49 protein-coding genes and 1 riboswitch (2 of these 50 only partly in view) are annotated in these 55499 nt (G+C 68.2%); of the genes, 23 read left to right on the forward strand and 26 right to left on the reverse strand.

Annotated elements, in window-relative coordinates; genetic code table 11:
• The 4 genes in view from glyS to C1O66_RS00585 are tightly spaced (at most 58 nt apart) and all read left to right on the forward strand, a layout consistent with a single transcriptional unit that may run on beyond the window.
• Positions 1-1520 carry the 3' portion of a glycine--tRNA ligase subunit beta gene (gene glyS / locus C1O66_RS00570; RefSeq protein ID WP_207795873.1) on the forward strand. The gene continues 595 nt to the left of window position 1, outside the view, so the window shows 1520 of its 2115 coding nt (coding positions 596-2115); the start codon falls outside the window, past its left edge; the stop codon is at positions 1518-1520.
• 58 nt (positions 1521-1578) lie between these two features.
• On the forward strand, positions 1579-2199 hold the full coding sequence (gene gmhB, locus C1O66_RS00575) for a D-glycero-beta-D-manno-heptose 1,7-bisphosphate 7-phosphatase (protein WP_102766570.1): 621 nt from the start codon (positions 1579-1581) through the stop codon (positions 2197-2199).
• A 50-nt stretch (positions 2200-2249) separates the two neighbouring features.
• Positions 2250-3065, forward strand: coding sequence for a lysophospholipid acyltransferase family protein (locus C1O66_RS00580; RefSeq protein ID WP_102766070.1), 816 nt, complete (start codon positions 2250-2252; stop codon positions 3063-3065).
• 22 nt (positions 3066-3087) lie between these two features.
• On the forward strand, positions 3088-3894 hold the full coding sequence (locus tag C1O66_RS00585) for a M48 family metallopeptidase (RefSeq protein ID WP_102766571.1): 807 nt from the start codon (positions 3088-3090) through the stop codon (positions 3892-3894).
• A 337-nt stretch (positions 3895-4231) separates the two neighbouring features.
• On the opposite strand, the gene C1O66_RS00590 is transcribed toward C1O66_RS00585, so the two are convergent.
• Positions 4232-5368, reverse strand: a complete 1137-nt coding sequence (locus tag C1O66_RS00590) for an MBL fold metallo-hydrolase (protein WP_102766071.1) — start codon at positions 5366-5368, stop codon at positions 4232-4234.
• Between the two features lie 98 nt (positions 5369-5466).
• Between C1O66_RS00590 and C1O66_RS00595 the strand changes: the two genes are divergently transcribed.
• Entirely contained in the window at positions 5467-5904 is a 438-nt protein-coding gene (locus tag C1O66_RS00595) for a MerR family transcriptional regulator (RefSeq protein ID WP_102766072.1), read from the forward strand.
• Between the two features lie 58 nt (positions 5905-5962).
• Here C1O66_RS00595 and C1O66_RS00600 read toward each other — a convergent pair whose 3' ends face one another.
• From C1O66_RS00600 to C1O66_RS00615, 4 genes are all read right to left on the reverse strand, one after another.
• On the reverse strand, positions 5963-8401 hold the full coding sequence (locus C1O66_RS00600) for an FtsX-like permease family protein (protein WP_102766073.1): 2439 nt from the start codon (positions 8399-8401) through the stop codon (positions 5963-5965).
• A gap of 15 nt (positions 8402-8416) precedes the next feature.
• Positions 8417-10822 carry an FtsX-like permease family protein gene (locus tag C1O66_RS00605; protein WP_102766074.1) on the reverse strand — a complete coding sequence of 802 codons (2406 nt, stop codon included), beginning with the start codon at positions 10820-10822 and terminating at the stop codon, positions 8417-8419.
• Positions 10823-10981: 159 nt separating this feature from the next.
• Positions 10982-11659 (reverse strand): ABC transporter ATP-binding protein, encoded by a 678-nt coding sequence (locus C1O66_RS00610; protein ID WP_102766075.1) that lies wholly within the window; start codon positions 11657-11659, stop codon positions 10982-10984.
• Positions 11660-11717: 58 nt separating this feature from the next.
• Positions 11718-13007 carry an efflux RND transporter periplasmic adaptor subunit gene (locus tag C1O66_RS00615; protein WP_102766076.1) on the reverse strand — a complete coding sequence of 430 codons (1290 nt, stop codon included), beginning with the start codon at positions 13005-13007 and terminating at the stop codon, positions 11718-11720.
• 160 nt (positions 13008-13167) lie between these two features.
• Here C1O66_RS00615 and C1O66_RS00620 point away from each other — a divergent pair, with 160 nt between their 5' ends.
• The gene (locus C1O66_RS00620) at positions 13168-14505 is read left to right on the forward strand and encodes a sigma-54-dependent transcriptional regulator (RefSeq protein ID WP_102766077.1); all 1338 of its coding nucleotides are present in this window, start codon (positions 13168-13170) and stop codon (positions 14503-14505) included.
• Complete coding sequence (locus tag C1O66_RS00625; protein ID WP_102766078.1) at positions 14495-15760, forward strand: sensor histidine kinase; 1266 nt, start codon at positions 14495-14497, stop codon at positions 15758-15760. Before C1O66_RS00620 ends, C1O66_RS00625 begins: the two co-directional genes overlap by 11 nt.
• 15 nt (positions 15761-15775) lie before the next feature.
• Here the strand turns inward: C1O66_RS00625 and C1O66_RS00630 are convergent, their stop codons facing one another.
• The 3 genes from C1O66_RS00630 to C1O66_RS00640 form a co-directional block, all read right to left on the reverse strand.
• Positions 15776-16756: a hypothetical protein gene (locus tag C1O66_RS00630; protein ID WP_102766079.1), complete on the reverse strand. Its 981-nt coding sequence runs from the start codon at positions 16754-16756 to the stop codon at positions 15776-15778.
• Between the two features lie 111 nt (positions 16757-16867).
• Positions 16868-17362, reverse strand: coding sequence for an ASCH domain-containing protein (locus C1O66_RS00635; RefSeq protein ID WP_102766080.1), 495 nt, complete (start codon positions 17360-17362; stop codon positions 16868-16870).
• Between the two features lie 31 nt (positions 17363-17393).
• Entirely contained in the window at positions 17394-17993 is a 600-nt protein-coding gene (locus C1O66_RS00640; protein ID WP_165794406.1) for a TlpA family protein disulfide reductase, read from the reverse strand.
• A 354-nt stretch (positions 17994-18347) separates the two neighbouring features.
• On the opposite strand from C1O66_RS00640, the gene C1O66_RS00645 reads away from it, so the two are divergent.
• On the forward strand, positions 18348-19145 hold the full coding sequence (locus C1O66_RS00645) for a hypothetical protein (protein ID WP_102766082.1): 798 nt from the start codon (positions 18348-18350) through the stop codon (positions 19143-19145).
• The gene (locus C1O66_RS00650; protein WP_243392652.1) at positions 19142-21475 is read left to right on the forward strand and encodes an ATP-dependent DNA helicase; all 2334 of its coding nucleotides are present in this window, start codon (positions 19142-19144) and stop codon (positions 21473-21475) included. The genes C1O66_RS00645 and C1O66_RS00650 overlap by 4 nt, the downstream gene beginning before the upstream one ends.
• Positions 21476-21639: 164 nt before the next feature.
• Here the strand turns inward: C1O66_RS00650 and C1O66_RS00655 are convergent, their stop codons facing one another.
• Complete coding sequence (locus tag C1O66_RS00655) at positions 21640-21999, reverse strand: NIPSNAP family protein (RefSeq protein ID WP_102766083.1); 360 nt, start codon at positions 21997-21999, stop codon at positions 21640-21642.
• On the reverse strand, positions 21990-22529 hold the full coding sequence (locus C1O66_RS00660; protein ID WP_102766084.1) for a DUF1579 domain-containing protein: 540 nt from the start codon (positions 22527-22529) through the stop codon (positions 21990-21992). The genes C1O66_RS00655 and C1O66_RS00660 overlap by 10 nt, the downstream gene beginning before the upstream one ends.
• A gap of 132 nt (positions 22530-22661) precedes the next feature.
• Here C1O66_RS00660 and C1O66_RS00665 point away from each other — a divergent pair, with 132 nt between their 5' ends.
• A complete protein-coding gene (locus C1O66_RS00665) occupies positions 22662-23564 on the forward strand; it encodes a LysR family transcriptional regulator (RefSeq protein WP_102766085.1) in 903 nt (300 codons plus the stop codon).
• A gap of 129 nt (positions 23565-23693) precedes the next feature.
• Here C1O66_RS00665 and C1O66_RS00670 read toward each other — a convergent pair whose 3' ends face one another.
• Genes C1O66_RS00670 through thiC form a run of 6 tightly spaced genes read right to left on the reverse strand, consistent with a single transcriptional unit; the run spans position 23694 to position 30253 of the window.
• Positions 23694-24572 carry an ion transporter gene (locus tag C1O66_RS00670; RefSeq protein ID WP_102766086.1) on the reverse strand — a complete coding sequence of 293 codons (879 nt, stop codon included), beginning with the start codon at positions 24570-24572 and terminating at the stop codon, positions 23694-23696.
• A gap of 27 nt (positions 24573-24599) precedes the next feature.
• Complete coding sequence (locus tag C1O66_RS00675; protein ID WP_102766087.1) at positions 24600-26243, reverse strand: PfkB family carbohydrate kinase; 1644 nt, start codon at positions 26241-26243, stop codon at positions 24600-24602.
• The gene (locus C1O66_RS00680; RefSeq protein ID WP_102766088.1) at positions 26240-27049 is read right to left on the reverse strand and encodes a thiazole synthase; all 810 of its coding nucleotides are present in this window, start codon (positions 27047-27049) and stop codon (positions 26240-26242) included. Before C1O66_RS00680 ends, C1O66_RS00675 begins: the two co-directional genes overlap by 4 nt.
• Before the next feature lie 24 nt (positions 27050-27073).
• A complete protein-coding gene (gene thiS / locus C1O66_RS00685; RefSeq protein ID WP_243392653.1) occupies positions 27074-27289 on the reverse strand; it encodes a sulfur carrier protein ThiS in 216 nt (71 codons plus the stop codon).
• Positions 27286-28365, reverse strand: a complete 1080-nt coding sequence (locus C1O66_RS00690) for an FAD-dependent oxidoreductase (RefSeq protein ID WP_102766089.1) — start codon at positions 28363-28365, stop codon at positions 27286-27288. The genes thiS and C1O66_RS00690 overlap by 4 nt, the downstream gene beginning before the upstream one ends.
• A 1-nt stretch (position 28366) precedes the next feature.
• Entirely contained in the window at positions 28367-30253 is a 1887-nt protein-coding gene (gene thiC / locus C1O66_RS00695) for a phosphomethylpyrimidine synthase ThiC (RefSeq protein WP_102766090.1), read from the reverse strand.
• Between the two features lie 260 nt (positions 30254-30513).
• A riboswitch (TPP riboswitch) is annotated at positions 30514-30640 on the reverse strand.
• A gap of 138 nt (positions 30641-30778) precedes the next feature.
• Between thiC and C1O66_RS00700 the strand changes: the two genes are divergently transcribed.
• From C1O66_RS00700 to C1O66_RS00710, 3 genes are all read left to right on the forward strand, one after another.
• Positions 30779-31627, forward strand: coding sequence for an energy transducer TonB (locus tag C1O66_RS00700; RefSeq protein WP_102766091.1), 849 nt, complete (start codon positions 30779-30781; stop codon positions 31625-31627).
• Between the two features lie 142 nt (positions 31628-31769).
• Positions 31770-32108 carry an ArsR/SmtB family transcription factor gene (locus tag C1O66_RS00705; protein ID WP_102766092.1) on the forward strand — a complete coding sequence of 113 codons (339 nt, stop codon included), beginning with the start codon at positions 31770-31772 and terminating at the stop codon, positions 32106-32108.
• A gap of 165 nt (positions 32109-32273) precedes the next feature.
• On the forward strand, positions 32274-33320 hold the full coding sequence (locus tag C1O66_RS00710; RefSeq protein ID WP_102766093.1) for an SGNH/GDSL hydrolase family protein: 1047 nt from the start codon (positions 32274-32276) through the stop codon (positions 33318-33320).
• Here C1O66_RS00710 and C1O66_RS00715 read toward each other — a convergent pair whose 3' ends face one another.
• Entirely contained in the window at positions 33321-34259 is a 939-nt protein-coding gene (locus C1O66_RS00715) for a LysR family transcriptional regulator (RefSeq protein WP_102766094.1), read from the reverse strand.
• A 146-nt stretch (positions 34260-34405) separates the two neighbouring features.
• Between C1O66_RS00715 and C1O66_RS00720 the strand changes: the two genes are divergently transcribed.
• Together C1O66_RS00720 and C1O66_RS00725 are read left to right on the forward strand one after the other, a co-directional pair.
• Entirely contained in the window at positions 34406-35053 is a 648-nt protein-coding gene (locus C1O66_RS00720) for an FMN-dependent NADH-azoreductase (RefSeq protein WP_102766095.1), read from the forward strand.
• Between the two features lie 55 nt (positions 35054-35108).
• Complete coding sequence (locus C1O66_RS00725; protein WP_102766096.1) at positions 35109-35990, forward strand: pirin family protein; 882 nt, start codon at positions 35109-35111, stop codon at positions 35988-35990.
• 62 nt (positions 35991-36052) lie between these two features.
• On the opposite strand, the gene C1O66_RS00730 is transcribed toward C1O66_RS00725, so the two are convergent.
• From C1O66_RS00730 to C1O66_RS00740, 3 genes are all read right to left on the reverse strand, one after another.
• On the reverse strand, positions 36053-36355 hold the full coding sequence (locus C1O66_RS00730) for a hypothetical protein (protein WP_102766097.1): 303 nt from the start codon (positions 36353-36355) through the stop codon (positions 36053-36055).
• 260 nt (positions 36356-36615) lie between these two features.
• The gene (locus C1O66_RS00735; RefSeq protein WP_165794407.1) at positions 36616-37488 is read right to left on the reverse strand and encodes an FRG domain-containing protein; all 873 of its coding nucleotides are present in this window, start codon (positions 37486-37488) and stop codon (positions 36616-36618) included.
• A 144-nt stretch (positions 37489-37632) separates the two neighbouring features.
• Positions 37633-40071, reverse strand: coding sequence for a heavy metal translocating P-type ATPase (locus C1O66_RS00740; protein WP_102766099.1), 2439 nt, complete (start codon positions 40069-40071; stop codon positions 37633-37635).
• 74 nt (positions 40072-40145) lie between these two features.
• On the opposite strand from C1O66_RS00740, the gene C1O66_RS00745 reads away from it, so the two are divergent.
• Entirely contained in the window at positions 40146-40340 is a 195-nt protein-coding gene (locus tag C1O66_RS00745) for a cation transporter (RefSeq protein WP_102766100.1), read from the forward strand.
• An 84-nt stretch (positions 40341-40424) separates the two neighbouring features.
• Here C1O66_RS00745 and C1O66_RS00750 read toward each other — a convergent pair whose 3' ends face one another.
• Positions 40425-42611, reverse strand: coding sequence for a xanthine dehydrogenase family protein molybdopterin-binding subunit (locus C1O66_RS00750; protein WP_102766101.1), 2187 nt, complete (start codon positions 42609-42611; stop codon positions 40425-40427).
• Position 42612: 1 nt separating this feature from the next.
• Positions 42613-43086 (reverse strand): (2Fe-2S)-binding protein, encoded by a 474-nt coding sequence (locus C1O66_RS00755; protein WP_102766102.1) that lies wholly within the window; start codon positions 43084-43086, stop codon positions 42613-42615.
• 377 nt (positions 43087-43463) lie between these two features.
• Here C1O66_RS00755 and C1O66_RS00760 point away from each other — a divergent pair, with 377 nt between their 5' ends.
• The 4 genes from C1O66_RS00760 (at position 43464) to C1O66_RS00775 (ending at position 46949) form a co-directional block, all read left to right on the forward strand.
• Entirely contained in the window at positions 43464-44582 is a 1119-nt protein-coding gene (locus C1O66_RS00760; protein WP_165794408.1) for a sensor histidine kinase, read from the forward strand.
• A complete protein-coding gene (locus C1O66_RS00765) occupies positions 44560-45357 on the forward strand; it encodes a LytR/AlgR family response regulator transcription factor (protein WP_243392654.1) in 798 nt (265 codons plus the stop codon). Before C1O66_RS00760 ends, C1O66_RS00765 begins: the two co-directional genes overlap by 23 nt.
• A 111-nt stretch (positions 45358-45468) precedes the next feature.
• Positions 45469-45891: a DoxX family protein gene (locus C1O66_RS00770; protein ID WP_102766105.1), complete on the forward strand. Its 423-nt coding sequence runs from the start codon at positions 45469-45471 to the stop codon at positions 45889-45891.
• A gap of 8 nt (positions 45892-45899) precedes the next feature.
• Positions 45900-46949 carry a branched-chain amino acid ABC transporter permease gene (locus C1O66_RS00775; RefSeq protein ID WP_243392655.1) on the forward strand — a complete coding sequence of 350 codons (1050 nt, stop codon included), beginning with the start codon at positions 45900-45902 and terminating at the stop codon, positions 46947-46949.
• A 183-nt stretch (positions 46950-47132) separates the two neighbouring features.
• Here the strand turns inward: C1O66_RS00775 and C1O66_RS00780 are convergent, their stop codons facing one another.
• A complete protein-coding gene (locus C1O66_RS00780; RefSeq protein ID WP_102766106.1) occupies positions 47133-50222 on the reverse strand; it encodes a TonB-dependent receptor in 3090 nt (1029 codons plus the stop codon).
• Between the two features lie 478 nt (positions 50223-50700).
• Between C1O66_RS00780 and C1O66_RS23470 the strand changes: the two genes are divergently transcribed.
• Positions 50701-50946 (forward strand): hypothetical protein, encoded by a 246-nt coding sequence (locus C1O66_RS23470; protein WP_133155053.1) that lies wholly within the window; start codon positions 50701-50703, stop codon positions 50944-50946.
• A gap of 190 nt (positions 50947-51136) precedes the next feature.
• A complete protein-coding gene (locus tag C1O66_RS00785) occupies positions 51137-51559 on the forward strand; it encodes a cold shock domain-containing protein (RefSeq protein ID WP_102766107.1) in 423 nt (140 codons plus the stop codon).
• Positions 51560-51595: 36 nt separating this feature from the next.
• Here C1O66_RS00785 and C1O66_RS00790 read toward each other — a convergent pair whose 3' ends face one another.
• On the reverse strand, positions 51596-52108 hold the full coding sequence (locus C1O66_RS00790; protein ID WP_102766108.1) for a hypothetical protein: 513 nt from the start codon (positions 52106-52108) through the stop codon (positions 51596-51598).
• A 266-nt stretch (positions 52109-52374) separates the two neighbouring features.
• Between C1O66_RS00790 and C1O66_RS00795 the strand changes: the two genes are divergently transcribed.
• On the forward strand, positions 52375-53994 hold the full coding sequence (locus C1O66_RS00795) for an amidase (protein ID WP_102766109.1): 1620 nt from the start codon (positions 52375-52377) through the stop codon (positions 53992-53994).
• Positions 53995-54205: 211 nt separating this feature from the next.
• Here C1O66_RS00795 and C1O66_RS00800 read toward each other — a convergent pair whose 3' ends face one another.
• Positions 54206-54559, reverse strand: a complete 354-nt coding sequence (locus C1O66_RS00800; protein WP_102766110.1) for a TonB family protein — start codon at positions 54557-54559, stop codon at positions 54206-54208.
• Positions 54560-54654: 95 nt separating this feature from the next.
• Positions 54655-55499 carry the 3' portion of a methyl-accepting chemotaxis protein gene (locus C1O66_RS00805; protein WP_165794409.1) on the reverse strand. The gene runs 709 nt beyond the window's last position, so 845 of the gene's 1554 nt are visible here — the last part of the coding sequence; its start codon lies beyond the right edge, outside the window — the gene reads right to left on this strand; it ends in the stop codon at positions 54655-54657.

Genomic DNA, 55499 nt, shown 5'->3' on the forward strand with positions numbered 1-55499 from the left:
CGCGCGGCCACCGCTTCGAGGCCAGCGCGCCCGAGCTGACGATTGAAAGCGCCGACAGCTATGCCGCGCAGATGCGCGAGCAGGGCGCCGTGATCGCCGGCTTTGCCGAGCGCCGCGCCGAGATCGCGCGCCAGCTGCAGGCCGCAGCGGCCAAAGAAGGCCTCAAGCCCATCGAGGACGAGGCCTTGCTGGACGAGGTGACGGCCCTGGTCGAGCGGCCGAATGTGCTGACCTGCCAGTTCGAGCCCGAATTCCTGGCCGTGCCGCAGGAATGCCTGATTCTCACGATGAAGGCCAATCAGAAGTACTTCCCCCTGCTCGACGCCGCCGGCAAGCTGACGCACAAATTCCTCGTCGTCAGCGCCATCAGCCCGGCCGACGCCAGCGCGGTGATCGAAGGCAATGAGCGTGTCGTGCGCCCGCGCCTGGCCGATGCGAAATTCTTCTTCGACCAAGACCGCAAGAAGACCTTGGCCGATCGGGTGCCAGGTCTTGCCAAGGTGGTGTATCACGGCAAGCTGGGCACGCAGGGCGAGCGCGTTGAGCGCGTGCGAGCCATCGCCCGCGCCATCGCCGGCCTGCTGGGCGGCGGCGCGCTGACCGAGCAAGCCGATCAGGCTGCGCTGTTGGCCAAGTCCGATCTGCTGACCGATATGGTCGGCGAGTTCCCCGAGCTGCAAGGCATCATGGGTGGCTACTACGCCCGCCACGACGGCCTCAGCGAGGCCGTGGCCCTGGCCGTGGAAGACCACTACAAACCTCGCTTTGCCGGCGACGAGCTGCCGCGCAACGAGGTCGGCCTGGTCGTGGCCCTGGCCGACAAGCTGGAGACCCTGGTCGGCCTGTTCGGCATCGGCCAGCTGCCCACCGGCGACAAGGACCCATTCGCTTTGCGCCGCCATGCCCTGGGCCTGGTGCGCATGCTCAGCGAGCGCGCGCCCACGCTGGCGCTGGACGCCTTGATCGAAGCAGCCGTGCCGGCCTTCGGTGCCCTGATCCAGAACCCCGCCGGCCCGCTGGCCGACTTTGTTTTCGACCGTCTGTCCGGCTCGCTGCGCGAGCAGGGTTACAGCGCCCAGGAAGTCGACGCCGTGCTGGCCCTGCGCCCACAGCGCCTGGCCGATGTGGCCGCGCGCCTGACGGCCGTGCGCGCCTTTGCCGCCCTGCCGGAAGCCGCCGCCCTGGCCGCCGCCAACAAGCGCATCGGCAACATCCTGAAGAAGAGCGAAGAGCCGGTGCAAGCCCAGATCAACGAGGCCTTGTTGGTCGAGCCCGGTGAGCAGCATCTGGCCGCGGCGCTGACGAATGCCAAGCCGATTGCCGATGGCCTGTTCCACAACGGCGAGTACGCGGCTTCCCTGCGCGAGCTGGCTGTGCTCAAGGCCCCGGTCGATGCCTTCTTCGATGGCGTCATGGTCAATGCCGAAGACCCGGCCCTGCGTGCCAACCGTCTGGGTCTGCTCAAGACCTTGCACGAAGCCATGAACCGCGTGGCCGAGCTGGCGCGTTTGGCCTCCTGATCCTTTCCGCACCGCCACAAAAGGTCGCCACTCTATGCGCTCAGATCACAGCCACAGCATGAAGCTGGTCATCCTGGGCCGTGATGGCACGCTCAACGAGTACCGCGACGACCACGTCAAATCGGTGGATGAGCTGGTGCCCGTGCCCGGTGCGCTGGAAGCGGTGGCGCGGCTCAACCATGCCGGCTGGCACACGGTGATGGCCACCAACCAGCCCGGCATCGGCCGTGGCCTGCTGGACATGGCTTCACTGAACGCCATCCACATCCGCCTCAACCAGCTGCTGGCCGAGAAGGGGGGGCGTCTCGACGCCGCCTTCTTCTGCCCGCACACGCCCGAGGAAGGCTGTGATTGCCGCAAGCCCCTGCCGGGCCTGGTGCAGCAGATCGGTGAGCGCTTCGGTGTCGAGCTGCCCACCATCCATATGGTCGGGGCCAGCCTGCGCGATGTGCAGACGGCTCAGGCGGCCGGCTGCGTGCCCCATCTGGTGCGCGGCGCGCGACTCGGCGATCTGGACGAGGCGCAGTTGGCGGCCCTCCTGGCCAAGGTGCCGGGCGTGCGGGTCCACGCCAGCCTGGGCGCATTTGCCGAGCATCTGATCCAGAAAGACCGGCGCAGCAAGGCCGATGCCCGCGGTCAGGCCTTGGCGCCCGACACCGCCCCGGGGGCGCTCACTTGAAGACCGGTGCCAGTGCGCCACCACCGCCGGGGGCTGTATCGGCGGCTCCGATGGCCAGCTTGCTGGCAGCGCTGCGTTCCGCCGTGTTTGTGCTCTGGCTGACGGCCACCGTCATCCCCTGGGCGCTGGCGGTGCTTTTGATCTCGCTGTTCGCCAAGGGCGACACGGTGTACTGGGCCTGTGCCGGCTGGCTGCGTCTGGCCATCCACAGCGCGCGCCTGATCTGCGGCGTGCAGTGGCGCATCCAGGGCATGCAGTATCTGCCCAGCCAGGCCGACCGCCGCTCGGCCGTCATCCTGCTGCCCAAGCACCAGAGCACCTGGGAGACCTTTGCCTTCCCGGCCCTGATGTCGCATCCGCTGGCCTATGTCTTCAAGCGCGAGCTGCTCTACGTGCCCTTCTTCGGCTGGGCCATGGCGCGCATGGACATGATCCACATCGACCGCAGCAAGCGCGCCGAGGCCTGGGCGAAAGTGGCCGCGCAAGGCAAGCGCCTGGCGGCCCAGGGCAACTGGGTCATCATGTTCCCCGAGGGCACGCGCACCGCGCGCGGCCAGAAGGGCGAGTACAAGACCGGCGGCACCCGCCTGGCCATCGAGACCGGTGTGCCCGTGGTGGCGATCGCCGCCACCTCCGCCCGCTGCTGGCCGCGCAAGAGCTTTTTGCTGCGCCCCGGCGTGGTGGACATCTCCATCGGCCGGCCGATCGCGCCGCAGGGCCGCGAGGCCGGCGAGCTGATGCGCGAGGTGGAAAGCTGGATCGAGGCCGAAATGCAGCGCCTCGACCCCGAGGCCTATCCCCAGACCCAGGCCGGTGCACGCCGCGCCGCCGCCGCTCCGCCGCCGGCGGGTGCGATGCAGGCCTGAGCCCGGGCGCTTGATCATCACCATGCTCAAGAATCTCTTGCAAGGCGCCCAGCTGAGCCTGTTCGGTCAAGAGGCCGCACCGGCCCGCAGCGAGGCCGAGGTGCTGCAAAACCCGCGCGCCCAGCGCGAGCTCAGCCTGGGTGAACACCGTGTGGCTTATGAGCTCAAGCGGGCGCGCCGGCGCAGCATCGGCTTTGTGGTGGGCGCCCAGGGCCTGCGCGTCAGCGCGCCGCGCTGGCTGCCGCAGGCCGATATCGAGCGGGCCCTGCAGCACAAGGCTGATTGGATCCTGCGCAAGCTGGTGGAGCAGCGCGAGCGCGCCCGCCGCGTCGAGGCCTCACGCATCGAGTGGCGCGATGGCGCCAGCCTGCCTTACCTCGGCGCGCCCATCACCCTGCGCCTGGAGCCGCAGCGCAACGGCGTGCTGTTCGACGAGGCCGAGCGCGTGCTGCGCATTGGCCTGCCGCTGGCGGCCAGCGAGGAGCAGCTGCGCGACACCGTGCAGGCCTGGCTCAAGCGACGCGCGCGTGCCGATTTCGAGCCGCGCTGCCAGCGCTTCGGCGCCGCCCTGGGCGTGCAGATGACCCAACTGCGCCTGAGCTCGGCCCAGACCCGCTGGGGCAGCGCCAGCGCCGACGGCTCCATCCGCCTGAACTGGCGCCTGATCCATTTCGCACCAGCCATCATCGATTACGTGGTGGCCCACGAGCTGGCCCATCTGCGCGAGATGAACCACAGCCCGGCCTTCTGGGCCGTGGTGCGCTCGGTGCTGCCGGACTTCGAAACCGCCCGCGGTCGCCTGCGCGAAGAGTCCATCGTCAGCGAGTGAGCGCGCAGCCGTTTCAGGTTCACCGGTTCACCTGTTCACGTGTTCACCCCTCCCGCAAAGTGAACAGGTGAACGGGTGAACAGGTGAGGGGGCGGGCTCGGGTGGGGGCTTATCCCTCTTTGGGGGGGCTTGTTCCCTAAGAGGGTGACGATAGACACTCTGGGCCAACGCTGTCATCACCCGCACCCAGTTCTAGATTCCATACGGCGTGGAATCACTCGCAGCCCGGCTGCCGAGGGGTGCTAAAAGGGGCCGAGTGTCCGCCATCCTTGACGTTGCCTTTGCCGGCAGCCTCAGCGATGGCGGATTTCTTTTGGGCGCGGCGCTTCGGGCCGGCTCAGGTCTTGGGTGCCGCCGTCGGCGTGGCCAGGGTGCTGAAACGGTAGATGCCGTCGGCGCCGCGCTCGCGGCGCAGCTGCCCGCCCAGCCAGAGTGAGTTCAGGTGGGCCACCGATTCGCCCATGGCAAAGGTGGTCTGGTGCAGATCCAGCTTGCGTTTGAACAGCAGCTCCAGCAGCTCGGCCGCATGGCAGGGCTTGTCGGCGCAGGCCTGGCGCACATCGGCCAGGCGCTCGACATGGTGCTCCTGCAACTGCTCGATGCGCGCATGAAGGCCGCGGAAGGGCAGGCCATGGGCCGGCAGCACCAGAGTGTCGGCCGGCAGGCTGAGCAGGCGCTGCAGCGAGTCGAGGTAGAGGCGCAGCGGGTCGGCCTCGGGCTCGACATCGACCACCGAGACATTGGTCGAGATGCGCGGCAGCACCATATCGCCCGAGATCATCAGGCCGAGTGCGGCGCAGTAGAGGCTGATGTGCTCGGGCGCATGGCCGTAGCCGACCAGGCATTGCCAGCTCTGGCCGCCGATCTGCAAGGTCTTGCCGCCCATCAGGCGGCGAAAGCTGGCCGGCACCTGCGGCACCATGCTCGGGTAGTAGCTGCTGCGGGCGCGGATTCTGGCCAGGGCCTCCGGGTCGCTCAGGCCATGGCTGGCGAAGAAGGCCGCGGCGGTCTCGCCGCCCATGCCCACGGTCGAGCCGCTGGCCAGGCGGGCCAGGTGAAAGTCGGTGGCGCTGATCCAGAGCCGGCATTCGTGGTGCGCCGGCAGGCCCGGCGCCACGGCGCCGCTCCAGCGCTGACAGAGCCATTGGGCCAGGCCGATGTGGTCGGGGTGGAAATGGGTGACGATCACGCGCAGCACCGGCAGGCCCTCGAGCTGATCGGCAAAGATGGCTTCCCAGTTCGCCTGCGTCGCTTCATTGGCCACGCCGCAATCGACGATGGTCCAGCCCTGGATCTTGGCCCCCTCGCTGCCGTCGATCTCGTCGCGCAGCAGCCAGAGGTTGATGTGGTCCAGCGCAAACGGCAGGCCCATGCGCAGCCAGCGCACGCCGGGCGCCAGCTCGATCAGTTCGCCCGGGCCGGGACGGGCGTCGCCGAGCGGGTAGTGCAGTTCCGATTCGCGGGGATTGGCCATGGTCGTTCAGCAAGAAGCAGAAATTGGGAGGGGAGAGGGCAAGGCCCGACGCGGCGCCGCCTCGCAGGTGCATAGAATTGCCGCTTACGTCAACGTCAATGCGAGCGAGCCCCAGTTTAGCCATGAGCACCGTCACCCCACCGAATGCCGCGAGCGAGGGTGCCCGCCAGTTCACCATCACCGAGCTGGCCCATGAGTTCGACATCACGCCCCGGGCCATTCGTTTTTACGAGGACATGGGCCTGCTCGAGCCCTCGCGCGCCGGCCGCAACCGCGTCTACACCCACCGCGACCGCACTCGCCTCAAGCTGACCCTGCGCGGCAAGCGCCTGGGCCTGAGCTTGCAGGAGATCAAGCAGCTGGTCGATATGTACGACGCCTCCAGCGGCGCCGCGCCGCAGCTGCGCGCCTTTCTGGAGGTGCTGCAGCAGCACCGCCGCCAGCTCGAGCAGCAGCTCGACGACATCGAGGTCACCCTGGCCGAGATCGCCCAGCACGAGGACCGTTGCAAGAGCCTGCTCAAGCAGGTCAAGTAAGAGCCAGGAAAAAGAAAGGGCCGCGGAACAGCGGCCCTGTTTCTAACGGCTTTCTTCCTCAGCTTTTCAGGGCCAGCACCGGCCGCATGGCCATGGCCTGCAAGCCATGGTGCAGGCTGGCGATCAGGCTCACCAGCAGCAAGCCCAGCAGGGCCAGGGCTTGCGGCCACAAGCCCATGGCCGCCCGGTCGGCAAACTGGCTCAGATAGCTTTGACCCAGCCACCAGGACAGCGGCAGGGCCAGCAGGGCCGCGATCAGCAGCAGGCCGGCGAACTCACGCAGCAGCCGCGTCAAGGCCTGGCCGGCTGAGGCGCCGTAGAGCTTGCGCAGCACCAACTCGCGCGCATGGCGCTGCACCAGATAGGCGGCCAAGGCATAGACGCCGAAGCCCGCCAGGGCCAGGGCCAGCACACTGCTGGCCGTGACCAGCTCGGCCAGGCGCAGGTCGGCGCGGTAGGGCTCCTGCATGGCCGCTTCCACGGCTTCCAGCTGCAGGGCTTGGTCCGGCACATAGCGCTTCCAGATCGGTGCGATCAAGGCCTCGGCCCGCGCCAGGCTGGCGGGTTCTCCCTCGCGCAGGCGCAGATTGAGCACCCAGGCGCCGCGGCCCGTGGCCAGCACCTGTTCGCTGCGCTTGAGTGCGAAGGCATGGGGCTGGCTGGGCTGGCGGGTGCTTTCCAGCACCAGCTGCGGCACCACGGCGGCTATGCGCCAACTCTGCTGGCGCTGGGCCAGGCCGGTGTAGGCCAGACGCAGATCCTGGCCCACGGCCTGCTCAGCCCGAGCCCAGCCGAGAGCGCGCAGCGCCGGCAAGTCCAGCACCACCGTGTCTTGCTCGCCCGTGCGCAACTGGCCGGCCAGCAGGGGAATCCGGTAGAGGGTGAAGAAATCGGCGTCGACATGGACGACCCGCAGCTTGCGGGCCTCCCCGCCGTCGCTGCCCAGGTCCGCGCGCAGAAAGCCACCCTCGCGCTCGATCCGACCGCTGCCGGGCACGCTGTCGCTCCAGGCCAGGGCCTGCACCTCGGGGCGCTGAGCCAGGGCCTGGCGCAGGTCTTCGGCCAAGGCCGGGCTGGCGCCATCGGGCATGCGCAGGGCCAGCACGCCGTGGGGGTCAAAGCCCAGATCGCGCGCCAGCACATGGCGGTTCTGCAAGCTCAGGATCAAGGCCAGGCTGCAGACCAGGAGCGCCACGCCGAACTGCAGCACGGTCAGGGTGCGGCGCAGCCAGCGGCCTGAGGCGCCCTCACTGGCTTGCCGGCCTTGCAGGGCGGCGGCCGCATTCTGCCGCCAGGCCAGCCAGGCCGGGTAAAGGCAGACCAGGCCACCCAGCAGCGTGCAGCCCGCGGCCAGGCCCAGCAGGGGCAAGGCTTGCAAGAGGCTGTCCGGCACCGGCAGCTGCAGCACGCCGGCCAGCCAGGGCACCATCAACCAGGCCAGCAGCACCGCCAGCGCGGCCGCCAGCGCGATGCTCAGTTGCGCTTCGGCCGCGAACTGCAGCAGCAGGCGGCGCGGGCCCAGGCCCAGGCTTTTGCGCACGGCGATCTCGCGCTGGCGCTGCACCGTGCGCACGCTGCTGAGGTTGATGAAATTGAGCAGGGCCAGGCTCAGCAGCAGGACCGCCACGCCGCCCAAGGCCCACAGGGCTTGCACCCGCAGGCGCCCTTCGCGGCCTTCGAAGGGCAGGCGGGTGATGGGCAGGGCGCGCATGAAGGCCGCTTTGCGGCCGTCGGCCGTCCAGTCGGGCGGCAGCTGCTTCATGATGGGGCTGGCATCGAGCAGGGCTTGAGCCAAGGCGCCGACCTGAGCGGCGCTGGCGCCGGGTGCCAGACGGCCATAGATGCGCCCGGTGATCTGGAACCAGGCGCTGCGCATTTCTTCGTCGAGCTCGGCGGCGGGCGAGTCGAAGCCGATGAAGGCCGGCTCGCGCAGCGTGCTTTGTGAGCCCGGGTCGGCCAAGAGAGCGCAGACGCTGAGCATGTGCTTGCCCGCGTGCAGAAGCTGACCCAGGGCGGGCCGCTCGCCGAAGAGCTGGCGGGCCAGGCTCTGTCTCAGGACGATGGTGTCGGGCCGGGACAGGCAGGCCTTCAAGTCGCCTTGCAGGCTGCGCAAGCCGAACAGCTCGACGGCGCTGACATCCAGGGCCAGCACGGCGCTGCGCTGCTGGCGCTCGCCCACGCGCAAGGTCAGCCAGTCGTTGCTGCTGCGGCTCAAATGCTGCAGCGGCGCGCCGGATTTCTGCAGCGCCTCGTGCAGGGCAAAAGGCGCGCCCAGAAACCAGTCCTCCTGGCGGCCCGGCATATTGCCGTGGAAATCGAGCATCACGATGCGCTCGGGTTCCTGCAGCGCCGGGTCAGGCCGGTAGCGTTCGCCCAGCATCACGGCGAGCAGGTAGCTGGCCGCCAGAGCGAGGGCCAAGCCCAGGATCAGCACCGAAGCATTGAAGGGCTCAGCCCGCAATTGCCGGGCCGCCACGCGGAGGTCGAGCAGTCTCATGCCTGGCCCGCCGCTTCAGTCGCGCAAGGCCTGGATGGGCCGCATGGACATGGCCGCCAGGGCATGGCGCAGGCCGGCCAGGCCGCTCATCAGCAAGGTGACCAGCAAGGCCGCCAGCAGCGGCCAGCCGCCCATCTGTGCGCGCTCGATGAAGCCGCTCAGGTACTGCTGGGCGATCCACCAGATCAGCGGCAGGCTGATCAGGGCGGCCAGGCCCAGCAGGGGCGCGAACTCCTTGATCAAGAGCGCGGCGATGTGGCGGTGGCCCGCGCCGTGCAGCTTGCGGATGACGATCTCCAGCGCCGCGCGCCGTACCGTGTAGGCCGCGAGGGCGTAGACCCCAAAAGCGGCCAGCAAGAGCGCCAGGAGGCTGGTGACGGCGATCAGGCGGCCGATATTGCGGTCCAGGCGGTAGCGCTGGGCCAGTTCTTCATGCACGCTGCTCAGCAGCAGCACATCCTCAGGAAAGTAGCGAGGCCATGCTTCTTGGGCTGCTGCACGCAGGGCAGGCAGGTCGGACCCGGCCAGCGTGAGCACGCTGTGGCCATGCTTGAGCAGCATGAAGAGCTGGGGCTGGCGGAGATCGCGGGCCGATTCTTGCCGGATCGGGCCGCTCACCGCCTGCACCCGCACCTCAAGATCCTCGGCCAGCATCACCTGTCCGAGCGCGTCGTTCGGCGAAGCAAAGCCCATGGCTTGGGCCGACGTGGCGTCGATCAGCACGGGCCAGACTTGCTTGGGCACGCTCGGATCAAAAGGTGAAACCTCGGGCACGCTGACGCCATCGAGACTGCCTGCCAGCAGAGGGATGCCGTAGGTGTCCACGAAGCTGCCGTCGGCCAGACTGCGACGGGTGGAGACCTTGGTCGCACCGCGCGTCAGGCTGACCACGGCCCCAATGCCGTTCCGGCCGGGGATGTCGTCACTCATGCTCAGGCGCTGCACGCTCGCGTGCCCTCGCAGGGCTTCGTACAGGCCGAGCTTGGCTTCGCGCTTGGCACTTGGCGGTAGTTCGATGGCCAACAGACCTTCGGTCTTGAAACCTGGGTTCAGGCGGGCCACGAACTCGCTCTGCCAGACCACCACCACGGCCGCGCCCGACAGGGTCAGCGCCGCGCTGAATTGCAGCACCGTCATGGCGCGGCGCAGGCGGCGGCCGGCAGCGCCCTCGCTCTGCTTGCGGCCTTGCAAGGCCGGGGCGCAGTGCACGCCCAGGGCCACGCGCGCGGGGTAGAGCCCGGTCAGCGCACCCAGCAGCAGGCAAGCCAGGGCCAGGCTGATCAGCTGCGCCGGGGCGAACAGCTTGCTTGCAAACTGCACATCGAGCAGGTCGGCAAAGCCAGGCGCCAACAGCCAGGCCAGCAGCAGGCCGACGACGCCGGCCAGCGAGGCCACCAGGCTGGACTCCAGTACAAACTGCAGGCCCAGGCGCGCCGGGCTGGCGCCCAGGCTCTTGCGCACGGCGATCTCGCGCTGGCGGCGCAGGGTGCGCACGCTGCTGAGGTTGACGTAGTTGATGGCGGCCAGGGCCAACATCGTCAGCGCCATGAGGCTGAGCGCGCTGTAGAGCATCAGCCGGGTCTGGCTGCCGCCGCCCTCGAAGGGAATGCGGGTCAGTGGCATGGCACGCACGAAAGCGCTCTTGCGACCGCCGGCGCGCCATTCGGGCGGTACCTCGGTGGTGCCTGGACTGCGGTCGAAGATGGACTGCATCAAAGTGCCGAGCTGAGCCGCGCTGGCGCCATCGGCCAGGCGGGCGTAGACATTGCCGTTGATGAAATACCAGGCGCGCAGCATCCAGGGGGCTTGGTCAGAGGCGGGCGACTCGAAGTTGGCCAGCACATCGAACTCCAGCTCGCTGTTCGCGGCCTGGCGAGGCAGCAGGGCCGCGACCGTCATCTCCTGCCCGCGCATGCGCAGGCGTTGGCCCAGCACATCGCTGCTGCGGCCGAACAGACGCTCCGCAGCGCCGGTGGTGAGGGCCACCGTGTCGGGCTTGCTCAGCGCCGCCCGCACATCGCCGCTCAGGGCCTTGAGGCCGAAGATGTCGACCAGTTCCGGGTCAGCGAACATGACATGGTTCTTGCTGACCTGCTCGCCGACGCGCAAGCCGAGGTCGCTTTCCGCCACCCGTGCCACATGGCTCACCGGTGCTTTCGCATCGAGCAAGGCATGGCGAAAGACAAAGGGCATGGAGCTGAACCAGTCGTCGTTGCGACCGGGGATGTTGCCCTTGAATTCCAGGCGCACGACCCGGTCGGGCTGCGGCACGCTGGGGTCGGGCAGCCAGCGGTCGTTGAGCAGCAGGGCGATCAGATAGGCGGCGGCGATGGCCACAGCCAGGCCCAGCACCACCACCAGGGAGTAGGCAGGTTCGGCCAGCAGCTGGCGCCAGCTGACGCGCAGGTCTTTGAGTTTCATGAGAGTCCTTTCTGGCCTGAGCTTGAGAATTTTTGTAGCGAGCGGCTGTCAGGCTAGGCGGACGGAGCACAGGAACCGGAACGTACTTCCTGTACGTGAGGATTCCGAGCACCGGACCAACGACGCATGGCAGTCGCGCAGTAGAAAATTCACAAGCTCTCAAGCCGCCATGGCATCGACGAGGATGCGGCCGTCAAGGAGTCGCAGGCAGCGCGAGGCCTGGGCCGCGTGCTCGGGTGAGTGCGTCACCATCACCAGGGTCGTGCCTTCCTCATTGAGCTCGCGCAGGATGCGCATCACCTCGTCGCCTTGGGCGCTGTCGAGGTTGCCGGTCGGCTCGTCGGCCAGCAGCAGGGCCGGGCGCGAGACGATGGCGCGGGCGATGGCCACGCGCTGCTGCTGGCCGCCCGAGAGCTGCGAGGGCCGGTGATTGGCGCGGTGGTCGATGCCCAGGCGCAGCATGGCGGCGTCCACACGGCCGGCGTGTTCGCGGCGCGGCACATCGCCGTACTCCAGGGCCAGCTCGATGTTCTCGCGCACGCTCAGGTCGTCGATCAGATTGAAGCTCTGGAACACAAAGCCGATGCGGCCGCGGCGCAGGGCGCTGAGCTGGCGCTCGTTCCAGCCAGTGACGTTTCGGCCCTCGAACCAGTACTCGCCGCTGCTCGGTGCGTCGAGCAGGCCCAGGATGGACAGCAGGCTCGATTTGCCGCAGCCCGAGGGGCCGGTGATGGCCAGGTACTCCCCCGCTTCAATTTCCAGGTTGATCTGATTCAGGGCGGTGGTTTCGACCTCGCTGTTGCGGTGCAGCTTGCTGAGGTTTTTCAGTTGGATCATGGGGTGTTCCTTCCTCGTGGAGTGTTCGGTGCAAATGGGGTGGGGTCATGGGGTGGGGTCAGGTCTTGAGCTTGAGCAGGGGCGCGTCGCCGTAGGCGCGCACCTTGGAGACGATCACGCGCTCGCCGGGCTGCAGGCCGTCCAGCACCTCGATGCGGCCGGCCGCGCGGCGGCCCAGGCGCACCGGGCGGCGTTCGGCTGCGGTGCCGTCGGCGGTCAGCACATAGACCCAAGCGCCGCCGCTGTCGCCGTAGAAGGCGCCGTCATCGATCAGGCGGGCGCGGCTGGGCTGGCCCAGCACGATGCGTGCGTCCAGGCTCTGGCCGGCCTGCAGGGCCGGCGGCAAGCCTTGGCTGAACTCCAGCTCGACGCCGAAGCGGCCGTCCTTCACCTGCGGCAGGCGCTGGCTGACGGTCAAGGGCCAGGTCTTGCCACCGGCCTCCAGCGTGGCCTGCAGGCCTTTTTGCACGCGCGCCAGGTAGAACTCATCGACATTGCCGGCCAGCTTGAAGCTGGCGATGTCGTCGATGCGGCCGAGCCGGTCGCCCGGCTTGACGCTGCTGCCCACCTGCAGGCTGAAGCCGCTGAGCTGGCCGTCGCGCGGCGCCCGGGCGGAGAGGCCGGCGGCGGCCTGGCGCACCACGGCCAGGCCTTCGCTGAGGCCCTTGACCGCGCGCTCCATCTCGGCCACGGCCTGCTCGCGGGTGCGGATCTCGGCCGCGCCGTCTTCGCGCGCCTGGGCCAGCAGGCGTTGCTGCTGCTCGCGCTTGAGCTGGGCATCCTCCAGCACCGATTTGGAGACGAAGCCCTGGGCAGCCAGGCTTTGCTGGCGGGCCAGGTCGTTCTCGGCCCGGGTCAGCTCATGCTGCAGGCTGCTGAGGTCGCGGCGCAGCATGCTCTGCGCATTGGCCAGGGCCGTGCGCTGCATGGCCAGATTGGCCTGCTGTTGGGCCACCTCGGCCGAGCGCTGCAACACCTCCTGCTCGCGCTGTGGGTTGGACAGGCGGTAGAGCAGGGTGCCGGCCTTGAGCATGTCGCCGTCGCGCACCAGCACCGCGTCGACGCGGCCGGCGTCGGTGGCATCCAGCAGCACCTGGTGGGCGGGCACGACCTGGGCGCGCAGGGTCAGCTCGTCGCGGAATTCGCCCTCGGCCACGGTCGAGATGCTCAGCTCGGCCAGGGGCACCGCCAGGCCGCGCGGCACGCTGAGGTAGAGCGCGGAGGCCGCTGCCAACGCAGCCAGGCTGAAACCGGCCCAGCGCAGGGCGCGGGCGTATTTCTTCTTCGGCAAGGGGCGGTCCATGGCGGCGCCGGTGACGGGGGGCAGGCGATGCAAATTCGCGTTCATGGCCGCTGTGTTTGCAAAGCGCGTGCCAGGCTGAGCCCCGCTGTTTCCCATGCCGTTGCCGGGGCGACTGTCCGGGAGCGGACATCCGGCCGCCGTGTCGCCTGAGCAGCTGTCCGGAATCGGACAGGTGCGCGCCCCAGCGCGCTGCTAACCTCGCGCCATGGCGATCTTGATACTGGACGACGACCCCGATGTGGCCCTGGCGGCGCGCTTGCTGCTGCAGCGCCGCTTCGGCCCGGTGCGTCTGCTGCATCAGCCCGAAGCGCTGCTGCCGGCCCTGGATGCGGGCGATGTGGAACTGCTGCTGCTGGACATGAACTTCCTGCCCGGCCGCACCGATGGGGCTCAGGGTTTGGAGCTCTTGCAGCGTGCCCTGGCCCACAGCCCCGAGCTGCCGTTGATTGTGATGACGGCCTATGCCGAGGTGAACCTGGCCGTGGCCGCGCTCAAGGCGGGCGCTTTCGATTTCGTCACCAAGCCCTGGGACAACGCCAAGCTCTGCGCCACCGTGGCCGCAGCCCTGGCCCGACGCGCGCCGCAGGGCGGGGTGGGCCAGCCCTCGGCCCTGCTCGGCGAGGCGCCGGCCATGCGCGAGCTGCGCGCTCTGATCCAGAGCGTGGCGCCGACCGAGGCCAATGTGCTGGTGCTGGGCGAGATGGGCTCGGGCAAGGAGCTGGTGGCGCGCGAGATCCATGCCGGGAGCAAACGCGTCGGCGAGATCTTTCTCGCCGTGGACCTGGGCGCCCTGTCCGAGACCACGCTGGAGAGTGAGCTCTTCGGTCACAAGCGCGGCAGCTTCACCGATGCGCGCCAGGAGCGGCCCGGCCGTTTTCAGGCCGCGGCCGGCGGCACGCTCTTTCTCGACGAGGTGGCCAATCTGCCCCTGGCCGGCCAGGCCAAGCTGCTGACCGTGCTGGAGCGCCGCGAGGTGACGCCGCTGGGCGCCGATCGGGCGCTGCCGGTCGATGTGCGCATCGTCAGCGCCACCAATCTCGACGAGGCGGCGCTGTTCGACCCGCTGCGCTTCCGCCCCGATCTGCTCTACCGCCTCAACACCATCGTGCTGCGCGTGCCGCCGCTGCGCGAGCGCCGCGAAGACATTCCGCTGCTCGCCCGCCACTACCTGGCCGCCTATGCCCAGCAGTACGGCAAGCCGCTGCGCGACTGCAGTGCCGCCGCCTGGCAGGCTCTGCAGGCGAACGACTGGCCGGGCAATGTGCGGGCTCTGCGCCACGCCTGCGAGCGGGCCGTGATCCTGGGGCAGGGCACGCAGCTGGAGGCGGCAGACTTTGGCTTGAATGCCGCCACCATTCAAGCCCCAGCGGCTGCGACTGCGGCGACTTCGAGCGCCGGTCCGAGCCTGAGCCTGCACGAGCGTGAGCGCGAGGCCCTGGACCAAGCCCTGCGCCAGGCCGAGGGCAATATCAGCCAGGCCGCGCGCCTGCTGGGCCTGAGCCGCGCAGCGCTCTACCGACGCATGGAAAAGCATGGGCTCTGAGCACCCGCCGCTGTCGCCGGCACAGCTTCAGCTGCGACGCAGCCAGCAGCTGCGGGGCCAGGTGCTGCTCGCCGCCCTGCTGCTGGCGCTGGGTGCGGCCGGCCTGGTCTGGCAGCAAGGCTCGCCGCGCTGGCAGGTGCTGATTGTGCTGGCCCAGTTGGCCGTGGCGCGCTGGGGCTGGCTGGCTTTGGGGCGTTTGCAGCTGCCCGCACCCGCCCTCGATCAGCCGCAGGGCAACCCGGCGCTGCAGGCCGATCTGCAGCAGAAGCTGAGCTTGCTGGAGGGCGAGCTGGAGCATGTGCCGGTGGCCTTGCTGCGCATCAGCGGCGAGCAGGTGACGGCGCTCAATGTGCGCGCGCGCCGCCTGCTGGCGCCCGGCGGGGCGCTGGAGCGCGAGGCCCTGCTGGCGCAGCTGCGCGAGGCCCGCGGCGAGGCCGGACGCGAGCTGCTCAGCGTCGCCACCGAGCGCGGCCAGGAGCGCTGGCTGCTGGCCGGCAACCGCCTGAGCCTGGGCGGTGTTGAGGCGCGGTTGCTGGCCTTGCTGCCTCTGGAGTCCGAGCTGGAGGCCGAAACCCTCAAGGCCTGGCGCCAGCTGGTCCATGTGCTGACGCATGAGATCATGAACTCGCTCACGCCGATTGCCTCGCTCTCGCGCAGTGCGCGCGAGATGCTGGGTGACCCCGAGGCCGGGCCCGACCTCAACCTGGCCCTGGACACCATCGCCCGCCGCGCCGCCTCGCTCGCGGCCTTCGTCGGTCATTACCGCAGCATCAGCGAGCTGCCGGCGCCCCAAGCCGAGGTGCTGCAGCTGTCCGAGCTGTTTGCGCGTTTGGAGCAGCTGGTGGCCGCCGACTGGCGCGCCCGTGGCGGCGAGGCCAGCTTCACGGTCGAGCCCGAGAGCTTGAGCCTGCGCGCCGACCCGGGTCAGCTGGAGCAGGCCTTGCTCAACCTGATCAAGAACGCCGCCCAGGCCACGGCCGGTGTGCCGCAGCCGCGCCTGCAGGTGCGTGCCCGTCTGGTGCGCGGCGGCCGCCTGGCCCTGGAGGTGCGCGACAACGGCCCCGGCGTGCCGGCGGGTCTGGAGAACGACATCTTCCTGCCTTTCTTCAGCACCCGCAGCGCGACTCAGGCGCGCGAGGATGGCAGCCACGGCATCGGCCTGGCCCTGGTGCGCAAGCTGATCCATGGCATGGGCGGCACGGTGCGCTACGTCAAGCCGGTGACGGGTGGGGCCTGCTTTGTGCTGAGCTTTTAGAGGCGCGCAGGTGGCTCAGGCCAGGGGCAAGTCCTGGCGCAGGGCCCGCGACTCCTCGTCATGCAGCGCCACCACGGCCTGCAGCTCGGGGTGGATGAAGCCACTGCCCAGGGTTTCGAGATAGCGGCAGGAGGCGTAGCTGGCGGCCTGGCGTTCGTAGCGCGCGATCCAGTCCTGGCGCGCCGGCATCTGCTCCGGTGACACCGGCCAGGTGCCGGAGCGCGGGCGGATGCGGCCGGTGAGACCCATGCGCCAGGGCTTGCCGCTCAAGCGTGCGCGAAAGCAGTTCTGGTTCAAACACATGCGCACATAGTTCTCGTCGGCGCCGACGGCCTGGAAGAAGGCTCGGCTGAGGTCGGAACGTGCTGCCATGGTCTCGTGCGTGGCCAGCAGGCGCAGTCCGGCCGGTGTCTGGTAGAGGCGCAGACTCCAGTTGGGGTGTTCGGCCAGAAAGGCCTGGATGCGCCGACGCTGGACTTGCAGCGGCCCCCCGCGCACGGCCAGCCACAGGCGCCGGACCTGCTGAGTCGCGGGCGCCGCCAGCAGCAGGGACAGGAAGAGAAGCAGGACAAAGGTGCCAGAACTGCGAAACAGCCAGGCCAGCAGCCCCGACCCCAGGCACAGCAGCGCCCAGCCGAGCAAGCCCTGCCAGAGACGGACTTCAATCTTGAAATCGATGTCGGCGAACAGGGCATGTTCGGTGTTCAGGCAGCGCGCGCCGTAGGCATTGCGAGTCACGACCAGTTCGCCCTGCCGTGCCACCACCTCTTCGCGAATGGGCACGCCCTCGCTGCCGTTGTAGGGCATCTTCAGCTCACGCGCCGTCAAGGCCTCGCCGGCCATGCGGCGCCGCAAAGCCTCCTCGACCCGGGCCTCGGCCATGGCCTGCGCATCCTCGGGGCTGAGGTTGGACCAGCCGAAACGCCTCACGGTGACGGCATGGCCTCTCCTTGTTTGTGTGCGACGGGCTTCGGCCCAGTGGTCGGGAATGATCATGGTGGCAGGCGTTCTGCGAGGCAGGGGGGGCGTGGGTTCTGGAGATTATGTGGCTCCAGCCGGATCGCAGAAGCTTGCCCCGGGTTTGTCCCGATCCTCAGTCCGAGAGCCTCAGCCCGCGAACCTCAAGGGCCACACCACGCGAAAGCGCTCGCAGGCGATCAGGAGGTCTTCGCTGAACACCCGCCCGGCGCGCTCGCATTCGCGCGTGAAGTACTCGCGGTGTGCGCGCCGCCAGAACGCCAGAGATCCATCGCCTTCGCCCTCGGTGGCGGCGAACTCGGCTGTGACCTGGTCAAAAGGCGTCAGGTCCACCTGGGTGGTTTCGATGATGCACAGGGCGCGGTCTTGCGAATCGGTGACGATGCTGAGCAGGCCCGGCCGAGGCAAGCCCAGGCCCGAGGCCTCGTAGAACCAGACGGCGCCGGCGGTCGCACGCTTGCGGCCGGCCAGCACCAGCTGCGCGAGTTCATCGATCAGCTCGGGTGTGTCCCCGAACTGGCAGACCTCGTAAAAGCGCTCGTCGTCGAGCGGGTCCTGGCCGCCCCGTTGCGCGGCGTAGGCTTGCCAGAACTCCTGCAGAGGAGCCGGGATGCGTGGATTCATCGTCCTTGAGGGGGCGTGTCGAGGGCGCCGCTCAAGGCAGCAGATCGGCCACATCGTTCCAGGCCTCGGGGGCGACGCGGCCCTCGTAGCGGCGCACCACGCGGTTCTGCGCGTCCACGACCAGGGTCAAGGGCAGGCGGGCAGGCGCGGGCCCGGCGTCCAGGCGCAGAGACAGCAGGCCCGGTGGCGGCTTGTGCATGACGTTGCGGATCTGCTCATAGCTGCGCCAGTCCTCGGCCTGCTTGTCGACATTGACCTGCACCACGGACACCGGCTTCTTGCGCCAGCCTTCCAGGTTGGCGCGCAGCTCGGCCAGGGTGTCGCGACAGACCGCGCAGGCGGTGGACCAGTAAAAGACCACGGCCACGCGGCCTTTCAGCTCGCTGGGCGCAAAGGCTTCGCCACTGAGCTTGCTGGCCTGCAGCTGCCAGTTGCTGGGCAGGCCGGCGCCAGTGGGGCTGTTCATCAAGAGCTGGGCCGGGTCGTTGGCGATGGTGTTGCTGGCAGTGCTGCTGGCCTTGGCATGCAGGGTGGCGGCGGGTTTGCTTGGGGGCACCACACCGGCGGTCGGGGGCGTCTGGCTGAAAGCGCTGGAGTGCAGGCTGGCCAGCGCGATCCATGCGGGGAGCATCAGGCAAGCGCGCAAGTGGCGAGGGGGAGAAGCGCAAAGCGCTGTGCAGCAGGAGGCAGAAGAACAGGAGGCGGCCGAAGACAGGGGGAGACGGGTCTTGAGGGATGACGTCAGTGGCATCGCTGAGTGTCCTGGGGTGGAGGGGTGAGCTCAGGATGCTCAGTTGAGGCGCGGAATTCAACTGCGATTTTGGGGGTGGGTAATATCACCCGAGCATCACTGTAAACTTATCCAGTGATTCCCTCTGATGCCCCTTTGCCCGCGCCGCCTGCATCGACTGCCGCGACTGCCGCGACTGCCGCGACTGCCGCGAGCGCCCCCCCGGCGCTCAGCCGCCCCCAGCTCAGCCGCTTGATGAAGGTCTGGCGCTCGGGTGGCTGGCCCTACCGCGATCCGCTGGAGATCGACCTGCTGGCCGGTGGTTGGGTGGAGTTGCGTTGCCCGCCCGGCGGCCACGAAACCCTGCAGCTGACGCCCGCCGGCATTGCTGCCCTGGCCGCCTCGCGCCAGCGTGGCCAGCGGGCGCTGAGCCTGCATGACCGCCTCGCCTGCCGCATGAGTGAACAGCTGATGCGCCAGGACGGCCGCATCGTCTGGCGCGAGTTGTCGCTGCGGGCCCAGGTTCAGGCCGAAGCTTCATCACCGCTCAGGGCTTCTTCCACGCCGCTGTTTGGCGAGGACTTGCTTGATGCGCCCCGCGAGGCCGCGCCCAAGCAGCCCTGGCGCATGGCCCGCCCCGATCTTTTTTCGGTGCGCAACACCTCGGTGGCGGCTTATCTGCAGCCCGTGGTGCACGAGATCAAGGCCAGCCGGGCCGATCTGCAGTCCGATCTGCGCCATGCGGCCAAGCGCGAGTCCTACCAATGGCTGTGCAGCGCCTGCTACTACGTGTTCCCGGCGGGGGTGGCCGAGCCCGAGGAGTTGCCGCCTGAATTCGGCGTTTGGGTGCTGCACGGCGAGGTCGAGACCGGTCGGCTGGAACTGCTGCGCCCGGCACGCTACCAGCCCTGCGAGCTGCCTTTTGCCGTCTGGATGGCGCTGGCCAAGGCCACGCCCGATCGGCTGGAGGGCGAGAGCCCGCAAGCCCATCTGGGTGAGCCGGGGATGCAGCCCGAGGCGGATCTGCCCGGCGACCCGGGCAGCCCGGCGTGAGCGAGACTGCCGCAGCTGCCGAGCTGGTCGTCGCCGTCCGCGCCCTGTGCGAGTTCAGCGCCAAGGCCGGCGATCTGGACCTGCGCTTCACGCCGGCACCCACCGCGCTGGAGGGCATGGCCGGCCATGCCCTGGTGGCCGGCCGGCGCGGCAGCGGCTACCAGACCGAGCTGAGCCTCAGTGGCGTGTTTGTTGAACCGGAGTGTGGTGCACGTTTGCGGGTGCGCGGCCGCGCCGATGGCTGGGATGCCGGCCGCCAGCGCCTGGAGGAAATCAAGACCCACAAAGGCAGCCTGGACGCCCAGCCCGCCAACCACCGCGCCCTGCACTGGGCCCAGCTCAAGGTCTACGGCGCCCTGCTGTGTCAGCAGGAAGGCCTGGCGCGGGTCGAGCTGGCCCTGGTGTACTTCGACGTCTTGGCGCAGAGCGAAACCGTGTTTGCGGAGACCCACAGCGCCGCTGATCTGCAGGCATTCTTTGCCGAACAATGCGGGCGTTATGTCGCTTGGGCGCAGCAGGAGCAGGCGCACCGCGAGGCGCGCGATGCAGCCCTGCTGGCCCTGGCTTTTCCCCATGCCGACTTTCGCCGCGGGCAACGTGCCTTGGCCGAGGGTGTCTACAAGGCCGCGGTCTCGGGCCGGGTGCTGCTGGCTCAGGCGCCCACCGGCATCGGCAAGACGGTGGGCACCATCTTTCCCATGCTCAAGGCCATGCCGGGCCAGAAGCTGGACAAGCTGTTTTTCCTGACGGCCAAGAGCTCCGGTCGCCAGCTGGCATTGGAAGGCGTGGAGAAGCTCAAGACCCCGCCGGGCAGCCTGCGGGTGCTGGAGCTGGTGGCCCGTGACAAGGCCTGCGAGCATCCCGACAAGGCCTGCCACGGCGAGAGCTGCCCGCTGGCCCAGGGCTTTTACGACCGCCTGCCGCAGGCCCGCGCCGCGGCCGTTCAAAGCGGTTTGCCTCTCGAGCGCGCCGCTGTGCGCGCTCTGGCCCTGGCCTTTGAGGTTTGCCCCTACTACCTGAGCCAGGAGCTGGTGCGTTGGGCCGATGTGGTGGTCGGCGACTACAACTACTTCTTCGACAGCAGTGCGCTCCTGCATGGCCTGAGCCAGCAGAACGGCTGGCGCGTGGGCCTGCTGGCCGACGAGGCGCACAACCTGCTCGAGCGTGGCCGCAAGATGTACTCGGCCGAGCTGGAGCAGGACAGCTTGCGTGGCGCCAAGCTGGTGGCGCCGCCCTCGCTGAAAGCGCCGCTCGATCGCCTGCAGCGGGCCTGGACCAAGCTCAGCAAAAGCACGGCCGGCGAAGAGGCGGTCCAGCCCTATCAAGTCTTGAAGGAGTTGCCCGAGGCCTGGATGCAGGCCTTGCAGCAAGCCACCGCGGCCATCAGCGAGCAACAACAGGCGGGCTCGGCCAAGCCACTGGAGCCGGCGCTGCAGAACTTCTTCTTCGAGGCCCTGGCCTTTGCCCGCCTGGCCGAGCAACTCGATGCCCACTCGCTGTGTGACCTGACCCTGCGCAACAGCAATGCCCCCGGCTTTGCCAAGAGCCAGGCCAAGCTGCACACCACCCTGGCCATCCGCAACATCGTGCCCGCGCCCTTTTTGCGGCCACGCTTGCTGGCGGCCCACACGGCCACCTTGTTCTCGGCCACGGTGCAGCCGGCCGGCTTTTACGCCGACCTGCTGGGCCTGCCCGAGAACTGGGCCTATCTGGAGGTGGAATCGCCGTTTGAGGCGGCGCAGCTGGAGATCAAAGTGGCGCGCCAGATCTCCACCCGGTACGCCGACCGTCAGCGTTCCCTGGCCGCCCTGGTCGCCCAGATCGGCGCACAGTTCCAGGCCCGGCCCGGCAACTACCTTGCCTTTTTCAGCAGCCACGACTACCTGCAGCAGGCGGCCGAGCTGTTCGCCCGCGAGCATCCCGGCGTGCCGCTCTGGCCGCAGGCGCGGCGCATGAGCGAGGCGGATCAGCAGGCCTTTTTGCAGCGCTTCACGCCCGAGAGTCAGGGTATTGGTTTCGTGGTGCTGGGAGGCTCCTTCTCGGAAGGCGTGGATCTGCCCGGCGCGCGCCTGATCGGCGCCTTCATCGCCACCCTGGGCCTGCCCCAGGTCAACCCCGTCAACGAGCAGTTTCGCGCCCGGCTGGAGCAGCTCAAGGGCGCGGGTTATGACTACACCTACCTCTACCCGGGCCTGCAGAAAGTGGTGCAGGCCGCCGGCCGTGTGATCCGCACCACCGAAGACCGCGGCGTGATCCATTTGCTGGACGACCGCTTTGCGCGGCGCGAGGTGCGGGCTTTGTTGCCGAGCTGGTGGCGGGTGGAGGGCTGAACCAGAGCCGTGCCGCGATAGGGGCTGCGGCTCACGCCCTGCATTCACGGCAGGACATGAAGCCGTTCACAAATCCAGGTTCGACGGCAAGCGCAGCGAATCACAGCCGCAAGGCCTCTTTCTCGACGGGGAGTCCTTGAATGCCGGTCAGCGTGATTGGCGCGTCAGGGTCGGGCTTGCGAAGCCGGGGCGATGGCCCGATTGCGCAAGGCCTCGATGCGGTCGGGGCTCATCTCAAGCACCACATTGCTGTCTGACGCGATCAGGCTCACGATGGCCTCGCGTGGTCCCTGGCGCCAGGCGGGGCTTGCATAGAACGCAGTCTGCTCGGCCTCAAGGGCGGCCATGTCGCGGAAAGCGCGCATGAGGAAATAGCTGTCTGCGTCATGCAGCGAGGGGCCCAAGTCGACGACGTCGAAGCCCCAGTCCAGCATCAGAGGCAAGCTGTGTTGGCTGATCAGCCGATGGAAGCGATCTCGACTGCCAGGCACCAGCTGGTAGCCGCGAATTTCGATCACGGGCATGCGGGTTCCCCTGCGAGGGACTCGGCCGGGCGGAAGTCCATCACCCAGTTGACTTCCCAGCTGACACCACCGTCGGCGGAAAACGCCTGCTCCCAACGCGGCTGGCCCAGTTCAGAGCACTGGGTCCACAGGAAGCGAACGCGGATGGCTTGGCCTCTGAGCGTGTCGTCGGCGTAAAAGTAGCCTTTGCCATCCTTGAAACTACCCACAACGGGCACATCGAGCCGATCGGGATGGCGCCCATCCAGCCACCAAATCGACCACAAGCCCGTCGCTGCATTGAAGCTGCGAAGCGTCAAGGCCCGGTAGTCGCCATCGGGCAGGTGGATCAGGTTGTCATCGATATTGGCATGGCCCCCGAGCAGCGTCTGCATGCTTGAGCTGCCCTCGAACTGCTCCCATTCCTGGCAGCCCGTCAGCCGCTCCTTGAGCCGGCGGTGCTGTATCTGCCAGGAGCCGACGAAGAAGTCGAAGTCAGCGGCGGCGCCGATGCTGGGGGGAACTGGGATGCTGGTGCTTGGATGTGCCATGCCTGTGTGCTCACGGGGTCTGGGGGGTGAAGTCCGAAGCCTAATTGGCCGGCCGACCTTGTGATCGTTTGTTCATGCAAGCCACGCTGTCAAAATTGCAAGCCATCAACGCCCTCGCCGTGATACATCGCCATGACTCAAAGCCCCGCTTCCTGGGATGACTTGCGCGTCTTCCTGCACATTGGCCGTGCGGGCTCCCTGACCGCGGCCGCCGAAACGCTGCAGGTCAGCCATGCCACCGTGTTTCGACGCCTGGGTTCCCTGGAAGCTGAACTGGGCGTGCGCTTGTTTGTGCGCAGCCGGGCTGGCTATGCGCTGACAGACGCGGGGCAGGAACTCATGAAGGTGGCCGCTGAGATGGAGACCGGGCTGGCCTCTGCCACTCGGCAACTCGGCAGGCGTGCGGCCTGGCCGGGAGGGGTGGTGAGGCTGACCACCACCGACACCCTCATGCATGCCGCCCTGGCCCCCATGCTCAGCGCCTACCAGCGCCAAGCCGGCGTGCAGCTCTTGATCAACACCTCGACGGTGCAACAAGACATCTTGAAGGGCGAGGCTGATGTGGCGATTCGCGCGGGCGGCCGGCCGGCCGACCCGCTGGTGGCACGGCGTCTGTGCCGCATCGAGTCCACGGTGTACCGATCGCGCAAGATCGGTGGCGCAAGCCCCAGCAATCTGGCCGATTTTCCCTGGGTCGCGGGTGACGAAACCTTCGCGCATCTGGACTCATCCAAATGGCTGCATCAGCAAGGCCTGGACGCCAAGGCCATGTTGCGCACCAACAGCCACGTCAATGTCTTGAACCTGGTCAAAGCCGGCGCGGGCCTGGCTGTCCTGCCCTGCTATCTCGGCGATCTGGAGCCCGGCATCTGCCGCGTGATCGCGACCCCGCCCAAAGCCTGGCGCAGCGATCTGTGGCTGCTCACCCGCGTGGATCTGCGGCATGTGCCCCGTATCAAACAGCTCTTTGATGCGGTGTTCGAGGGCACACGCCCTATGGTCGAACTGTTTGAGGGGCGGGCGGCATTGCCTTGAGCGCGATGCAGAAAATGTGCGCGCCTCAGAGCGGAAGCCTGTTATTGCTCAACGAGGCCCGTGATCGATAGGCGCTGCTGCCGCCAACATCGCCGCGTCAGCCTCGCATGGCCAGGGCCTGCCGGCCTTTCAGTCGCGTTGATACGCCGGCAGAGTCGCCCCGCAATGCCGGCAGAACTTGGAGTCGGCCTGGTGCCCCTCGCTGAGGCAGACATGGCAGCTGCGCGTGGTGGCCTTGGGTGCGCTGGCCAGGCGTTGTGCGCTCATTTCGGCTGTCACGATGCCGGTGGGCACGGCCAGCACGCCCCAGCCCAGAAGCATCATCAGCGAGGCTATCGCCCGGCCCAGATCGGTCTTGGGGGTGATGTCGCCGAAGCCCACGGTGGTCATGGTGGTGATGGCCCAGTAGACGGAGGTCGGGATGCTGCTGAAGCCGTTGATCGGGCCCTCGACCACATACATCACCGTGCCCATCACCAGCACGATCATCAGCACCGCGGTGATGAAGACCGAGATCTTGCGCGAGCTGGCCCGCAGAGCCAGGGCCAGGCTGGCGTACTCGGCCACATAGGCATTGAGCTTGAGGATACGGAACACCCGCAGCAGGCGCAGCACCCGCACATCGACCAGGGCGTAGAGCTCCGGCACGAAGAAGGCCAGATAGGTGGGCAGCACGGCCAGCAGATCGACGATGCCGTAGAAGCTCAGCGCATAGCGCAGCGGCTGGCGCACGCAGGCCAGGCGCAGCAGGTACTCGACCGTGAAGACGGCGGTAAAGAAGATCTCCAGCCCGGTCAGCCAGCGGCCATGCTCGTTGTGAATGCTGGCCACGCTGTCCAGCATCACGGTCAACAGGCTCAGCAGCACCATGGCGATCAGGCCCAGGTCAAAGAGCCGGCCGGCGCGAGTGTCGGCCTCAAAGATGATGGTGTAGCAGCGCAGGCGCCAGCCTTGCAGGGGGCGGCCGAACTCGGGTGTCTTGGCGGAGGAGCTGGAGGGCGAGGTCATGCCGGCGATTGTGCCGCCGCTAGATCGTCAGAGCCCCGCTTCCCAGGCCGCTTGCCAGTGCGCGGCATCCGCCTGCTCGAGCGCTCTCACCAGGCAGGCGGACGACGCACCGGCCCGGCGTGCGGCCGTCGCACGCTCCGCCTCGGTGATGCCGCCAATCGCCACCACAGGCCGGCCGGCCATGTGCACCCACCAGGTCAGGTTGTCCAGGCCTTGCGGTCGCCAGGGCATGTCTTTGGTGACCGTGGCCCAGACCGGGCCGCAGGCGATGTAGTGCGGCGCCAGGCTGCGCGCCCGGGCCAGCTCCCAGAGGCTGTGGCTGGAGATGCCCAGATGCACGCCGCTGTCCAGGATCTGCTGGCGCTGGTCGGCTGCCAAGGCCGACCAGTCTTCCTGGCCCAGGTGCAGGGCGCGGGCACCGGCTTGCAGGGCCAGCTGCCAGTGGTCGTTGATCCACAGGGTGGCGCGTGGGTGGTTGGCTGCCGCCTGCACGGCAGAGGCGATCGCCTGACGCAGCGCCGCTTCGCTCAAGCCCGGCCGTGACTTGATGCGCAGCTGCAGCTGCGTATAGCCGGCCTCGGCCAGCGCGGTCAGGCGCTGCGGGTTCTCGGTGATGGCGTAAAGCCCCATCTCGTGCGCTTGCGCGACCGGAGCTGTCAGCAGTACCTGACGCCAACGTTGCACGGTGCCGGCATTGAGCGGCTCGGCGCCGAAGCTCAGCACCGGCATGGCCCTGGGGTCGGCAATGAAGTCGGGTGTGGCACGCACTGGCCCGGCGCCTGCACCTGCGGCGTGCCCGTCGCGCAGGGCGCTCCAGGTCGCCATCTTGGCCAGCACCAGGGCATCTGCCAGCGGGAAGCCTCGCGCCAAGGCTGCGGCGGCTGAGCTGGCAAAGCTGCAGCCGGTGCCATGGTGGTGGCGGCTGGGCAGGCGGGGCAGGGCCAGCCAGCCCTGGGCTTGGTGGTCTGGTGCCTGCACATCGATCCAGTCCAGAGCCAGCTCGCGCTGGGCCGGGGCGGAGGCGTCGTCACCGCCGGTGATGCAGACCGCGCGCGGGCCCAGCTCGCGCAGGGCTGCGGCCAGGGCTGGCGGGCTGGTGGGGCTGCCAGGCGGCAGGCCCAGCAGGCGCTCGGCCTCGCGGCGGTTGGGGGTCAGCAGGTCGCAGCGCGGTAGCAGTTGCGCGCGGTAGGCTTGCAGCAAGGCCTCGTCGCAAAACGCTGCGCCGCCGGCCGTGGCGCCCAGCACCGGGTCGATGACCAGCAGCACGGTCTGATTGCGCCGCAAGGCGTCGATGACGTCGCACAAAGCCTGCACGGCCGTGACCGAAGCCAGCAAGCCGGTCTTGATCACTCGCGGGCTCAGGTCTTGCGCCAGGGCCTGCAACTGGGCGCAGACCTGGTCGGCGGGCAGCGGGTAGACGGCCGCCACGCCTTGCGAGTTCTGCGCCGTCACGGCGGCCAGCAGCGGGCAGAGATGCACGCCAAAGGCTGCCGCCGCGCGCGTGTCGGCCGACAGGCCCGCGCCGCCGCCGCTGTCGTGGCCGGCCAGGCTCCAGATCACCGGCGGCGCCGGGTCTTGCAGCCAGTCGGCAAGAGGCGGCTCGTCCGCCCAGGTCGAGGGCAGGCTGGGGTGAGGGTAGAGCCTCGCGGTTGCGGTTGCGGTTTCGCTCATGGCGCGCTCCCGAGCAGAAAGGCATGGCCGCTGACCGGGGTCGAGGGCACGGCGAAGTCCTGGGTGGCCATCAGCCCGGCGCGGTAGGCGGCGCGGCCGGCCTCGATGGCGGCCTTGAACGCGCCCGCCATGGCCACCGGGTCGCGCGCCTGCGAGACCGCGGAGTTGAGCAGTACGGCATCGAAGCCCAGCTCCAGTGCCTGGGCGGCATGCGAGGGCGCGCCGACGCCGGCGTCGATGATCAAGGTGGTGTCCGGCAGGCGCTGGCGCAGGCTGCGCAGGCCGGCGATGTTGTTCAGGCCTTGGCCCGAGCCGATCGGCGCGCCCCAGGGCATGAGCAAGGGGCAGCCGGCATCGAGCAGGCGGCGGCACAGCACCAGGTCTTCGGTGCAGTAGGGGAAGACCTCGAAGCCTTCGCGCACCAGGGTCTGGGCGGCGCTGAGCAGCTCGAACGGATCCGGCTGCAGGGTGTGCTCGTCGCCGATCACTTCCAGCTTGATCCAGCGCGTGCCGTAGAGCTCACGCGCCATCTGCGCCAGGTTGATGGCCTCGCGCGCGCTGCGGCAACCGGCGGTGTTGGGCAGCAGGCGCGCGCCCTGGGCTTGTGCCGCTTGCAGGGCGCCGGCGACAAAGCCGTTGTCGCCCGCCTGCAGCGTGCGCTTGAGGCCGACCGTTAGAACCTGGGTGCCCGAGGCGGCAATCGCGCGCGCCAGGGTCTGCGGGTCCGGGTAGCCGGCGCTGCCGAGCAGAAAGCGGCTGCTCAGTGCCGCGCCGGGGAGTTGAAAGAGATCGGTGTGGGTGCTCATGGCGGAGGGGTATGGCAATCGGGTTCAACCGCCGACGATGGGTTGAAACAGCAGCACTTGATCGCCGGCTTGCAGCGTGGTGCTGGCCCGCGCTTCGCGGCGCAGGAACTGGCCGTTCAAGGCCGTGCCCACACTCTCGGGCGGGCGCTGCAGCTGGGCCAGCAGATCGGCCACGGTGTGGCCGGCAGGCAGGCTCAGGTCTTGCTCGTCGAGGCGGATGGTGATGTGGGTGGCGTTCATGTCGGGGCGGTGCAAGATTCTTTGTGGGCCGCGAGCGAGGCCAGGCCGCAATGCAGCAGGAGCTGCTGAACCAGGGCGGGGGCCAGCAACCAGCCGTGGCGGTAGAGGCCGTTCAGGCGCAGCAGTCCGGGCTCGGCCAGGCTCAGCGGGCGGTGGTCGGGCAGGGCGGGGCGCAGATTGACATCGAGCCGTGTGATGCGCGCCTCGGCCAGCGCGGGCAGGACGCTGTGGGCGGCGGCCATCAGCTCGACGGCACTTTGCAGGCTGACCGGCGAGCGGTCCTCGCTTTCGATCTCGCTGGCGCCCAGCACCAGGCTGTCCGGCGTGCGCGGCACGAGGTAGATGCGGTGGCGCGGATGCAGCAAGCGCAGCGGTCGCTGCAGGCCGTGACCGCTGAGGCTCAGATGCACGACCTCGCCGCGCACGCCACGCAGGCCCGCGACCTGTGGCCGGGCGCCCAGGCCGCGGCAGTCGATGGCCCAGTCCGCGGCGACGCGTGCTCCGCTGCTCAGCTGAAGTTCGCCGGCATGCAAAGCATCCACGGGCGATTGCCAGTGCCAGCGCACGTCAGGGGATTGATCTTGCAGCGCAGCCATCAGTCCAGGTGGATGGATCAAGCCCTCGCCCGGCAGCAGCCAGGCGCGCGGGCCACGCAGGAGGCTGGGCTCCAGGTCCTGCAGCTCGGCCTCGCTCAAGGACTGAGCCCGGCCGAGTTCGGGGTGCTCGCCCAGGCGAGCCAGCACCCGCTCGGCCGCACCCAGGTCCTGGCGGTGCGCGAGCAGCAGGCTGCCCTGGGTTTGCAGGCAAGACCTGACCCCCAGCGCCTCGCAGACCTGCGGCCAGAGCTGCAGCGAGCGCCAACCCAGCGCCGCCACCTCGGCCTCGGCCCGGTCCAGCTCGGCCAGGGGGCTGAGCATGCCGGCGGCGGTGAAGGCGGCGGCGCCCTGGCCGTCGAAGCGCGGCTCGGGGCCGGGGCCGGCCTCGAAGACCTGCACGGCGTGGCCGGCGCGGCTCAGCGCCCAGGCGAACAGGCGCCCGGCCAGGCCGGCGCCCGCGATGGCGATTTGCAGGCCCATCTCAGACGGGCTGGATGGGGATGTAGATCTCACTGCCCTGGGCCTTGAACTCGGCGCTCTTGGCCGCCATGCCGGCCTCGGCTTCCAATTGGGCTGAGTACTCGCGCACGTCCTGCGTGATCTTCATCGAGCAGAACTTGGGGCCGCACATGGAACAGAAGTGGGCGACCTTGGCGCTGTCCTTGGGCAGGGTTTCGTCGTGGAAATCGCGTGCGGTTTCGGGGTCCAGGCCGAGGTTGAACTGGTCTTGCCAGCGGAACTCGAAGCGGGCCTTGGACAGCGCGTCATCGCGGGCGCGGGCGCCTGGGTGGCCCTTGGCGATGTCGGCGGCGTGAGCGGCGATCTTGTAGGCCATCAGGCCGGCTTTCACGTCGTCTCGGTTGGGCAGGCCCAGGTGTTCCTTGGGCGTGACGTAGCAGAGCATGGCGCAGCCGAACCAGCCGATCATGGCCGCGCCGATGCCGCTGGTGATGTGGTCGTAGCCGGGGGCGATGTCGGTGGTCAGCGGGCCCAGCGTGTAGAAGGGCGCTTCGTCGCAGTGCTTGAGCTGTTCGGTCATATTGGCCTGGATCATGTGCATGGGCACATGGCCGGGGCCTTCGATCATGGTCTGCACATCGTGCTTCCAGGCGACCTTGGTCAGCTCACCGAGCGTGCGCAGCTCGGCAAACTGGGCCTCATCGTTGGCGTCTGACAAGCTGCCGGGGCGCAGGCCGTCGCCCAGCGAGAAGCTGACGTCGTAGGCCTTCATGATCTCGCAGATCTCTTCGAAGTGCGTGTAGAGGAAGTTCTCCTGGTGGTGGGCGATGCACCACTTGGCCAGGATGGAGCCGCCGCGCGAGACGATGCCGGTGCGGCGCTTGACCGTCATCGGGATGAAGGGCAGGCGCACGCCGGCGTGGATGGTGAAGTAGTCCACGCCTTGCTCCGCTTGCTCGATCAAGGTGTCGCGGAACAGCGCCCAGCTCAGGTCTTCGGCCACGCCGCCGACCTTCTCCAGCGCCTGGTAGATGGGCACGGTGCCGATGGGCACGGGGCTGTTGCGGATGATCCAGTCGCGCGTGGTGTGGATGTTGCGGCCGGTGGAGAGGTCCATCACCGTGTCGGCGCCCCAGCGGGTGCTCCAGACCAGCTTTTCCACTTCCTCTTCGATGGAAGAGGTGACGGCCGAGTTGCCGATATTGGCGTTGACCTTCACCAGGAAGTTGCGGCCGATGATCATCGGCTCCAGTTCCGTGTGGTTGATATTGGCCGGGATGATGGCGCGGCCTCGCGCCACCTCTTCGCGCACGAACTCGGGCGTGATGATGCGCGGGATGGCCGCACCCATGGGCGTGCCGGCCAGGCGGGCTTCGCGCTCGGCATCGGCCTCGTACTCGCGCATCCATTCATGGCGCTGGTTCTCGCGGATGGCGATGTACTCCATCTCGGGCGTGACGATGCCGCGGCGGGCGTAGTGCAGCTGGGTGACATTGAAGCCAGTCTTGGCGCGGCGTGGCGTGCGGCGCAGGCCGGCGCTCAGGGCCAGCAAGGCCTCTTGCTGTGCGCTTTCACGCAGGCCGTCGTCCATCAGCTGGATGGCGCGGCCGGCGTAGGGCTCGGTGTCTTGGCGCGCCTCGACCCAGGCGGCGCGGGGCGTGGGCAGGCCTTGCTTCACATCGATCGTGGCGTTGGCATCGGTGTAGGGGCCGGAGGCGTCGTAGACCGTGACCGTCTCGCCATTCGTGAGTGCGATGGCGCGCATGGGCACGCGCAGCTCGGGGTGTTGCTGGCCGGCGAGATAGATCTTGCTGGAGCCGGGCAGGGGCGTGCGGGTCAGCTCCAGGCTGGTGTTGAGGCTGTCGCTGGCGCTGGCTGTTTGCAGGCCGGGGTCGGTGATGCTGTTCATGGGGATGCATTCCTCGCTGTGCTGGTGGGGCTGCGAGGGCTGGCATCGAAACGGCGGAGGCCTGGCACAAGGGCGGGCGCGACCGGCAGCGTTGGCGCTTTCGCTTCAACGGCACTGGGATGGAGGGAGCCCAGGACGGGCGTCGGGCCAGGGTGTCGCAGCGGCGGTGAGGGCGGATCGGGGGCCACCTTTGAGGCGTGGTCTCGTTCGCGTTCACTGCGGCTGGCCCTGGTGCGATGCATGTCCAGGGCCCGCACCCCAGGCGGGGGTCGGGCTCTTCTTACGCCGGTATCAACCGGATCAAGTTCAGCGGGTCCGTGGCTTCCACCACATCTCAGCCCGGTGCATCGTGAACGACTGCACAACAGGGCCCCCCGGAGCGTGTCCGCAGTATATCCACATTAGGTTGGGCTCTCTGGACTGCGGGCAAACCCGAGCAAGGGAGGCCCTGGGCCTTCCCTAAACTCCCGCCTGCCGCGACCAGCGGTTTCGCTGACCCCCCAACACAATTTCAAGGAGCACAGCATGTGTCGAAGCAAGCGCCGGGCCTTGAGTCTGGTGGGTGTGGCCGTAACCCTGGCCACGACATTGAGCACCAGCCCTCTGGCACAAGCCCAAGGCAGTGAAGCCGGCAAGGCCGATGCCGGCAAAAGCAGCACCAGCAACAAGGCGGAAATGACCCCGGCCGAGCGCGCGCAGCGCGATGCCGACAAGGTCTTCCAATGGATCCGCCTGCATGCCGACAAGCCGGGCGCCAAGCCGACCATCATCTTGCCGGGTCAGGGGGCGGCCGCAGCACCGGCGCCGGTGGCGGCCAAAGCCGCCAGCAATCGCACGCCTGAGCGCAATGGTGGAAGCGATGTGGCATCGGCCAAACGCGCGGGCACGCCGGCCGACCGCAAAGGCATCACCGAAACCGTGACCGATATCGTGCCCGAGCGTGGCGCCGCCACGCAGACCGCGGCAGCCCCGTCACAGCTCAATGAACCGGCCCCGGAGCCCACCCGCCTGGCTGCCGCCAGTTTGAGCGCCGCGTCGGTTCCGCCGACTCTGCCCGAGACCCTGGCTGCACCGCCGGCCTCCGCCTCGCCCGCCTTCGCCGAACCCCCGGCGCCGCCACTTGAAACCCCGCTCAAGGCCATCAAGATGGTCGAGCCCGAGTTCCCTCGGCAGCTGCAATCGACCCTGCGCTCGGGCTCGGTGCAGGTGCGTTTCACCGTCAACCCGGATGGCACGGTGGGCCGTGCCGAAGCGATCCAAACCACCCATCGTCGGCTCAGCCCCGCCGCGCTGGAAGCTGTCAACCAATGGCGTTTCGAACCCATTGCCAAGGCTCGTGAGGCGACGGTGGAGTTGGTGTTCCGCCTGGAGTGATCCGGTTCGCCGTTGCGCTGGCGCTGGTTGCTGGAGGGGGGGGCGGTGTTTGTTTGATTGCGAAAATAGCCATGTAGCGCTTGATCGACCCGGCGGCGCGTAAAATCGGTACTTCCTCAGCCTTTTGGCGACCCACCCGATCATGGAAGACCTGCCACTTGCCGCATTGACCCAGGTTGCGGCCTATTTCCAGGCCTTGTCTGAGCCCACGCGCTTGCAGATCCTCAATCTGCTGCGGCAGCAGGAGCGCAAGGTGGGTGAGTTGGCCGAGTTGTGTGGCTTCAGCATCGCCAACATCTCGCGCCACCTGAGCCTGCTGCAGCAGCAAGGTCTGGTGGAGCGAGAGAGCCGCGGTACCAGTGCTTACTACCGCATCGCCGATCCGGCGGTCTATCAGCTCTGCGATCTGGTCTGCGGCAGCATTGCCCAGAGCAATGCGCGTGCCGCCAAGATCAACGCGGCCTTTGTTCAGAACCGCTGACATATCCCGTTACAAAAACGGCACTCGTTTGCAGGTGGTTTCACGGGCTTGCGGCGTTGACGCGGCCTGCGCTTTGACGGAACCTCGCTTTCTTTTGTCGGGCCCGTGAACGATTGCGCTTCGAAGCCGGGGCGTCGTGATGGGCCCTTTTGAGGGAGAAGCGGTATGAGCAAGCGAAACAGCTGGGTCCTGAAACCTTTGGCCGCCAGCCTGATGGTCTGGGCCTGTGGGCCGCTGGCGGCGCAGACGGCGCCCTCCAGTTCGTATGCCAGCCTGGTCGTGTTCGGTGACAGCCTGGCCGACAGCGGCAACAATGCCCGTCTGGTCGGGGCGGACCCAGGGCAGGTGATCAGCGGGGATGCTTATTTCGCGTCCCGCCCCTTTGCCTCGGGTCGTTACAGCAATGGGCCGGTCTGGGCCGAGCGCTTCGCCGATCGGCTGGGCCTCAGCGCCCAGGCCTCGCAGCTGGGCGGCAGCAACTTTGCTTACGGCGGCGGGGCCTCCGGGCAGGACGGCTCGGGGACGCCCATCCCTGGTTTCCCTTTCAGCATGCGCACACAGCTGGACCAGTATCTGGCCACGCTGCCCCTGAGTGGCAGTACCGCGCCCGCGCAATCCTTGTTTGTGCTGTCGGGCGGCGCCGTCAATGTGAGCCAAACCATGGAGGCGGCAGCCATGAATCCGGCTGCCGCCGCCGCAATTGTGGATGCCGCTGCGCGCAGCTTTGCCGAGGACATCGGCGCCATGGTCGACACCTTGCAAGCGGCCGGAGCACAGCACATCCTGGTGCTCAATGTGGCCGACTTCGGTCTCACACCGCGTGCACAGAGCTATGGCGCGCCGGTGGCCGCACTCGGTTCCTGGGCCGCGAACGCCATGAATCTTTCCCTGGCCCAGCGGCTCACCGGGGAGGCCGGCGTGCAGGTGTTTGATCTTTTCGGCACCTTGGGTCGGGTGGTGGCCCAGCCTTCGGCGTATGGCCTCAGCAATGTCAGCCATGCCTGTGGCGCTGCACACAACGGCTGCGATCCGGCCACCGCCTTGTTCTACGACGGTCAGCACCCCACGGCCTTCGGCCACCAGCTGATTGCCGATCAGGTGTATGCGGCGGCCGTGCCCGAGCCGGCATCGGCGGCGCTGCTCTTGGCGGGCATGGCTGGCGTGTTGACCCTTGCGAGCCGGCGGCGGCGCATGGAGGCGGCCGGCGCTTGATCAGCGGCGCGGGTCGGGCGCTTGGCCCGGGCATTGCGCCATGCGTGCGGCCAGTGCTTCGAGAAACACCCGGGTGCGCAGCGGCATCAGCCGCCGCTCGGGGAAGACCGCCCAGCAGGTGACGTCCGGCAGCTGCCAGTCCGGCAGCACGTGCTGCAACTGCCCGCTGGCCAGCCAAGGGCCGGCGAAATGGTTGCCCACGGCCGTGATGCCCACGCCGGCGCAGGCCAGGCGCAGCAGCATGTCGGGCGCGTTGACCAGGCTGCGCCGGGCGGGCGTGCCGCTCCAGCTTTCTTCGCTGCCGTCGGGGCGAAAGCGTTGCAGGCGCCAGGGCGGGGCCTCACCCGCGCGGTTCAGGATCATCAGGCCATGCTGGTCGAGCAAGTCTTCGGGTTGTCGTGGTTCGCCATGGGCCTTCAGATAGCTCGGTGAGGCATAGAGCCCGTTGCTGAACACGGCCAGGCGTCGTGCGGCCAGCTGGCTGTCGGCCGGCAGCTCGCCGATGCGCACGGCCAGATCAAAGCCCTCGGCGATCAGGTCCACGCGCCGCGGCGACAGGTCCAGCATCAGCGTGATGTCGGGGTAGCGCAGGGTGAAGTCCGCCAGCATGTCACCAAAGGCATGGTGGGCCAGATCGGCCGGCATGGACACGCGCAGCCGGCCGCTGGGCCGCAGCTGGCGCTGCGAGGCCAGGGCCAGGGCGCCATCGACCTCGGCGCTCAGCGCGCGCGCATGCTCCAGCACGCCGGCGCCGAACTCGGTCAGCGCCAGGCGCCGGGTGCTGCGCTGCAGCAGCTTTTCGCCCAGGCGCTGTTCCAGCGCGGCGATGCGCCGGGACACGCTGGATTTGGGCAGCTGCACCCGCTCGGCCGCGCGGCTGAAGCTGCCGCTGTCCATCACACGGGCAAACAGCAGCAGATCGTCGGCGTCGGGGCTCATGGGTGGAGGATCTCTTTGGATTGATGCTTTGGTGGAACAATCTTATCCAGATTGATGACTTCTGTCGCTCGGGTGTTCTCAATACAGTGAGCCCATCGCTTCACCACGGGGTGCAGCGCAACCGGCCACCTTGAGAGGAATCCACCATGAGCGACATCAGCAACGCCTCCACCACCCGCATCCTGCAAATCAACTCCAGCGCCCGCCGCGTCGTCGAGGGTCAAGGCTCCGTTTCCACCCGCCTGGCCCAGGAACTGGTGGCCCGCCTGCAGGCCCAGCATCCGGCCAGCGAGCTGAGCGTGCGCGACCTGGCCCTGCAGCCGCAGCCGGTGCTCGACGAAGCGGCCCTGCAAGCCCTGTTCACCCCGGCCGAGCAGCGCAGCGCCGAGCAGGCTGCCCGCGTCGCCCTGGACGATGCCTTGATCGCCGAGGCGCAGGCCGCCGATGTGCTGGTGATCGGCTCGCCCATGATCAACTTTGGCGTCAGCGCCCAGCTGAAGAACTGGATTGATGCGATCTCGCGCGCCCGCGTCACGTTTCAGTACACCGCCAATGGCCCCGAAGGCCTGCTGAAGAACAAGAAGGTCTATGTCGTGCTGTCGCGCGGTGGCATCCATCGTGACCAGCCCAGCGACACCGTCGTGCCTTATCTGCGCAATGTGCTGGCCTTCCTCGGCATGACCGATGTGCAGTTCATCTACGCCGAAGGTCTGGCCATGGGCCCCGAGGCCGAAGCGGCCGGCTGGGCCGCAGCACGCGAGCAGATCGACGAAGCCCTCGCTACCATCGCCTGAGCGCGATCCAGCCCCAAGCCCACCCACTTCGAAGACTTCAGAAAGGTCGTCCCCGATGAGCAGCCCGTCCCCCGTTCGCCAACCCGTCCACAGCCCTCGTGCGGTGGAGCGCCTGGTCGCCGGCCAGGCCACCAGCGATGGGGCGGGCGTCAAGCTCACCCGGGTGCTGACGCAGGACCTGCAGCGCCGGCTCGACCCCTTTCTGATGCTCGATGCATTTGGCTCGGACCAGGCCGACGACTACATCGCCGGCTTCCCCAACCACCCGCACCGCGGTTTTGAAACCGTCACCTACATGCTCGAAGGCCGCATGCGCCACCGTGACTCCGCCGGCAACGAAGGCCTGCTCGGCAACGGCGGGGTGCAATGGATGACGGCCGGTCGCGGCGTCATCCACAGCGAGCTGCCCGAGCAGGAAGAGGGCCGCATGGAAGGCTTCCAGCTCTGGCTCAACCTGCCCAGCCACGACAAGATGCGCGCGCCCTGGTACCGCGACATCCCCACGGCCGAGATCCCTGAGTTCCAGACCGAGGCGGGCGTCACCGTGCGCGTGATCGCAGGCAGCAGCCACGGCGTGCGCGGTGCCATGCAGCGCGAACACACCGAGCCGCTCTACCTGGACCTGCACCTGCCCGCCGGCGCCCGTTTCGAGCAGGCCTTGCCCGAGGGGCATAACGCCTTCGTGTATGTGTACCGTGGTGCGCTGGAGTTCCCGGGCGGCTGCCGTGTGCCGGCCCAGCGCATGGCCATTCTGGCCAACACGCCGGGCAGCGATGGGCTGGTCTTGCAGGCGGCAGCGGACGCGCCCAGCCGCGCCATCCTGATCGCCGGCCGGCCGCTGCGCGAGCCGATCGTCCAGCACGGCCCCTTCGTGATGAACACGCACGAGGAGCTGGTGCAGGCGGTGCGCGACTACCAGGCCGGCGTGCTGGCTTGATGGCCGATCCGGGCGAGTCGCAGCGGCTCGCCTTTGCGGACGCGGTGAACGCGCGCCCTCGATCAGCGATTGCGAGTGGTGCGCTCGAACGCGGGCACGCGGAAGTTCTTGGCGAACAGCTTTCGGGTGTGCAAGCTGAATCGCATCGAAACCTGGCCCTCGACCGGACGGTCGTTGACACGCTGGGCGTCGAAGACCCAGCCCTCGAACGAGGCCTTGGCAAAGCGCCGCACCGATTCCGGCATGCCCGGCAGCATCTGCACATCGATTTTGTGACACAGGCCTTCGGGGCTGACAAGGCAGGTCGCCAGCCCCCCACCCTCCCAGCCGGGCGTGCGCAGCAGCTCCCGTGGGCAGCTGGCCATATAGCGCTTGCCCTTGCCTTCATGGATGGAGGCGGAGGCGGAGGTGTCGGCGTCGTCCTAGGCCCGGGTGGCGCTGGGGCTTGCCAGCAGGAGTGCGCTCAAGATCGCCGTCAAAAGCTTGCGTGGGTCGGAGTGGGTTCGGAGCGGGAACATCATGGAGTTTTTTGCAGATGCGAGCTTTGGTCGTGTCCGTGTGCATTCTGCGTCAGCCATCGCATGGGCCATGCTTGAACTGCATCACTCCGAAGAGGGGGAACGGCTCACAAGAGCATGGTCCGCAGCGAATCGAACTGCCAGCGCAGGAAGCGGCCCAGGCCGACCACGTCCGGGAAGATGCTGCTGGCAGTGATCTGGTGGTGCTCGGCCAGGAACTGCAGGGCCCGGCTTTTGCAAGCGGCGGTGATGGTGACGCGACCGAAGTGCGGCTGTGCTTCGAAACCGCTAGCGGCATCCAGCTTTTGCCGCTCCAGGTCGAGCGTGCGAATCAGGCGAGCATGGTCCGAAAACACCTCGCTCGCCACCGTGTGATGGCCTTGCTGGGTGCGCATGCGCGGCGAAATCTTCGGGTCCAGCTCGACCAGGGCCGGCACCCCGGGTTGGTAGAGGTAGGCCGGCTCGGCGGGTGGCTGCGGGCTGGCATCGAGCAGGGCGCTCCAACGCCCATCCTGGGTCACTTGCTCGATGAAGATGCTGCGGTCGTAGAACCAGAGCTCGGCGTCCTCGCCCGGGTCGCTGGCGCAGGCGAAGTAGAGCGAAGTCCAGTAGCTGGCGCTCCAGTCCAGCAGGCGAGTCGGGATCTCGTAGTGCTGCATGACGCTGAGGCAGCGCAGGGTGTGGAAGGCATCGATCTGCTGGGTGTTGGGCATGTCGCTATGGCGATCCGGCAGCTTGGCGTAGTGATCGCGAAAGGCTTGCACCAGATGCCGCTCGATCAGCTCGGCCGTGGCGCTGGACGGGCGGGTGAACTGGCGCTGGAACGAGGGCTGCAAGCTGCCGAAGGGCCGCGACTGGCCGCGGTAGGCCCAGACGCGGCCTTGGCTGCGGTGGGTTTCGAACAGGTCGATCAGTTCCGCCACGGCGGTGATGGGGGCGGGCACCGTGATGGCTTGCAGTTCCTGGGCGTCGAGTTTCATGGGGGCTGGGTCTCCGGCCGGGCGATGTGCGCCCGCAGCCGGCAGCATGCCTTCAGACTCGGCGGCTGCCGAGCTGAACATTCCCCAAGCCCTGTCCCTGAAAGAGGGCTCAGGCGAACCCGCCCGCCGGCAGGTGGCGAATCGTCAGCGGCGTGCCTCGCTGCCCGTCGGCCGCCAGCGCCGCAGCAGCAAGGCATTGCTGACCACCGACACGCTGGAAAACGCCATGGCCGCACCGGCCAGCACCGGGTTCAGCAAACCGAAGGCCGCAAGTGGAATGCCGACGGCGTTGTAGGCGAAGGCCCAGAACAGGTTCTGGCGGATCTTGGCGTAGGTGCGGCGCGAGATGGCGATGGCATCGGCCACCAGGGCCGGGTCGCCGCGCATCAGGGTGATTCCGGCCGCGGCCATGGCCACCTCGGTGCCGCTGGACATGGCCAGGCCCACATCGGCCGCGGCCAGGGCCGGCGCGTCATTGATGCCGTCGCCCACCATGGCGACACGGCGCGGCTCACCTTGCGGGCCGGTCTTGAGCGCGCTGACGATGCGCGCCTTGTCCTGCGGCAGCACTTCGGCATGGACTTCATCGATGCCCAGCTGGCGGGCCACGGCAGCGGCCGCGCCACGGTTGTCGCCGCTGATCAGGGCGGTCTGCACGCCCATGGCGTGCAGGCGATCGACCGCCTGCCGCGCGCTGGGCTTGAGCCGGTCGCCAAAGGCCAGCAGGCCCAGCAGCTGAGGGCTCTCTTCCTTGCCGCGACCCAGGGCGGCCAGCCAGGACAGGCTGTGGCCCTGCGCCTGCAGCGCCTCCGCACGGGCTTGCAAGGGGCTCAGGTCCAGGCCCAGTTCCTGCATGAAACGGCTGCTGCCCAGGCGCAGCTCGCGCGCCTGGCCTTGCCAATCGACCTCCGCGGCCACGCCGCGCCCGGCCACGGCGCGCATCTCGCGTGCCGTCGGGATGGGCAGTTCGGGGCTCACTGCGGCGGCCTCGCGCACGGCGCGGGCCAGGGGGTGTTCGCTGCCGGCCTGCACGGCCGCGGCCAGGGCCAGCAAGTCGGCAAGGCCTTCGTGGGCCAGCATGCGAGGGCGGCCCTCGGTCAGGGTGCCGGTCTTGTCGAAGGCCACCAGGTTCAGACCGTGCGCCAGCTCCAGGGCTTGTGCGTCCTTGATCAGGATGCCGTGGCGTGCCGCCACGCCGGTGCCGGCCATGATGGCCGTGGGCGTGGCCAGGCCGAGGGCGCAAGGGCAGGCAATCACCAGCACCGAGACGGCATGCAGCAGGGCGGGCTCCCACTGCCCCGTGCCCAGCCCCCAGCCCAGCAGGGTCAGCAGGGCGAGCAGCAGCACCACAGGCACGAAGACGGCACTGACTTGGTCGACCAGGCGCTGTATCGGCGCCTTGTGGCCTTGTGCGTCTTCCACCATGCGGGCGATGCGGGCCAGCGTCGATTCGGCGCCCAGCGCGGTGCAGCGCAGGCGCAGCAGGCCTTCGCCGTTGACGGCGCCGCCGGTCAGATGATCGCCGACCTGCTTGGCCACCGGCAGGCTCTCGCCCGTGATCAGCGATTCATCGACCTGGCTGCGGCCTTCCAGCACCAGGCCATCCACCGGGATGCGCTCGCCCGGCCGCACCAGGACCTCGTCGCCCAGATTCAGTTGCTCAAGCGGCAGCTCTTGCTCGCGACCCTCGCGCAGCACGCGGGCGCTCTGCGGCTGCAGGGCCTGCAGGGCGCGGATGGCCTCGGTGGTCTGGCGCTTGGCCCGTGCCTCCAGCCATTTGCCCAGCAGCACCAGGCAGATGACCACCGCCGCCGATTCGAAGTACAGCGCCATGCTCATCGGCCCATGGGCCCAGAGCTCGTAGAGGGACAAACCAAACGCGGCGCTGGTGCCAAGCGCCACCAGCAGGTCCATATTGCCGCTGCCGGCCCGCAGCGCGGCCCAGCCGGCTTTATAAAAGCGTGCGCCCAGCCAGAACTGCACCGGCGCCGCCAGGGCCAGCTGCCCGTAGCCATTCAGCATCCAGTGCTGGCCGACCAGCATGCCCAGCATGGGCAGCACCAAGGGCGCGCAGAGCAGGGCCGCAATCAGCACCGGCCAGGCGCTTTGGGCCCAGGGTGTCGTTGCCGCTGACGCTGCCGCGTCGGACCCGCTCTCGTCCAACCTTCGCGCGCCATAACCGGCTTTCTCCACAGCCTGGATCAGGACGCGCGCCTCCAGGCCGGCCAGGGTGCGCAGCGCTGCCGTCTCGGTGGCCAGATTGACCTCGGCGGAGATCACGCCGGGAATCTTGCCCAGCGCGCGCTCGACCCGCCCGCTGCACGAGGCGCAGGTCATGCCCTCGATCTTCAGTCGCAGCGTCTGCTCGCGCAGCGGATAGCCCGCCTGCGCCAGGACCACAGCCAGCGGCGCCAGCGCCACCGCGCCCTCGATCAGGGCCGTCTCCGTGGCGAGATTGACCTCAGCCCGGCTCACCCCTGGCTGCTTGATCAATAGCTTCTCCACCCGCGCAACGCAGGATGCGCAACTCATGCCGGACAAAGGCAGGCGCAGAGCTGAAAGAGTGGTCGGTGTCGCTGTCATGGCTCCAGTGTCGCCCCAAGCGCCATGGCTTGTCCTAGACTTGCGGCAAGTTCTTTGCTGCCTTGATTCCACCCATGCTTGAATTCACCCTTCCCGATATGAGTTGCGGCCATTGCGCCGCCGCGATCACTCAAGCCTTGGCGGCAGCCGATCCTCAAGCGCGGCTGCAGTTCGACCTACCCCAGCATCGGCTGGCGGTCGATGGAGGGCAGCTCGATGAGGCCGCGCTGGCGGCAGCCTTGCGTGAGGCGGGCTACCCGCCGGCTTGACGGCCGGCGAGTTGGTGCTGCTTGGGCTTGATCGCGAGGATCAGGCTCTGGGCCAGAACCTGATGTGCGATCTGCGGCGCGGCCTCAGCCCGTCTTCTTGACGACCAGCAGCGCCGGGTCGATCGGCAGCTGGCGCAGGCGCACGCCGGTGGCGGCGAAGATGGCATTGGCCACCGCCGGTGCCAGCGGCGGCGTGCCGGGCTCGCCGATACCGCCGGGCGCTTCCTGGCTGGCCACCAGATGCACCTCGATCTTGGGCATCTCGCTCAGGCGCAGCACCGGGTAGTCGTGGAAGTTGCTCTGCTCGACCCGGCCATCCTTGTGCGTGATCTTGCCGTAGAGCGCCGCCGAGAGGCCGTAGCAGATGGCGCTCTCGACCTGGTGCTGGATGGTCAGCGGGTTGACCGTCTGGCCGCAGTCCACCGCGGCCACCACGCGGTGCACCTTGGGCACACCGTCCTTGCCCACCGAGACCTCCGCCACCTCGGCGACAAAGCTGCCAAAGCTCTCGGCCGCCGCAATGCCCCGGTACACGCCCTTGGCCGGCTTCTTGCCCCAGCCGGCCTTGGCCGCGGCCAGGCGCAACACGGCTTGCAGACGCGGCTGCTTGCTCAGCGCGGCCAGGCGGAACTGCAGCGGGTCGGCGCCGGCCGCGTGGGCCATCTCGTCGATGAAGCTCTCCAGGAAGAAGGCGTTCTGCGAGTGCCCCACCGAGCGCCAGAACCAGACCTGCGGGCCGGGCTCGGCGCGGCCGTAGGCGATGCGCAGATTGGCGATGTCGTAGGGCTGGTCGGCCAGACCCTCCACGGCCATGGAGTCGACGCCGCTCTCGGGGATCTTCATGAAGCCCGAGGCCGCCATGATGGAGGGCGAACCCACATCGGCACGCAGCATGGTGGGCCGACCCTGGGCGTCCAGCGCGCCTTCGAACTGCACCACCGAGGCAGGGCGGTAGAAGCCGGCGGCCATGTCGTCGGCGCGGTCGTAGATCAGCTTGACCGGCCGGCCGCTGATCTTGGACAACAGGGTCGCGGCAATGGTCACATCATGGGCAAAGCGCCGGCCGAAGCCGCCGCCCAGCAAGCTGGTGTTGACCTTGACATTGGCCTGCGGCACGCCGGCCACCTGGGCCACCACCATTTGTGTCGGCCCGGAGCCTTGGGTGCCGGTCCAGACCTCGGCCCGGTCGGCCTGCACCCAGGCCAGGCAGTTGAGCGGCTCCATGCAGGCATGGGCCAGGTAGGGCACCTCGTAGCGCGCGCTCAAGGTCTTGGCCGCCTGGGCGGAGGCGTCCTTGAGATTGCCCTGGTCCACGGCCACGGCCGAGGCCTGCTCTGCGCCTTGCTGTAGCAGGGCGCTGACCTGGGATGCAGACAGCGCCGCCTGCTCGGGCTTGGCGCTCAGATCCCATTCCAGCTTGAGGGCCTGGCGGCCTTGCTGGGCAGACCAGTAGCCCTGGGCCAGCACGGCCACGCCAAAAGGCAGGGTGATGACCTGCACCACGCCCTTGACGGCGCGCGCTGCGGCCTCGTCCATGCGCCTAGGTTTGGCGCCCTCGAAGGGCGCGCGTGACAGCACGGCGATCACCATGCCCTCGACCTGGGCGTCGATGCCGTAGCGGGCCGTGCCATTGGTCTTGGCCGGGGTGTCGAGGCGGCGGGTGGGGCGGCCCAAAATCTTGAAGTCGGCCGAGGCCTTGAGCTTGGGGGCGCTGGGCACGGCTTGCTGAGAGGCGGCGGCGACCAGGGCGCCGTAGGCCACTTTCTGCCCGGCCGGGCCCAGCACATGGCCGCGCTCGGTGCGCAGCTGGGCGGCAGGCAGCTGCCACTGGGCCGCGGCGGCGGCCACCAGCATCTCGCGTGCGGCGGCGCCGGCCTGGCGCAGCGGGGTCCAGTGCGCGCGCACGGTCGTGCTGCCGCCGGTGGCCTGCATGCCGAACATGGGGTTGTTGTAGCGGCCATCGGCCGGCGCCTGCTCGACGCCGACCAGGCGCCAATCGGCATCGAGCTCTTCGGCCAGCAGCATGGGGATGGCAGTCAGCACGCCCTGGCCCATTTCCGAGCTGCCGCAAAGCACGGTGACGCGGTTGTCTGGGGTCAGGCGCAGCCAGGCGTGCGGGGCAAAGGTGTTGCTGGCTTGCGCCTGGGCCTGGCGCGGGCTCAGGGGCAGGGCGAAGCCGATGCTCAGGGCGGCGGCGCTGCCCGCGCCGGCTTTCAGCAGCTGGCGGCGGTTCAGGGGGGCGGAGGCCGAAGCGGTGTGGCGAGCGTCCATCTCAGGCTCCCTTTTGGCTGAGCGTGGCCGAGGCGTCGTGGATGGCGACCCGGATTTGGTTGTAGGTGCCGCAGCGGCAGAGGTTGCCGCTCATGGCCTGATCGATATCGGCGTCACTGGGCTTTTTCTTGGCCGCCAGCAGGGCGCAGGCGCTCATGATCTGGCCGCTCTGGCAGTAGCCGCATTGCGGCACATCGAGCTTGACCCAGGAGGCTTGCACGGCCCGCCCAGTCTTGCTGGCGCCCACGCCTTCGATGGTGGTCACCTTCTTGCCGGCTGCGGCCGACAGCGGGGTCGAGCAGGCACGCACCGGCTGGCCGTCCAGGTGCACGGTGCAGGCGCCGCACAGGGCCATGCCGCAGCCGAACTTGGTGCCGGTCAGGCGCAAGTCCTCGCGCAGTGCCCACAGCAGGGGCATGTCGGGGTCGGCGTCGAGAGAGGTGGCTTGGCCGTTCACGGTCAGCTGGATGCTCATGGGCGTCTCCTGGGGTGGGGAGTTTGGCGAAAAATGGGGCGAGCGTCGGGGTCGAATGGAGCCGGCCGGCGCCAGCCGAACGCGGCGTCGCGCCGCACGCAGCTTACACAGACTGGGCTGTTTCTGCAGGGCCAGATGTTTTCGCCGGGGCGCTGCGTGACCGTGCTGGGACGAAACCCCGGGCTGCTGCCACCAAGCCCTTCGGGGCGCGCTCGCCCATCCCCTACAGTTGCCCGCTCGGGCGCAAGCTTGTGTCTCGCCCTGCCACGGGTTCGCCCGCCCTTCGAATCTCTCCGATGCCATCACCATCGCTGCCCTCTCAGCCCCTGCCTCAAGCAGAGGGCGAGCCAAGCCCCCCCAGGTCAGAGATCCATTGGGTGCAATCCCTGTTCTGGTCTCTGCTGGCCTGGTCGGCGGTCAGCATCTTGATGACGGCCACCCTGTACGCCGATGCCGCCCGCCGTGGGGGCAGCAGCAGCTCCGCCTGGGTGGGTCTGCAGGACTCGCTGGGTGCCTTGGGATTCATGGCGCTCTATACCTGGTTGCTACATCTGTGCATCGAGCGCTGGCCCCAGCGCTGGAGCCAGCCCCGCCAACTGGCCGGCCTCTACCTGCTTTGCGTCGGTGTGATGGTGCCGCTGGCCATCACGGCCAAGGTGGTGGTGGTGATGTGGCGGCTGGATCGCCCCTGGGGCCGACTCCTGGCCAATCTGGGGCGTCAGGAGGGGGTGCTCTGGTGGTTTGAGTTCATGGTGGTCACGGGCACGTTTGCGGCCGTGGTCGGCCTGAGCGCCTGGCAGCGCAGCCGTCGGCGAGAGCGCGACTGGGCACTCGCCCAGAGCGACAACCTGCGTCTGCGCCTGACCCTGCTGCAAGGTCAGCTGGAGCCCCATTTTTTGTTCAACACCTTGAACGGTGTGTCATCGCTGGTGCGTGCCGGTGAGCGCGGCCAGGCCTTGTCGGCGCTGAGTCGGGTCAGCGAATTGTTGCGTTATGCGCTGCGCGTCAGCCGCCTGGATTGGGTGACGGTGCAGGATGAGCTCGATTTCGTGCGCGACTACCTGGCCTTGCAAAGCCTTCGCTTTGGTGCCGGCCTGCGCTTGAGCTGGCAGCTCGATGAGGCCGCGGGCTGGGATCTGGTCGCCTGCCCGCCCTTGCTTTTGCAGCCTCTGGTCGAGAACGCCATCCGCCACGGTCTGGAGGCCAGCGGCGGCGCAGGCCGGGTGCACATCGCCTTGCATCGCCAGGGTGAGCGCTGGCATCTGCGCATCGAGAACGCGTGCGGCGAAGCCAGCACGCCGAGCGCCGGTCATGGCCTGGGCTTGAGTGCAACACGCGAGCGCCTGGCCATGCTGTACGGGCCGGCGGCGCAGTTGCACACGCGGATTGAGGCCGATGCCGACGCTGAAGCCGACGGCACGGGCGAGCGGTTTGTGTTGGAGATGAGCCTGCCCTGGCGCGATGCGAGTGAAGATGTGGAACGCACTGATCGTTGATGACGAGGCGCTGGCGCGCAGCAATTTGCAGCTGGCCCTGGCCGAACACCCGGACTGGCGCTGTGTGGGTGCTTGTGCCAGCGCCGCCGAGGCGCGTGTGGCTCTGGCCCAGCGCGAGGTCGATCTGCTGCTGCTGGACATCCAGATGCCGCGGCAGAACGGCCTGGCCTTTGCGGCCGAGCTGGCGCAGCAGCCGGGGGCGCCTCTGGTGGTGTTTGTCACTGCGTACGACGAGCATGCGTTGAGCGCTTTCGATGTGTTCGCGCTGGACTACCTGCTCAAGCCTTTCGACGACCAGCGCTTCGCGGCCATGTTGGGCCGGGCGGAGCAGATGCTGGGCCTCAAGCAGGGCGCGGCTTTGCAGGCCGAGGCCTTGCAGGCCTTTGTGCGCGAGCAGCACAGCCGGGCGGCCGGCACCGGCTTGCCCGAACTGCCGTTCCTGACGGTACGCTCGGTGGGACTGGTCGAGCGCATCGCCGTGGCCGAGATCGAGTGGATCGCGGCCGCGGGGAATTATGTGGAGCTGCATCTGCAGTCGCCCTCGGCGGGTGTGCCCGGGCGCATGGTGCTGCATCGCTCGACCCTGTCGGCCCTGGAGGCGCGCCTGCCGCAAGGGCAGTTTCTGCGCGTTCATCGCACGGCCCTGGTGCGCCCCAAGGCCTTTGCCAGCCTGGCGGTCACCGGTGACAGCACCTATGCCCTGAGCTTGCGCAGCGGGGTGCAGGTGCCGGTCAGCGAGCGTTTCGTCAAGGAGGTGCGGGCGCACTTCGATTGACACGGGGCCGGGCATGCGGGCAGACCCTCTTGCCGCACGCGGCTGTGCGACCTAACGTGGCGTTTCTTCGCACTCCGGCGCGAGGCCGGCTGCCGGCCTCGCCGATCCGCCATGTCTGTTCAGCTTCCCCTGCTTCCCGTGCCCAGCTTGCGCCAGGCCCTGTGGGTCCTGCGCCTGGGCATCCCGGCCTTGTTCATGGCCCATGCCGTGACGCGCATCTTCAACGGCACGATTCCGCGCTTCGCGACTTATCTTTCCCAGTTCAGCTTCCTGCCTGAACCCCTGCTCTGGGTCTGGCTGATCACGGCCACCGAGATCATTGCTGGCTGCTGCCTGATCTTGGGGATCGCCGTCCGCTGGGCTGCCGCCGCCCTGGCCGTGATCGCCCTCGGCGGCATCGCCTTGATCCATATGCACCGCGGCTGGTTTGTCGGCGAGCATGGCTCGGGCGGCGTGGAGTACAGCGTCTGCCTCTTGCTGGGTCTGTTGGTGCTGGCGGCGGCGGATCAGGAGCGGGTCTGGCGCGCCCGCTGAGGCTGAACGTGCGGCTGCCGCCGCCTCGCTGGGCCCTGGCGCTCGGTCTGCTGCTTCTGCCTCTGCTTCTGCAGCACCTGGGGCAGGCACCCGTTCGCATGTTCGGGCAGGGCTTGCTCTATGTGCTGCTGGCCTTGGGGCTCAATGTGGTGGTCGGTTTCGCCGGCCTGCTGGACCTGGGATTTGTAGCCTTCTATGCCATCGGCGCCTATGTGGTGGCGCTCGCCGCCTCGCCCCATCTGTTCGAGCATGTCGCCTGGGTGAGGGCTTGTTTTCCGGCCGGCATGCACGCGCCCTGGTGGCTGCTGCTGCCGGCGGGCGCCATCTTGGCTGCGGGCTTGGGCTGCCTGCTGGGTGCGCCCACCTTGCGCCTGCGTGGCGACTATCTGGCCGTGGTGACCTTGGCGTTTGGCGAACTCATCCGGCTTTTGCTCAACAACCTCGGCCACCCGGTCAATCTGACCAACGGCGCGCGCGGCATCAGCCAGATCGACGATCCGCACATCGCCGGATTGAATTTCGGCCAGCCCCTGGATTTGTTCGCGGGGCTGCGGCTGGCACCGGTGACCTTGCATGCCTATCTGTTCCTGGCTTTGGTACTGCTGGCGGTCTTGATCAGTCGGCGTCTGGAAGATTCGCGCCTGGGCCGGGCCTGGAAGGCCTTGCGCGAGGATGAGATGGCGGCCCAGGCCATGGGTTTGAACACCCCCCGGCTCAAGCTCATGGCCTTCGCCGTGGGCGCCAGTTTTGGTGGTGTGGCTGGCTGCCTGTTCGCCGGATTTCAGGGCTATGTTTCGCCCGAGTCCTTCAGCCTGCAGGAGTCGGTGCTGATCGTGGCCATGGTGGTGTTGGGTGGCTCGGGTCATGTGCCGGGCGTGGTGCTGGGGGCGCTGCTGCTGTCGGTCTTGCCCGAGGCCTTGCGCTACCTGACCGGGCCGCTTCAGGCCTGGAGCGATGGCCGCCTCGATGCGCCCATCCTGCGCCAGCTGCTGGTGGCCGTGGTGATGGTGGGGGTGATGTTGTGGCGGCCCAGGGGCTTGTGGCCGGGGAAGGGGTGAGGAAGGCATTTCTGCCTTCATCGAGGCTGTCTCAGCCTGGGCGCTGGTAGGCGCCCAGTCCTTCGACAGGCGTCGGACAGGCCGCAGGGCCTGTCCTCGGTTCTGTCTCAGCCAAGCTGCTTGCAAGCAGCTTGGCCTAAGTACGTCGTCGAGAAGGCCTCAAGGCCTTCTCTCGGCACGTACTTAGAACTTCACGTCGTAGGAGACGGTGAGCTTGACGGCGCGCGCGGCGGCGGTGGCGAGGGTGCCGTTGGCCACCGCGTCCACGGCCACCGAGTTGGGCACATTGCGGTCTTCGCGCACGGTGATGGCTTGCTGCCGGTTCAGCACATTGAACACATCGACTTTCAGGCCCAGTCCTTTGAGCGCGCGCGGCTGGTAGCTGAGGTTCAGATCCAGGCGCTGTTCCATGGGCAGATTGCCGAGGGCGCCGCGTGGCGAGATCTGGCCCTCGCAGTAGTGGAAGCGGTACGACGGTGAGCCCGCGCCCTGCCCCGGGGCGCTTGTGAAATTGTTCAGGCAGCTGATGGGGCGGCCTGAAGACAAGATCGCGGCGCCGCCGAGGGTCCACTCGTCGTTGAGCTGATAGAAGCCGTAGGCCTTGAGCTGGTGGGTGCGGTGGTTGGCCAGGGGGCCGTAGGCGCCAATCATCACGTCGCCGTTGTCCCAGGTCTGGGTGGCCGACACATCGGTCTGCGCCACATCCGACAGGGTCTGCCCCTCGGTGTTGCCGTAGTTGCGCGACCAGGTGTAGTTGACCTTGCCGTACCAGCCATTGCGCAGCGCGTGCTCCAGGAACAGGTCCAGGGCCACATAGCTGCGCTTGGCCTTGGGCAGGCCCATCTCTTCCGGCGTCAGGCTCACGCGGTGGTATTTCTTGCCGTCGCCAGCGAAGTCCACATCCAGATCAACCTTCTCGCCCGGGTTGACCGAGGCGCAGTTGAAGCCGGGGTAGTGCGAGTTGTCCACACCATTGGCCACGGCCCAGGCGTCGATCGGCGTCTGGTCGCAGTAGTCGTCGATGGTCGAGCGCAGCTTGCGGTAGGTCAGGCGGGCACCGAAGGCCAGGTCCTTCTGCAGCGCCTTCTCAAAACCGAGGACGATCTCGTCCTGGTAGGTCGGCTTCAGATTCGTGGCGGTGATCTGGCGCACGTCCTTGCGCTGACCCAGCTCGTTATTGGCCGAGCGGGGCTCGGAGACCTGGTTCAGGCCGGTCGGTGCACCGGTCGTCGGGTCGATGCCGGTGTAGCCGAAGATCTGGCTGGTGCCGGTGGAAGGGCTGGCGCCACGCACGGCGAGGTGGGTCGGGATCTGGATGAAATAGCGGCCGGCCGAAGCGAAGAGCTTGAGCGAGCCGTCGCCGTTCACGTCAAAGGCGGCGGCCAGGCGCGGCGCGATCTGGTTCTTCTGGTCGATGAACTTCTCGTTGAAGTGGTTGCGGTTGTTGTAGTCCTCCTTGCGGATGCCGGCCGTCAGCAGCAGCTGTTTGTTGACCTGCCAGCGGTCTTCCAGATACAGCGCAGATTGGTCCGAGTAAGCGTCGGTCAGGTCGTTGAACAGGGTTCGCAAGACATAGAAGCCCTGCTTTTGCAGCGCGGTCGGCGCCGGGCCGCCGGTCAGCAGGTCGAAGGTCTTGCCGGCCAGGCGCACGGCGCTGGGGTTCGGGGCCTTGCGGAATGCCCAGGTGCCCCCGCCGGCGGTGAAGTCACCCGCGGCTGTGGAGGCCAGCTTGTTGTCGTCGATGCCGGCGCGCAGGGAATGGCGGCCCAGCTGGTACTCGATGTCGATGCGCTTGCTCTTGATGGTGTCTCGTGCGTCCTTGCCGCTCATCAAGGAGCCCACCAGCGGGTTGGGGTTGAAGTAGTTCAGCCCGGGTGCCTGGGTGCCAGCCGGGAACTGCACGCCGAACAAGGCCTTGGCCGGCTCATAGATGTCGGCGCCGGCGATGCCGTTGCTGTGCTTGACGCGGCTTTCGCCGACCAGGGCCGTCACGGTCAGATCCGGCGTGAGGTAGCCGGTGTATTTCAGGATGTTGACGTCGCCGCCATCGGGGGTCTCACCAGCGATGTTCTTGTAGTTCAGGGTGATGGGCGCGCCGGCCACGCGGCTGAGGGTGCTGTAGTCATAGCCCGAGTAGCTGCTGTCGCGGGTGGAGTTGTCGCGGATGGCGCTCAGCTCCAGGCGGTGTTCGTCGCTGAGGTTCCAGTCCAGCTTGGAAAACAGGCGCTGGCTGCGGTCCTTGTCCTCGGTCCAGCCCCACTTGAGCACCGAGGCGTTGTCGGTCGACAGATTGTTCAAGCGCACGCGGCTGAACTTGTTGTCGTTCTGCTGGGCCGCGATGAAGAGGAAGAGCTTGTCCTTGATCAGCGGGCCACCGACATAGGCGCCCACTTCGGTCTTGCTCAGGCGGTCATCGGCGCGGAAGCGGCGCAGCTTGCCGTCGGTCGCGGCATTCACCGCCGCGCCGGTCATCGGGTAGTCCAGGTTCACGCTCTTGCCGCGCAGCCCGGCCGGCTCGGTGCTGAACATCACGCCGCCTTCCCAGCGGTTGCTGCCGCTCTTGGTGATGATGTTGACCACGCCGCCCACCGAGCGGCCGAACTCGGCGCCCATGCCGCCGGTCAGCACCTGCAGTTCCTGGATGGCACCGAAAGGCAGCTCGCTCGCGCCCAGCTGGGTGAGGGGGTTGGTGACCGGGAAGCCGTTGATGTAGGAGGCGTTCTCCGAAGCCGCACCGCCGGCGAAGCTGGAGCCGCCCGAATAGCGGCTGTCGGCCGCCGTGGTGTTGGGGGCCAGCAGCACGACGGCGGTGACGTTCTTGGCCACCGGCAAGGCGGCCAGCTTCTCGGCCGAGAAGCTGGTGCTGCTGCTGGTCTTGGTCACGTCGATGACCTTGCGCGTGCCGGTCACCAGCACCGCCTCCAGGGTGTTGCCGGCGCTGGTGAAGCTGATCTCCTGGTTCTGGCTGGCCGAGAGCTCGATGTCATCCCGGGTTTCGATCACCTTGCCATCACGCAGCAGCTGCAGCCGGTAGCTGCCCGGTGGCACCGAGGCGAAGTTGAAGCGGCCGTTGGCATCACCGGGCACGCTGCGCTTGACGCCCGTGGCCTTGTTCTCGAGCTGGATCAGGGTGCCCGGTGCGGCGCTGACCGTGCCGTAGATGGAGCCGGCGGTGTTGGACTGTGCCTGTGCCGGCGTGGGCACGCTGAGCATCAGCACCGTGCTGCCGAAGGCCAGGGCCAGCGCGCGAGCCAGATGGGTTTTCTTGACCATGGTTCATTCCCCCGAATGGTTTGGAAGTGGGTTGGAGTGCTTGCTGCCGGAGGCGATCGCTTGGAGATCGCCTCCACCGTTCCATGTCCGACCGGCTTTGCGGCCAGGGGCAGGGCGGTGCCGCGACTCTAAAAATCGGGGCATCCAGGGCCGAAGTCCTGGGATCAAACGCCGACCTGCTGCCACCACGGGCGGGCCGCCGTTGCAAAAGGGAACAAACCCCGCCGGGCTGGGGCCAATCCCCGAACTTCGACCGGTGGCGAGGCCTTGCTCCCGCCACCACCCGGCTTGGTCCCAGTAGGCTGGAACTGGCGGGCCTCTGCGTTCACAGTGCGGACGGCAAGGCGGGCATCGCCCAAATTCGCGCTCGAAAACCCCGGTTTCGTCCCCGGCCTGGCCGGCTCGGTCACATCCGGCTTGAGGCGCGTGCCTGCCCTCGCCACAGTCCGCTCAACGATCGAGTCAGGAGACCTTCGCCATGGCCAACACACCCGGAAAACGCCCCGCTTGGAATCGACTCAGCGCCAGTGAGCTTGAGCGCGAGCGCGCCTTGGTGCGCGAGAAGGAGCGCCTTCTGCGGCAGCGCCTGGCGCGCCAGGAAAAGCTCTTGAGCGCGCGCCGACCCTGCCCGCAGCAGCAACAGGGGCTTGAGCTGCTGCGTGAGCGGGTCGAGGGCATGCAAACCACAGCCCAGGCTCTGCGCGCACGCTCCCAGCAGCGCTGAACCGTGAGGAACTTGGCACTGTTTACAGCGCCTTACCCCTTGTTGCAGCCTTGCGCGGCCAACAAGCGCAGCATCCGCTCCATACAGATCCACAAGAACAAGAACTGAGGCCCGATGGTTCGTGACCGCGGCCTCAGCCCGGAGAGTCGGTCAGGGTCCGCGCTCTCCCCGGAGTCGATTGGGGTGCATCATGAGATTTGAAGGCCGTTTGACTGCCTGGGCTGCCTTGCGCGGCTACGGCAGCATCGCGCCGCTGGAGGGCGGCGAGGAGTTGTTTGTCCACATTTCCGCGTTCCCGCCCGACGGCGAGCAGCCCTTGCTGGGCGAGGTGCTGAGCTTTGAGCTGGTGATCGGTCGCGATGGCCGCAAGCAGGCCGTGCGAGTGCAGCGCTCCAAGCGCCGCCCGGACGCGGCCGTTCCTGTACCCGCGCCCAAGGTCCCGTTGCAGGGCGCGGCCTACCATCAGCGCCGCCAGCTGCAGCGCCGCCTGCGCTGGGCCTCGGTGTGCGCTGCCTTGCTGCTGGCGCTCGGAACCGTGGTCTGGCTGGACATGAGCCGGGCCAACACGCCGGCGCAGGTGCTGCACAAGCTGGCCCTGGCCTGGGGCCACTGATTCCGGCGTCAGCTCAGCCGGCGGGGGGGCATCGTGTCAGTCCCGGACCCAGGCCATGGCGCCGCCACCGCCGCCCTTGCGTTCGGCGTTCTTGCGCGTGCGCAGCACCGCTTCGAAGGCCTGCTGCGCACCGTTGTTCAGCGCCACCAGCAAGCCGCTCATATCCTCGACGCTGAGGGTGTCGGTGTCGCGGCGGAACTGTTTGATGGCCGGCGCCAGCATCTCCTTGGCCACGGCCGGGTGCGTGACCGCCACCACCAGCATGGCGCTGAAGAGATCCGGGAAACGCGTGCACAAGGCCTTGATGCGCTTGAGCGCCTGGGCCGGCGAGCTGCGATGGCCCGGGGCAATCCACTGAACCTCGTCATTGGCCTGGATCAGCTCGGCCTCGAGGATGCGGATGCGGGTCAGCAGGTACTCGCAGTCGCGCGCCGCCATGGCTTGCAGCTCGGCTTCGTCGTCGCTCTCCGCGTGGGGGTAACGCTCTTGCACCATCTGGGCAAGCGCAGCTTCGAGCTCGGGCAGGGTCGGGGCGGGAACTTCAGCCATGACGACAAAAGGCCTGGGCGACAGGCCGAGGGAGCGCGGCAGACGGCGGCGGGATTCATCGGCTTTCGGCCGCCTTGGGCCGAACTTGAGTGCAGCCGACCTGATCCGCCGGATTTTTATGACGCCACTGCGACGCCCCGGCCCGGGCATGCCCTAGGGCGCAAGCGGGGGCGGTCTCGGCACAATGCCCGCTCCTGTCTTGTCGCGCAGTCCTGGAACAAGCCAGCCCGCCGTGAATCCTCGCCCCTCGATTCGGACAAGACGCCATGAACGCTCCCGCCAATTTCCTCAACCGCCGCGGTTTTGTCGCCGGCTCCCTGACCCTGGGCGCGGGCCTGGCCCAGGCCGGCGCCGCCAGCCAGCTGCCGGTGGCCCCCATGCCCTCGGCGCGCTTTGACGCCCTGGATCTGCAGGCCATCCAGCAAGGCCTGGCCGGCGGCCAGCTCAGCTGCGAAAGCCTGACCCGCCACTACCTGCGCCGCATCAACACGCTCGATCGCCAGGGCCCGCAGCTGCGCTCGGTGATTGAGCTCAACCCCCATGCCTTGGCCGAAGCCCAGGCCCTGGACCGCGAGCGCCGCGACAAGCGCCGCGGCCCGCGAGGCCCGCTGCACGGTGTGCCGGTGCTGATCAAGGACAACATCGCCACCGCCGATGCCATGAGCACCACGGCCGGCTCCCTGATGCTGGCCGGCCTGCATGCCAGCCGCGACGCCTTTCTCGTCACCCGCCTGCGCGCGGCCGGCGCCCTGATTCTGGGTAAGACCAACCTCAGCGAGTGGGCCAATATCCGTTCGAGCCGCTCGACCAGCGGCTGGAGCAGCCGCGGCGGCCAGACCCGCCACCCCCATGTGCTGGCGCGCAACCCCAGCGGCTCCAGCTCCGGTTCGGCCGTGGCCGTGGCGGCCGGCTTGTGCGCCCTGGCCGTGGGCACCGAGACCGATGGCTCCATCACCTCACCCGCCAGCATCTGCGGCATCGTCGGCCTCAAGCCGACCGTGGGCCTGGTCAGCCGCAGCGGCATCATCCCCATCTCGGCCAGCCAGGACACGGCCGGCCCCATGACCCGTCATGTCCGCGATGCCGCGGCCCTGCTGCAGGTGCTGGCCGCGCCCGACACTGAGGACCGCGCCACCGCCGCCGCGCCCAAGCCGGTCGACTACCTTGCCGGCCTGCGCAAGGATGCGCTGCGCGGCGCTCGCATCGGCGTGCTGCGCAGCGCCCAACCGCCGCAGCCGCAGGTGAATGCCTTGTTCGAAGAGGCGCTGGCCGTGCTCAAGGCCCAGGGGGCGGTGCTGGTCGACCAGGACCTCAAGATCCCGCACCAAGAGAAGTACGGCGAGAGCGAGTTCGCCGTCCTGCTCCACGAGCTCAAGGTGGGCTTGGCTGAGTACCTAGCCACCTACCAAGCTGATGCGCCGGCCAAGGATCTGGCCGGTCTGATCGAGTGGAACAAGGCCCATGCCAAGACCGTGATGCCGTTCTTCGATCAGGAGACCTTGGAGGCCGCGCAAGCCACCCAGGGCCTGGAGGCAGAAGCCTACCGTCAGGCGCTCGAAACCTGCCAGCGCTATGCCCGCAAGGAAGGCCTGGACGCCTTGTTCGCCGAACACCAGCTCGATGCCGTGGTCGCGCCCACCGGCGGCCTGGCCTGGCTGACCGACCCCCTGTTGGGCGATCATTTCAGCGGCGGCGGCTTCATCTCGCCCTTTGCCGTGGCCGGCTACCCGCACCTGACCGTGCCCATGGGCCTGGTGTCCGAGCTGCCCGCCGGCATTTCCTTCGGCGGCCTGGCCTGGCAAGAGGCCAAGATCCTGGCCTACGGTTACGCCTACGAGCAGGCCAGCCTCAAGCGGGCAGCGCCGAAGTTCCTCAGCAAGGTCTGAGCACAGGCCGTCAGGCCCCAAAAGAAAAGCCCGGCGTGACCGGGCTTTTCTTCGGTTGCTTGGCCGTCGCGCAAGCATGCGCTGAGGCCTGAATGATGCACGCGCTGCTGTGTATGCAGCGGGACCAGTCCGCAATCAGCCTTCGCGCAAGCATGCGCTCAGGCCTGAACGAGGCACCCGATGCTGCGCAGGCAGCATCGGGTGTCCACGTTCAGTCCTCGTTGCTGAAGACCAGCTTGACTTCGTGGTGCTGCTTTTCGCCGCTGGCTTCGAAGCGCCAGTCCATCAGGGCGTTGGTGACCGAGCGGTCGAAGACCTTGCGCGGTTGCGCTTCCAGGATGTCCACGCCGGTGACCTTGCCGTCGCCGTCGATGGCCATCTTGGCGGTCACGGTGCCGCGGGTGATGGATTGCTTTTCGGCTTCGCGCGGGAACTCGGGCGGCACCTTCTTGATGATCTTCGGGGCTGCAGCCTGAGCGCTGAAGGCCAGGGCCAGGGCGCCGCAGAACAGGGTGGCAGCGCGCAGGATGGAAGAAGAGGAGGTGCGGTTCAGGTTCGTCATCATGGTGGTCTTGGACTGCAGGAAGGAAAGAGAAAAGAAGGGGGTGAAAAAGAGAAGACGGGGAGGTGCGTGCGGCGCTTGGCCTGTCCACTGATCAATCAAGCCGGCACGGCGCGGAAGAAGCCCACGGCATCGAGCAGGCGCGAGGAGCTGGACTTGAGCGCATCGGTCGAGCGGCCCAGTTCGTCGACCAGGGTGGTGTTCTGCTGGGTGGTGCGGTCCAGCTCGTTCATGGCGTTGTTGACCACGCCCACACCGGCGGCCTGTTCCTGGGCCGAGTGCGAGATCTCTTCGATCAGCTGGCCCATATTGTTGACCTCGTCGACCACGCTGCGGATGGTGACGCCGGCGTTGTTGACCAGGGCGGTGCCGTTCTCGACCTTGACGGACGATTCCTGGATCAGCACCTTGATCTCCTTGGCCGCCGAGGCCGAGCGCGAGGCCAGGGCACGCACTTCGGAGGCCACCACCGCGAAGCCGCGGCCATGTTCGCCGGCACGTGCCGCTTCCACGGCCGCGTTCAGGGCCAGGATGTTGGTCTGGAAGGCGATGCCGTCGATCACGCCGATGATGTCGCCGATCTTGCGCGAGCTGGCGCTGATCTCTTCCATGGTGTCCACCACCTTGGCCACCACCGCACCGCCGGCCGAGGCCGATTGGCGCGCCTTGGTGGCGATGCCGGCGGCGCGGCGGGTCAGGTCGCTGGCGCCGTTCAGATTGGCGGCGATCTGTTCCACCGAGGCGGCGGTGTTTTGCAGGCTGGCCGCCGAGCGGGCGGTGCGATCGGACAGATTGACATTGCTGTCGGCGATGTCCGAGGAGTTCTGGGCCACTTCGCCGGCGGCATCGCTGACGCTGCTGACCACGCCGGTCAGCGCCGCCTGCATGTCCTTCATGGCGCGCAGCATCTGGCTCAGTTCGTCATGGCCTTCGGCCTGGATGT

This window comes from Paucibacter aquatile (assembly GCF_002885975.1).
Classification (GTDB): Bacteria; Pseudomonadota; Gammaproteobacteria; order Burkholderiales; family Burkholderiaceae_C; genus Paucibacter_A; species Paucibacter_A aquatilis.

Bases quoted from the DNA above. Each gene is read 5' to 3' on its own strand.
- C1O66_RS00740 (WP_102766099.1), bottom strand. From the start codon at position 40,071: ATGACAGCGACACCGACCACTCTTTCAGCTCTGCGCCTGCCTTTGTCC.
- C1O66_RS00655 (WP_102766083.1), bottom strand. From the start codon at position 21,999: ATGCCCGTGATCGAAATTCGCGGCTACCAGCTGGTGCCTGGCAGTCGA.
- C1O66_RS00630 (WP_102766079.1), bottom strand. From the start codon at position 16,756: ATGATCATTCCCGACCACTGGGCCGAAGCCCGTCGCACACAAACAAGG.
- C1O66_RS00735 (WP_165794407.1), bottom strand. From the start codon at position 37,488: ATGAAACTCGACGCCCAGGAACTGCAAGCCATCACGGTGCCCGCCCCC.
- C1O66_RS00675 (WP_102766087.1), bottom strand. From the start codon at position 26,243: ATGAGCGAAACCGCAACCGCAACCGCGAGGCTCTACCCTCACCCCAGC.
- C1O66_RS00700 (WP_102766091.1), top strand. From the start codon at position 30,779: ATGTGTCGAAGCAAGCGCCGGGCCTTGAGTCTGGTGGGTGTGGCCGTA.
- C1O66_RS00595 (WP_102766072.1), top strand. From the start codon at position 5,467: ATGCGAGCGAGCCCCAGTTTAGCCATGAGCACCGTCACCCCACCGAAT.
- C1O66_RS23470 (WP_133155053.1), top strand. From the start codon at position 50,701: ATGGCCAACACACCCGGAAAACGCCCCGCTTGGAATCGACTCAGCGCC.
- C1O66_RS00620 (WP_102766077.1), top strand. From the start codon at position 13,168: ATGGCGATCTTGATACTGGACGACGACCCCGATGTGGCCCTGGCGGCG.
- C1O66_RS00730 (WP_102766097.1), bottom strand. From the start codon at position 36,355: ATGGCCAGCTGCCCACGGGAGCTGCTGCGCACGCCCGGCTGGGAGGGT.
- C1O66_RS00705 (WP_102766092.1), top strand. From the start codon at position 31,770: ATGGAAGACCTGCCACTTGCCGCATTGACCCAGGTTGCGGCCTATTTC.
- gmhB (WP_102766570.1), top strand. From the start codon at position 1,579: ATGAAGCTGGTCATCCTGGGCCGTGATGGCACGCTCAACGAGTACCGC.
- C1O66_RS00635 (WP_102766080.1), bottom strand. From the start codon at position 17,362: ATGAATCCACGCATCCCGGCTCCTCTGCAGGAGTTCTGGCAAGCCTAC.
- C1O66_RS00690 (WP_102766089.1), bottom strand. From the start codon at position 28,365: ATGGGCCTGCAAATCGCCATCGCGGGCGCCGGCCTGGCCGGGCGCCTG.
- C1O66_RS00610 (WP_102766075.1), bottom strand. From the start codon at position 11,659: ATGATCCAACTGAAAAACCTCAGCAAGCTGCACCGCAACAGCGAGGTC.
- C1O66_RS00785 (WP_102766107.1), top strand. From the start codon at position 51,137: ATGAGATTTGAAGGCCGTTTGACTGCCTGGGCTGCCTTGCGCGGCTAC.
- C1O66_RS00745 (WP_102766100.1), top strand. From the start codon at position 40,146: ATGCTTGAATTCACCCTTCCCGATATGAGTTGCGGCCATTGCGCCGCC.
- C1O66_RS00755 (WP_102766102.1), bottom strand. From the start codon at position 43,086: ATGAGCATCCAGCTGACCGTGAACGGCCAAGCCACCTCTCTCGACGCC.
- C1O66_RS00780 (WP_102766106.1), bottom strand. From the start codon at position 50,222: ATGGTCAAGAAAACCCATCTGGCTCGCGCGCTGGCCCTGGCCTTCGGC.
- thiC (WP_102766090.1), bottom strand. From the start codon at position 30,253: ATGAACAGCATCACCGACCCCGGCCTGCAAACAGCCAGCGCCAGCGAC.
- C1O66_RS00585 (WP_102766571.1), top strand. From the start codon at position 3,088: ATGCTCAAGAATCTCTTGCAAGGCGCCCAGCTGAGCCTGTTCGGTCAA.
- C1O66_RS00580 (WP_102766070.1), top strand. From the start codon at position 2,250: ATGGCCAGCTTGCTGGCAGCGCTGCGTTCCGCCGTGTTTGTGCTCTGG.
- C1O66_RS00645 (WP_102766082.1), top strand. From the start codon at position 18,348: ATGAAGGTCTGGCGCTCGGGTGGCTGGCCCTACCGCGATCCGCTGGAG.
- C1O66_RS00615 (WP_102766076.1), bottom strand. From the start codon at position 13,007: ATGAACGCGAATTTGCATCGCCTGCCCCCCGTCACCGGCGCCGCCATG.
- C1O66_RS00720 (WP_102766095.1), top strand. From the start codon at position 34,406: ATGAGCGACATCAGCAACGCCTCCACCACCCGCATCCTGCAAATCAAC.
- thiS (WP_243392653.1), bottom strand. From the start codon at position 27,289: ATGAACGCCACCCACATCACCATCCGCCTCGACGAGCAAGACCTGAGC.
- C1O66_RS00680 (WP_102766088.1), bottom strand. From the start codon at position 27,049: ATGAGCACCCACACCGATCTCTTTCAACTCCCCGGCGCGGCACTGAGC.
- C1O66_RS00670 (WP_102766086.1), bottom strand. From the start codon at position 24,572: ATGACCTCGCCCTCCAGCTCCTCCGCCAAGACACCCGAGTTCGGCCGC.
- C1O66_RS00765 (WP_243392654.1), top strand. From the start codon at position 44,560: ATGTGGAACGCACTGATCGTTGATGACGAGGCGCTGGCGCGCAGCAAT.
- C1O66_RS00795 (WP_102766109.1), top strand. From the start codon at position 52,375: ATGAACGCTCCCGCCAATTTCCTCAACCGCCGCGGTTTTGTCGCCGGC.
- C1O66_RS00640 (WP_165794406.1), bottom strand. From the start codon at position 17,993: ATGCTCCCCGCATGGATCGCGCTGGCCAGCCTGCACTCCAGCGCTTTC.
- C1O66_RS00590 (WP_102766071.1), bottom strand. From the start codon at position 5,368: ATGGCCAATCCCCGCGAATCGGAACTGCACTACCCGCTCGGCGACGCC.
- C1O66_RS00625 (WP_102766078.1), top strand. From the start codon at position 14,495: ATGGGCTCTGAGCACCCGCCGCTGTCGCCGGCACAGCTTCAGCTGCGA.
- C1O66_RS00600 (WP_102766073.1), bottom strand. From the start codon at position 8,401: ATGAGACTGCTCGACCTCCGCGTGGCGGCCCGGCAATTGCGGGCTGAG.
- C1O66_RS00605 (WP_102766074.1), bottom strand. From the start codon at position 10,822: ATGAAACTCAAAGACCTGCGCGTCAGCTGGCGCCAGCTGCTGGCCGAA.
- C1O66_RS00710 (WP_102766093.1), top strand. From the start codon at position 32,274: ATGAGCAAGCGAAACAGCTGGGTCCTGAAACCTTTGGCCGCCAGCCTG.
- C1O66_RS00715 (WP_102766094.1), bottom strand. From the start codon at position 34,259: ATGAGCCCCGACGCCGACGATCTGCTGCTGTTTGCCCGTGTGATGGAC.
- C1O66_RS00790 (WP_102766108.1), bottom strand. From the start codon at position 52,108: ATGGCTGAAGTTCCCGCCCCGACCCTGCCCGAGCTCGAAGCTGCGCTT.
- C1O66_RS00770 (WP_102766105.1), top strand. From the start codon at position 45,469: ATGTCTGTTCAGCTTCCCCTGCTTCCCGTGCCCAGCTTGCGCCAGGCC.
- C1O66_RS00660 (WP_102766084.1), bottom strand. From the start codon at position 22,529: ATGGCACATCCAAGCACCAGCATCCCAGTTCCCCCCAGCATCGGCGCC.
- C1O66_RS00725 (WP_102766096.1), top strand. From the start codon at position 35,109: ATGAGCAGCCCGTCCCCCGTTCGCCAACCCGTCCACAGCCCTCGTGCG.
- C1O66_RS00800 (WP_102766110.1), bottom strand. From the start codon at position 54,559: ATGATGACGAACCTGAACCGCACCTCCTCTTCTTCCATCCTGCGCGCT.
- C1O66_RS00665 (WP_102766085.1), top strand. From the start codon at position 22,662: ATGACTCAAAGCCCCGCTTCCTGGGATGACTTGCGCGTCTTCCTGCAC.
- C1O66_RS00750 (WP_102766101.1), bottom strand. From the start codon at position 42,611: ATGGACGCTCGCCACACCGCTTCGGCCTCCGCCCCCCTGAACCGCCGC.